The organism is Methylobacterium fujisawaense (genome assembly GCF_039619325.1).
Classification (GTDB): domain Bacteria; phylum Pseudomonadota; class Alphaproteobacteria; order Rhizobiales; family Beijerinckiaceae; genus Methylobacterium; species Methylobacterium fujisawaense.
Genome location: NZ_CP155000.1, coordinates 2,781,430 through 2,836,470, shown reverse-complemented (window position 1 = coordinate 2,836,470; position 55,041 = coordinate 2,781,430). Strand labels below are relative to the sequence as shown.

Genomic DNA, 55,041 nt, shown 5'->3' with positions numbered 1-55,041 from the left:
TTGCGCTCATGCCCGCCTCAGCTTCGGGTTCACGGCGGCCGAGAGCAGGTCGGCGGCGAGGTTGAGGGCGATGTAGGTGGCGGCCGTGCAGATCACGACGCCCTGCACCGTGGCGAAATCCCGGTTGAACACCGCATCGACCATCAGCTTGCCGAAGCCTGGCACGGAAAACACCTGCTCGGTGAGCACCGCCCCCGACAGGAGCTGCCCGAATTCCAGCGCCCCCAGGGTGATGATCGGGATCGCGGCGTTCGGCAGCGCGTGCCGCAGGGTGACCCGCAGGGGCGAGACGCCCTTGGCGCGGGCCGTGCGGACGTAGTCGGAGCCGAGCACGCCCAGCATCGCCGCGCGGGTGTGGCGCATCATCACCGCCGCGATGGCGTTGCCGAGCACGAAGGCCGGCATCACCATGGCGGCGAGGTTGTCCGACAGGCTCTCGAACGGCGAGACGTAGCCCGAGGCCGGCAGCCAGCCGAGTTCCACCGAGAACAGCAGGATCAGCAGGATCCCGAGCCAGAAGTTCGGCACCGAGAGGCCCCACAGGGCGATCCCGTTGGCGATCGTATCGGCGGCCTGCCCGCGCTTCACCGCCGAGAGCACGCCCATCGGTACGCCGATGGCCAGCGCCACCAGCATGGCGAGACAGGCGAGTTCGAGGGTGACCGGCAGCTTCTCGACGATCAGCTCGGAGACCGGCTTCTGCAGCCGGATCGACTCGCCGAGATCGCCCCGCAGCACGCCGCCGGCCCAGTAGGCGTAGCGTACCGGCAAGGGCTCATCGAGGTGGTACTTCTCGCGGATGAAGGCGATCACCTGCGGGTCGCGCTCCTCGCCGGTCAGCGCGGTGGCGACGTCCCCCGGCAGCAATTGCTGCAGGGCGAAGATGATCATCGAGGCCAGGATCAGGGTCGGGATCGCCAGGGCGAGGCGTCGGGCCAGAAATCGAAGCATCAGAGCCGCAGCATCAGTTGAACTTCAGTCCGGTGAAGCGCACGAGCCCGTCCGGATAGGGCACGAAGCCCGAGAGCTTCTGGCTGTAGGCCCAGAGCAGCTTGCGGTGCAGAATGTAGATGCCGGGCCGGTCCTTCAGCACCTGATCGGCCAGGGCCTTCCAGGCGGCCTTGCGCTTGGCCGGATCGATGGTGCCGCGCTCGGCCTGGAGGGCCGCGTCGGCCTCCGGGCTGCAGTATTTGGGATAGTTCAGCGCCGCCTTGCAGGCGAGGAAGCTGTAGGTGTTCCCGTCCGGGTCGGATCGGCCGCTCCAGGAATAGAGCTGCGCCTCGTAATTGCCCTTGTCGGCGGCATCGAGCGCCGTGGTGAAGTCCACGGCCTGGATCTTCACGTCGAACCCGGCTTCCTTGGTCATCGCCTGGATCACTTGGCCCACCTGGGGCGACTCGCTGTTGGCGTAGACGGTGAGCGTGATCTGCGGGTTCGGCTTGCCGGCCTCGGCGAGCAGGGCCTTGGCCTTGGCCACGTCCCGCTTCGGGATCGGGTATTCGGCGACGTAGTTCGGGTTCTTCGGGTTGACCCACTGGTTCCCGGCCAGGAACTCGCCGTTGTAGACGACCTGATTGATGGCGTTTCTGTCGATGGCGGCCTCGAAGGCGGCGCGAACCTTCGGGTCGGCCACCGGCGAGCCGGCCTTGTTGGGATTGAACAGGATCTCCTGGAAGCCGAGTTCGGTGGTGGACTCGAGCTTCAGCTTGGCGTCGCGCTTCACCTGCGCAACGTCGGTGGGGGCGAGCCGCTCCAGCAGGTCGAGTTGCCCGGCCCGCAGATTGGTGAGCCGGACCGTGGCGTCTGGGATCGGCCGGAACTCGATCCGCTGGATGTGGATCGCGTCCTTGTTCCAGTAGTCGGGGAAGCGTTCGACCACGATCCGGTCCTGCGGCACCCGCTCGACGAACTTGTACGGCCCGGCGCAAACCGGCGCGGAGGCGAACTTGTCACCCAGCCGCTCGGCGGCCTTCGGCGAGACCATCATGCCGGCCCGGTCGGTGAACTGCGCGAGCAGCGGCGCGAAGGGCTGCTTCAGGTTGATGCGGACGGTGAGGTCGTCGACCACGTCCACCGAGTCGATCGGCGCGATCTCCGACCGGCGCTGCGAGCCCGGCATCGTCCTATGCCGCTCGATGGAGTTTTTGGCCGCGGCCGCGTCGAGCTTCTCGCCGTCGTGGAACAGCACGCCCGGACGCAGGTGCAGGGTCAGCGCCTTCTCGTCCGGCGACAGCTCCCAGGAAGTGGCGAGCTGCGGCACCGGCTTCAGGTCCGGGCCGATATCCACGAGCTTGTCGCACAGGGCGGCGAAGACCATCCGGCTCGCAAAGGTACGGGCGAGCGTCGGATCCAGGGCGTCCGGATCCTCCATCATGCCGTAGCGCAGGGTCTGCGCGGCGGCCGGCCCGGCGAGGGTGAAACCGGCGAGGAGGCAGGCGGCGAGACGCAACATGAGACCAGTCCGGATGCAGGCGGAGAGGGCGGCACGGATCGGCCGCAGCCGATCCGGGAGACGGGCGACACTGTCGCGCAGCCTCCTGGCATGCACAATCCCAGGCAGCATCCATGCCATGCGACCAATCTGCATCTTGTATTCGGTTTCCCTCGCCAATCCGGCCCGGGTCTCCCGGCTCGGGCCGGCGCCGCATCCGGTCGGCGCCCCCCGAAGGCCCGGCGCCGACCGCGTCCGCGATGCGAAGGTCCGGCTCGAGTGGGATTGTACAGGGCCTGAGATAAGTCCAATTTTATAGATTGCCTGAACAACCTGGAAAAATTTTGGGCCGCAAAAGACAGCCTGTGTATTCCTATTGACGATGCAGGTGTGATGGTCCGGCGGCACGTCGTCATGTTGCCTGCGTTGTGCTGGAACCAGCGCCGTCGCGACTTCTACGCCGTGACCGCCGACGTCTCGACGGAGGGGATCCGCTTCCGCTCCTCCTCGCTGTTGGCGATCGGCGAGGACCTGACCTGCAGCATCCGCCATGTCGGGACGCTGGAAGCGCGCATCGCCCAAGTGGCCGGTCAGGAATTCGTCGCCTGCGTCCGGGGTGGCCGCGCGATCCTCGCCGACCTCGCCCGACAGTTCGTGACGCTGGCGCGCGCCCAGGACCTGCAGCCGGAGCCGATCCGGGCCCACAAGCGGATCGTGCCGAAGCAGAAGATCGTCCAGGTCACGACGGCCTCCGGCCAGGCCTTCCTGGGGCATGTGCTCAACGTTTCAGCCTCCGGGGTGGCGCTGCTCGTCGACCACGAACTGGAGATCGGCGCGACCATCCAGGTGGGGCACAAGGCTGCGACGGTGATGCGCCACTTCGCGCACGGCGTCGGGGTCGCCTTCACGGAGCCGTTCGAGCCGGCTGCGGTCCACGAGGCGATGTCGTTCTGACGCGCCGACCCGGGGCGGGCCGATCCGGGGAGGCGCCCCGCGGCGATGGCCGCCGGCCCCTCGCAGCCGCGGTGGAACGGCGCTACATCTTCGCAGATCCAGCGAAGGATTTCCGATGAAGCGTCTGCTCTCTTCCCGACCCGCCGCGTCCCTGGCGCTCCTGCCGGCCGCGCTCATCCTGCTGCCCCAGGCGGCGCTCGCCCATCCGGGCCACGGAGCCGCGACGGGCGCGGAGGCAGGCTTCCTCCACCCGCTGATGGGCGCCGACCATGTGCTCGCGATGGTGGCGGTCGGCCTCCTCGCCAGCCTGCGCGGCGGACGCGCACTCTGGGCGCTGCCCCTGTCCTTCCTGGCGCTGATGAGCGTGGGGGCCGGCCTGGGCATGGCCGGTTTCGCGCTGCCCCATGTCGAGGTCGGGATCGCGCTCTCCATCGTCGTGTTCGGCCTTGCCGCCATCATCGGCCTGCGCGCGCCGGTCGCCCTCCTGGCCGGCTTGGTCGGCGTCTTCGCGGTGTTCCACGGCTACGCCCACGGGACCGAGATGCCGGAGACCGCCACAGGCCTGACCTTCGGACTCGGCTTCCTGGCGGCCACCGCGCTCCTGCACGCGGCCGGGATCGGCCTCGGCGTCGCGGCGGCCCGGATCGGGGCGACGCGGGCGGCGCCGACCCTCGGTGCCGGCCTTGCCGCGGCCGGTCTCGCCCTTCTGGTGCTGCCCGCCTGAGTGCGGCGGCCGATAGGGTCCCGGGGCGAGCCTCCGCCGAAGGCGAAGGGCCGCGCCTGAGCATTCGCATCGATCTCGGGCCGGGGCACCGCCTCGGTCCCGGCAAGGTGCGGCTTCTGGAAATGATCGCCGAGCACGGTTCCATCGCGGCGGCCGGCCGCGCGCTCGGGATGTCGTACCGGCGGGCGTGGATGCTGGTCGAGGCGATGAACACCGGTTTCGGCCGGCCCGTGGTCGAGGCGCAGACCGGCGGGCGGGCCGGAGGGGGCGCCCGCCTCTCGGACTTCGGAACCGATGTGGTCCGCCGGTACCGGGCCGTGGAGGCGGCCGCGGAGGCGGCGGCCGCCCCGTTCCTGGGGCGGCTCGGGCAGGTCGGGGACACGTAACCGCCCCGGGCCCGGGCGCGATATCCGGGGTGCGATGTCACAGGCCCCCCGGGCTGACCTTGCTCCAAGCCGCCCCACGTCCCGCCGGTCGCATCGATCCCGGCGGCAGGAAAAGGACCCGACATGACAAAGTTACCGACGCTCGTCCTGGCGAGCCTGCTGGCCGTCGTCACCGGCGCGCAGGCGGCCCCGAAGATCGAGCGCCTGCGCGGCACTGTCGAAGCGGTCTCCGGCGATGGCTTCACCGTGAAGACCCTGGACGGCGCGTCGGAACCCGTGGTGCTCGCCCCCGACGCGAAGGTCTCCTGGGTCGTCCCGTCGAGCCTGGACGCGATCAAGGACGGCGTCTTCATCGGCACGGCCACCAAGGGCGAGCCCCCGGTGGCCCTCGAGGTCGTCCTGTTCCCCGAGGCGATGCGCGGCACCGGCGAGGGGCATTACGACTGGGACATGATTCCCGACCGCACGGCGGCCGGGGCGCCGGTGAAGAGCGCCATGACGAACGGCACCGTGAAGGCGGACGTGCACGCGACCGCGCCGGACGCGCCCCGCGTGAAGAGCGCGATGACCAATGGGACGGTCAAGGCGAGCAGCGGCAGCGCGGAGCGGACCCTCACGGTCGATTACGGCCAGGGCCAGTCCCTGCAGATCCTCGTGCCGCCGCAGGCGCCGGTCGTCAGCTTCGAGCCTGCCACCGCGTCGGCCGTCGCACCCGGCGCCAAGGTCTTCGTGATCGTTGCGCGCGGGGATGACGGCCGCGTCACCGCCCGGCGGGTCGCCGTCGGCAAGGACGGCCTGACGCCGCCCATGTGAGGGAAATCCGCCGGCGCCCCGTCGCCGGCGAATCGCGAGACGCTGACGCGCCGCCCGGCCCGGGATCCGAGCCGGGCGGCGTCCTGCCTGTCGACGCGGCACATCGGCCTGTCAGGACAGCATTCGTGCACATTGCGCGACCCGTTGCCGACTAAATCACCCGGGGAATGTTGCGGGACCGCAACATCACTCTGGAACTGCCAAGGCGCTCACGAATCCTCGTTGCTCGCCGAAACCCGTTCGCACATGGTGATCGTGCACGGGGGCATCGCCAAGCGAGAGCCCGCAGGAGCCTGCCACCTAAGACGCGGGCCAAACCTACAGAACGTGCGGCTAGACCCGGACAACCGGGCACGTCCGCATTATTGGGTCTCGAAGCTTTGGAGATGTCTATGAAGCTCTTGAAGAGCTCATTGCTCGGGTCTGCTGCTGCGTTCGCGGCGGTAGGCGCAGCTCATGCCGCCGACCTCCCGGTCAAGAAGGCGGTTCCGATCGAGTACGTCCGCGTCTGCGGCGCCTACGGCGCCGGCTTCTTCTACATTCCCGGCACCGACACCTGCCTGCGCATCTCGGGCCGCGCCCGGTTCGAGGGCGGCTACATGACCAGCTACTCGCGCCAGGGCACCAACGGCGACACGTCGGGCTATCAGGGCCGGATGCGCATCAACCTCGATGCCCGCACCCAGACCGCCTACGGCACGCTGCGCGCCTTCGTCCGCCTCGATGCCGGTTCCCGCACGGGCTATTCCGGCGTCGGCACCTCCGGCACCCAGCAGCGCATCGCTCAGGCCTTCCCGGGCCTCGGCATCGACCAGTTCGGCCGCGCCCAGCAGTTCGTGAACGTCGACAAGGCGTTCATCCAGTTCGCCGGCATGACCGCCGGTCGCGCCTCGTCGTTCTTCGACTTCTACGCCCACGACTTCGAGTTCGCGGGTGCCACCGCCGGTTCGGACGTCGCCTCGACCAACCTGCTCGCCTACACGGCGACGATGGGTAACGGCCTGTCCGCCACGATCTCGGTCGAAGACCCGGTCTTCCGCCGCAGCCCGATCTTCTCGCAGACGAACAACCCGACCGGCGCCACGGTCAACGCAACGATCCAGAACTTCGCGCAGACGAGCGCGCCGGCCGAGGTGTTCATCGGCTACACCGGCGGTGTGCCGACCCGGTACAGCTTCGTCGATGCGATCCAGCGCTCGCGCATGCCCGACTTCGTCGGCGCCCTGCGCCTCGACCAGGCCTGGGGCTCGGCTCAGCTCTCGGCCGCCGTGCACGAGCTGAACGTCGGCAACGTGCAGAACGGCGCCGGCACCGGCACCGGCTCGAACATCAGCATCCCGCACACCAGCAACTCGTACGGCTGGGCGGTGCAGGGTGGTCTGAAGATCAACACGCCGTTCATCGCGCCGGGCGACGCCCTCTACCTGCAGGGCGCCTACGGCTCCGGTGCCCAGATGTACACCGGCTACTGCGCCTTCAGCGGCTGCTACTCGCAGAACCCGGCCACCATCCAGGGCCAGAAGTTCGCGCAGTACATGAACGACGCGACGATCAACCCATTCTCGGGACAACTTGAGCAGTCGACGAGCTTCACCGCCACGGCCTCGTACCTCCACTACTGGTCGCCGGAGTGGCGCTCGGCCTTCTTCGGGTCGTACGGTGAGATGAGCTACAGCAGTGGTGCCCGTCTGGCTCAGGGCGCGGCCTTCGCGCTCGCCAACCCGGCCGGTGCCAACTCCTTCGGCGTGAACGGCGTCGGCGTGCCGGGCACCCGGTTCTTCCAGCTCAGCGAGGCGCTGCGCGACACCTACCAGTTCGTGGCGGGTGGCAGCATCATCTGGTCGCCGGTGAAGGACCTCGATATCGGCGTCGAGGGCTTCTACACCCAGATCGGCGTCAAGAACGGCCGCGTGATCGACCGCGACAAGAGCCCGACCGCTTACGCCAACGTCGCCGGCATCAACAACGGCACCTTCGTGCCGCGGACCACGACGGCGGACAGCGTCTCCACCTTCCGCTTCCGCGTCCAGCGCGACTTCTAAGCCGCTTCACCGGCGCCGGGGCTTCGGTCTCGGCACCGGTCCCCGTGCTTCAGGAACCTCAAGGCTCGGCTTCGGCCGGGCCTTTTTCGTTGTGGTCGCCCTTTTGGACGCGCGAAGCGGCGCGTCGTCACGCGGCCTGATCGAGCTCCACAATCGCGCCTGTCGAGAAGGCGCCGAAGCAATTCGGCCGCCCTCCGGCGCCCGTCCCGGCGCACGCAGGCGCCATCTCGCTTCCCCCTTCCCCTATGCGTCGAACCGAGGCGTCGGGCCGTCCCGCCGCCTGTTCGGGGCCGGGCCACACGCCGCCCGACGCCGACGCGAAGCGTGGGGCCGGCTGCGTCGGCAATTCGCGGGACCGCGGATTCCGGGTCGAGAGAGCCGCGCCATCGGCGCACGATCCCCTCTCTCGCCGCCCCGTCCGCGAGCGAAGCCGGGACCCTGTGTCGGGATGAACCGGCCGTGCCCTGGGCCGGGTCAGGGCCTGCGATCCCTTCTCAATCCTGATCGACGGCCCGGACGAGGGCCGCTCGCACGCCGAATCGGCGCCCCGGAATCACGCCGCGCTGCAAGTCTGTAGCGGCCTTCGGCCCGGTCCGTCGCGGCTGCTCCGGCGACGCGGGGCGCCCGGAACTGGCGTTTGCAGCCGCCTCGGACGGAGGGATTTCGCGCGCCTCTGCGGTGTCTTTGGTCGATGAGATTGCCTCCATCGGGAAAAAGACGCTCGATTAGTTTGCGGAATGAACAAAGTAAAAACCCAATACGACTTCAGTATTAAAATATAAAATGTTGCTGATCTACAACAAAAATGAAACTGTTTCTCCAATGCGGGATTTCTTGTTGCCCGGATATGATCACGCGCACAGTGTTGTCGACGTATCTGCTCGGCTTGGGACGAAATCAGTGAACGGAGACCCGGATCGGACTCTGTGTTTCCCAAGGAGGAGATAATTACTCTTTCGTTGTGTCGTAAATATTGAGGGATCGGGGGGTCTCAATGAACTATTTGAAATCGGTATTGCTCGGGGCCGTGGCGGCGATCACGACGGTGGGTGTCGCAGAGGCCGCCGACCTGCCGGCCAGGACGGCGGTGCCCGTCGCGTATGTCCGCGTCTGCGGCGCATACGGCCCCGGCTTCTTCTTCATCCCCGGCACCGACACCTGCCTGCGGCTCTCGGGGCGCGCCCGTTTCGAGGGCGGCTACAGAACCAGCTACGGGCGGCAGTTCGGCACGAACCTCGGCGACACGGCCGGATTTCAGGGCCAGATGCGCATCAACCTCGATGCCCGCACCCAGACCGCCTACGGCACGCTCCGCGCCTTCGCGCGCCTCGATGCCATCGCGCGGACGGGCTACATCACGTCCGGGACTCAGCAGCGCATCGGCAACGCTTTTCCGGGCTTGGGCATCGACCAGTTCGGCCGCGACCAGCAGCACGTGAATGCCGACAAGGCGTTCATCCAGTTCGCAGGGCTGACCGCCGGGCGTGCATCCTCGTTCTTCGACTTCTACGCCCACGATTTCGAGATCTACGGTGCCACCGCTGGCTCCGACGTCGCCTCGACGAACCTGCTCGCCTACACGGCGACGTTCGGCAACGGCCTGTCCGCCACGGTCTCGGCGGAAGATCCGGTCTACCGTCGCAGCCCGATCTTCTCGCCGACCAACAATCCGGCGGGTCTCCAGAACAATGCGACGCTCGCGAACTTCGCGCAAACCAGCGCACCCGCGCCGGTGTTCATCGGCTACACCGACGGTCTACCCTCGCGGTACAGCTTCGTCGACGCGATTGAGCGCTCGCGCGTGCCCGACATCGTCGGCGCCCTGCGCCTCGACCAGGCCTGGGGCTCGGCTCAGGTCTCGGCCGCCGTCCACGAGCTGAACGTCGGCAACGTGCAGAACGGCGCGGGTATCGGCACCGGCTCCAACCTCAGCATCCCGCACACCAGCACCGCGTATGGCTGGGCGGTCCAGGGCGGCCTGAAGATCAACACCCCGTTCATCGCGCTGGGTGACGCCCTCTACCTGCAAAGTGCCTACAGCAATGGCGCGCAGATCTATGCCGGATATTCGGCCTTCGCCGGGAGCTATACGCAAGCCAGCGCAGGATATCATGGACAGAAATTCAATCAGTATTTCTCGGATGCGACGATCGACCCGTTCACCGGCCAGCTGCGGGAGTCGCGGGCCTTCTCGGCGGTCGCGTCGTTTCTGCATTACTGGACGCCGGAATGGCGCTCGGCCTTTTTCGGATCGTACGGCGAGCAGGATTTCGATCGGAGCGCCCGGCTGGGGCAGGGCGCGATCTTCGGACTGGCGAATCCGAGAGGCGCCAACAGGTTCGGCGCCAGCGCCGTCGGGTTGCCGGGGACACGGTTCTACGCGCTCAGCGAGGCCCTGCGCGACGCTTACCAGGTCGTGGCGGGCGCCAGCCTCATCTGGTCACCGGTCCGCGATCTCGATATCGGCGTCGAGGGCTTCTACACCCAGGTCGGCGTGAAAAGCGGCCGCGTGATCGACTTGGATAAGAGCCCCACCGCCTACGCCAACGTCGCCGGCATCAACGCCGGCACGTTCGTCCCGCGCACCGTGACGCAGGATTCGGTCTCGCAGGTCCGCTTCCGCGTCCAGCGCGACTTCTGATCGGCAAAGCCGGTGGCGGCGCGCTGTCCCGCCGCTTGCCGCCGTGCCCGCCGACTTCGAGGCCCGGCACCCAGCCGGGCCATTGTCATGCGCACAACGATGGAGAGTGGTCTTTAATCCCGGCTTACGGGACAGGTGGCGCCCTTTGTTCCGCGGGTCGCGTTGCCGCCCATTCTCGACGCTGATACGCCGAATGTCACTTTATCTCCGCCGACCGTGCGGGACTCGACGGACCGCGTCCCATCACGCGGCCGCGACGGCGCGGCGAAAGGCGAAACGGCCCGCAGGCGGCGAGATATCCGGGGGGGACGCCATGACCAGCACCGCTTCGACGAGCCCGATCCCATCACCGTCGAAAGGCCGTACCCGAGACGGGCGCGCGACCCGGTTCTGGCCGGACGTGTGGTGGCGCCTCATCGACCTCAAGATCGGCATCATACCGCTGCCGATCTTCGTCGTGCTGGCGATCCTCCTCACCGTTCTGGTCCAGGAGGGCGAGATCAAGCCTGACGGGCCGACCATGATCGCCGTGCTGGTGATGGGCGGCTTCACCTGCGCGGAGATCGGCAAGCGGATCCCGATCCTGAAGAACATCGGGGCCGGCGCGATCTTCGCGACCTTCATCCCCTCGGCGCTGGTCTACTACGCCCTGGTGCCGCCGCAGATGGTGAAGGCGATCACCGATTTCACCAAGTTCACCAACTTCCTCTACATCTACATCGCCACGATCATCGTCGGCTCGATCCTCGGGATGGACCGCGAGGTCCTGATCAAGGGCTTCCTCAAGATCTTCGCGCCGCTCGCCCTCGGCTCGGTGGCGGCGGCCCTGGTCGGCACGCTGGTCGGCACGCTCCTCGGCCTCGGCCCCTACAAGACGTTCTTCTTCATCGTCGTGCCGATCATGGCCGGCGGTGTCGGCGAGGGGGCGATCCCGCTCTCCATCGGCTACGCGGCGATCCTGGGCGTGCAGCAGGGCGTCGTCTTCGCCCAGGTTCTGCCGCCGGTGATGCTGGGCTCGCTCACGGCGATCATCCTGTCGGGCACGCTCAATTCCGTCGGCAAGCGCTACCCGCACCTCACCGGCGAGGGGCGGCTCCAGCCCGATTCGGACGAGATGAAATCCAGCGATGCGCAGGCCAAGTCCGAGGCCGCACGCGGTCAGATCGACCCCGCCACGATCGGCGCGGCCGGGCTCACGGCGATCACCCTCTACCTGCTCGGCGTCATGGCCCACCACCTCGTCGGCCTGCCGGCCCCCGTGGCGATGCTGTTCCTGGCCGTGTTCGCCAAGCTCGCCAGCGCGGTGTCGCCCCATCTCCAGGCGGGCGGCTTCGTGGTCTACAAGTTCGTGCAGGTCTCGATGACCTACCCGCTGCTCTTCGCCATCGGCGTGGCGATGACGCCCTGGCACGAGTTGATGGCCGCCTTCACGCTGGTGAACCTGATCACCATCGTGTCGACCGTGGCGACGCTGATGACCGTGGGCTTCGTCGTCGGGCGCTGGCTCGGGATGTACCCGATCGAGACCGCCATCGTGAACGCCTGCCACAGCGGCCAGGGCGGCACCGGCGACGTGGCGATCCTCACGGCGGCCAACCGCATGGCGCTGATGCCCTTCGCGCAGATCGCCACCCGGATCGGCGGCGCGCTGACCGTGACCGGCACCATCATCGCCATGAAGTGGATCGGTGCCTGACGGGCACCCGGAAAGGACGTCGTCATGGCCGGAGATCCCGGGGCCGTCGAGGCCACCCTCAAGTCCAGGATCGGAGCGATCCTCCGCTCGACCAGCGGCAACTTCCTGGAGATGTTCGACTTCTTCCTGTTCGGCTTCTACGCCACCTATATCGCGCGGGCGTTCTTCCCGGCGGGCAACGAGACCACCGAGCTGCTCCTGACCTTCGGCACGTTCTGGCTCGGGGCGCTGATGCGGCCGCTCGGGGCGATCGTGCTGGGCGCCTATATCGACCGGATCGGGCGCCGGAAGGGCCTGATCATCACGCTCGCGATCATGGCGAGCGGCACGGTGCTCATCGCCTTCTGCCCGAGCTACGACACGATCGGCGTCGCGGCCCCGCTGATCGTGCTCGCCGGGCGCCTGCTCCAGGGCTTCTCGGCGGGCGTCGAGATCGGCGGCGTCTCGATCTACCTGTTCGAGATCGCCACGCCCGGGCGGCGCGGCTTCTACACCTCGTTCCAGTCGGCGAGCCAGCAGGTGGCGATCATGTTCGCCGCCTTGATCGGCTACGGGCTGAACGCCTTCCTGACCAAGCAGCAGATCGGCGATTTCGGCTGGCGCATCCCGTTCCTGATCGGCTGCCTGATCGTGCCGTTCATCTTCTTCATCCGGCGCTCGCTTCAGGAGACGCAGGAATTCGCCAAGCGGACCCGCCACCCGACCACCCGCGAGATCCTCACCACGGTGGCCGCCAACTGGCGGATCGTGCTGCTCGGCATGATGCTGACCACGATGACCACGGTGACCTTCTACATGATCACCGTCTACACCCCGACCTTCGGCAGGAACGTCCTCAAGCTCACCGAGACCGACAGCCTGATCGTGACGCTGTTCGTGGCGATCACAAACTTCATCTGGCTGCCCGTGGGCGGAGCCCTGTCGGACGCGATCGGGCGCAAGCCGGTGCTGCTGACGATCTCGACCCTGTCGCTGCTGACGACCTACCCGGCGCTGCACTGGCTCGTGGCCGATCCGACCTTCGGCAAGATGCTCGCCGTCGAGCTGTGGTTCTCGTTCTTCTTCGGCGTCTACAACGGCGCGATGGTGGTCTCCCTCTCCGAGGTGGTGCCGGCCCATGTCCGCGCCAGCGGCTTCTCGCTGGCCTACAGCCTCGCCACCGCGCTGTTCGGCACGGCCACGCCGATGGTCTCCACCTTCCTGATCGAGAAGACCGGCGACCGGGCGGCGCCGAGCTACTGGCTCATGGCGGCGGCCGCCTGCGGCATCGTCGCGACGCTCGCGCTGTTCCGGGGCCGGCCGGGACTGGGGCGCGTGCCCGCCCACGCCTGAGGGCGATCGCCGCTCAGCTCTCCTGCCAGATCCGGATCCGGGCCTTGAACGCGGCCCGGATATGCGCCCGGGCCGCCGCTTCTGCGCCGTCTGCATCGTGCGCCCGGATCGCCGCCACGATGGCGGCATGTTCGGTGAGCGACTCCGCGGCGCGGTCGGGGGCCGCCAGCGTGGTGGCGCCCGGCAGCAGCACCAGGGACAGGCGCATCGTCTCCAGCGTGCTCTGCAGGAAGCGGTTGCGCGCCGCTCCGTGGATCTGCCGGTGGAACAGACGGTTGGTCCGCGCGAGCGCCGGCGCGTCCCCCAGCAGCGTCCGGTCCCGGGCGACCATCTCCTCCAGGATCTCGGTCTCGACCGCGCTCGCATGGATCGCCGCGAGGCGGGCGGCCGTCCCCTCCAGCACCTCGCGCAGATCGTAGAGTTCGCTCACCTGCCCGTAATCGAGCTGCGCCACGCTGGCGCCCCGGTGCGGTTCGTGCGCGACGAGGCCCTGCGCCTCCAGCCGGCCCAGCGCCTCGCGCACCGGCGTGCGGCTGATCTGAAACCGCTCGGCCAGCTCCGCCTCGCGCAGGCGGCTGCCGGGCGCGAGTTCGCCCTCCTCGATCGCCCGCAGCAGCCGCTCATAGGCGCCGGCGCCGCTGGAGCGCTCCGATTCGCTCGCCTTCATTCCCGGCTCTCCTCGGCTTGGCCATAGCCCGAAACCGACGCCGCCGAAACGCTTGCGGCATATTGCATGCACTCGTATACAATGATGCGAGGCCGAACGGCGAAGAGGAGGTTGGCATGCAACGCCCGGGCGACGCGCAGTGGGACGTGGTGGTGGTCGGGTCGGGAAACGCCGCCATGAGTGCCGGGCTCGCCGCCCTGGAGCGTGGAGCCTCGGTGCTGATGATCGAGAAGGCGAAGAAGGATCTCGCCGGCGGCAACACCGCCTACACGGCAGGCGCCATGCGCTTCGTCTACGCGGGCAACGACGACCTGATCCCGCTGCTGGCCGACCCCGAGGATCCGCGCCTCCCGCGCACCGATTTCGGCGCCTATACGGCGCAGACGTTCGAGAAGGACTTGCTCGGCTTCAACGACGGGCGGCCGCTGTCGCGCGAGCAGCGCATCCTGATCGACGAGAGCGGCGCGGCCCTGCGCTGGCTGGCGACGCAGGGCGTGAAGTTCGAGCCGATCTACTCTCGGCAATCCTTCGAGAAGGAGGGGCGCTTCGTGTTCTGGGGCGGCCTGACGCTCGCCACCCACGACGAGGGCTTCGGCCTCGCCCGGACCGAGCTCGAGGCCTTCACCGAGGCCGGCGGTACGATCCGCTACGGCTGCCCGGCCACCGGGCTGACCGTCGAGGACGGACGCGTCGTCGGCGTGGAGACGCCGCAGGGGGCCTTCCGCGCCAAGGCCGTGGTGCTCGCCTGCGGCGGCTTCGAGTCGAACGCCGCCCTGCGGACGCGCTTCATCGGCGAGGGCTGGGACAAGGCCCGGGTGCGCGGCACCCCGCACAACCAGGGCGACGGGCTCCAGATGGCCCTGGACCTGGGCGCGAAGGCCCACGGCTTCTACGGCGGCTGCCACGCCACGCCGATGGACCTGCACACGCCCGATTACGGCAACCTCGACCTGCCGCACGGCGAGCGGAAGCACTACCGGAAGATCTGCTACTTCCTGGGGCTGATGCTCAACGCGAACGGCGAGCGGTTCGTCGACGAGGGCAAGGATTTCCGCAACTACACCTATGCCCAGTTCGGCCGCGCGATCATGGAGCAGCCCGGCCACGTGGCCTGGCAGATCTTCGACGCCAAGGTCGATCACCTGCTCTACAGCGAGTACCGGTTCCACGACGCGCATTTCGTCGAGGCGGATACCCTGGACGGGCTCCTCGACAGGCTCGACGGCATCGACCGCGCAGCCGCGAAGAGGACCATCGCGGATTTCAACGCCGCCGTGGACGGGACCGTGCCGTTCGACCCGACCGTCAAGGACGGGCGCGGCACGAAGGGTCTCGCCCTGCCGAAGTCGAACTGGGCCCAGACGATCGAGACCGGGCCGTTCAAGGCCTACCCGGTCACCGGCGGCATCACCTTCACCTATGGCGGTGTCGAGGTCGGCGACGATGGCGGCGTGAAGCGCGAGGACGGCCGTGCGATCCCTGGCCTCTACGCCTGCGGCGAGATGGTGGGCGGCGTGTTCTTCAACGGCTATCCCGGCGGCTCGGGGCTGACCTCCGGCGTCGTGTTCGGCCGCCGCGCCGGCTACGGCGCCGCCGCGGGGGCACGGGGCTGAGAACCCTCGGCCGAGCGCGACCGGCTCCGTCTTCCGTGGGGGCTAGGGTGCTTGCCCATCGGCCCGGACCGGGCCCGACGCGCGCCCCTTTCCCGCGTGGGGGAGGGGACCCGCGCGTCCTCCGGTGCCCGCGCTGCCAGACTGAGGTGTGATTCCGGTCGCCCGCAGACGGGGGAGGGCGCGTGGGAGACCCGTCCGATCCCCGCATCTCGACACCTCGCCCCCTGTCCGAGCCGCCTCGGCGGGCGTAGAAGCCCGCCCATGCCCGCCCGACACGCCGTCTTCACCATCTCCCGCGGCGTCCCGTTCCTTCCGACGCTCGCCGAGGCGCTGCTCTCCGGCCGGCTCGTCGGGCCGGTCGCGGACGATCCGCTGGCGCTCGCCGCCGTCACGATCTACCTGCCGACCCGCCGCGCCGCCCGGGCGCTCGGCGCGATCCTGGCCGAGAGGCTTGGCCGGGACGCGCCCGGTCGGGCCACCCTGCTGCCGCGGATGATTCCCCTCGGGGAGGCCGACGAGGCGGAACTCGACCTCGCCGCCGAGCCGCTGCTGGAGGCCAACGCCGATCCCCTGAGCGCGCCGATGCCTCCGCTGGAGCGCCGGCTGATCCTCGCCCGCCTCGTCCAGGCCTGGGCCAAGACCGTCGACCGGACCCTGCTGCCGCTGGACGCCGAGGTGCCGTTCCTCGTGCCGTCCTCCCCGGCCGACGCGGTCGGCCTCGCCGGTGATCTCGAACGGCTGATGGACGCCCTCACCGTCGAGGGCCTGCCCTGGTCGGAGATCGGCGCCGCCGTCGAGGCCGAATATTCCCGCTACTTCGGCCTGACCCTGGACTTCGTGAAGATCGCCGCCGAGAACTGGCCGAAGCTTCTGTCCGAGCGGGGCCTCGCCGATCCCGTCGCCCGCGCCCGCGGCCTCGTGCTGGCCGAGGAGCGGCGTCTGTCGCGCAATGCGACGCCGGACCCCGTGATCGTCGCCGGCTCGCTCGGCTCGGTCCCAGCCACCGCCCGCCTCATCGCCGCCGTAGCGAAGCTGCCGCGGGGCGCGGTGGTGCTGCCCGGGCTCGACCTCGACCTCGACGCGGCCGGCTGGGACGGCATCGACACCGGCGAGGGCTTTTCCCGCGTCATCGCGCACGGCCACCCGCAGGCGGTGCTGCACCGGCTGCTCGGGCCTGAGAACCTCAACCTGGACCGCGCGGAGATCGTCGCCCTCGGCGCGCCCGATGCCGGCCAGGCTGCGCGGGCCGCGCTCCTGTCGCAGGCTCTGCGGCCGGCCGACACGACCGACGCCTGGGCCGCCCTCGACCCGGACGAGCGCGACACCGTCGCCCGGCGCGGCCTCGAAGGGCTGGCGCTGGCCGAGGCCGCCGACGAGCGCGAGGAGGCGCTGGTCGCCGCGTTGGCGCTGCGCGAGACCCTCCAAACCCCCGGCGCCACCGTGGCCCTCATCACGCCCGACCGGGGGCTCGCCGGCCGGGTCGCCGTCGAACTCCTGCGCTGGGGCATCGTCGCCGAGGATTCCGCCGGCCTGTCCCTGGCCGGAAGCCCGGCCGGGCGGCTCGCCCGGCTCGCCGCGGAACTCGCCGCCGATCTCGCCCGCAGCCAGGCGGACACGATCCCGGCCCGGCTGATCGCGCTGCTCTCGCACCCGATGGTCCATCTTGGTCTGCCACGCGCGGAGGTTGTCCGGGGTGCCGCGGCCCTGGAGATCGGGCTGTTGCGCGGCCCGGTTCCGGCCCCGGGTTTCGACGGCCTGCGCCATGCCCTCGCCGCCGAGCGCGCCGGACCGTCCGAGCGCCGACCCCGGGCCAAGCGCCGCCTGAAGGATATCGACTGGGACTTGGCCGCGGACCTGCTCGACCGGCTGGATCTGGTGTTCCGGGATTTCCCGGGCCCGGACGGGGCGGGGGCGTGCGACCTCGTGGCGACGGCTGCACCCCATCGGGAGGCCTGCGACCGGCTGATCGCCGGGCCGGAGGACGCCCCCGAGGAGGAGCCCGACGGATCCCTGTCCTGCCTCGACGCCCTGTTCGACGATCTGGAGATGGCCGAGCCCGACCTGATGCCGGGTCGGTTCGACGATTACGCCACCTTCTTCACGTCGCTTGCCCGGGAACGCACCGTCGCCTGCTCGGGCGAGGCGCCGCATCCGCGGCTGCGCATCCTCGGCCTGCTGGAGGCGCGCCTGCTCTCTGTCGACCGGGTGGTGCTCGGCGGGCTCGACGAGGGCGTCTGGCCGGTGCGCACGCTGACCGATTCGTTCCTCAACCGGCCGATGCGCGAGCGGGTCGGCCTCAACCCGCCCGAGCGGCGGATCGGGCAGATGGCCCACGATTTCGTGCAGGCGCTGGGCTGCCGGGACGCGGTGATCACCCGGGCCCTGAAGCGCGAAGGCGCGCCGACCGTGCCGTCGCGGCTGATCCAGCGCCTGCGCGCGCTCTCGGGCGACGCAACCTGGGAGACGGTCCTGGGCGCCGGGCGCCGGTTCAACGGCCTCGCGGCCCGGCTCGACGCCGCCCCGCCGGAGCCGCGGCTGAAGCGCCCCGCGCCCAAGCCGGACCCGGCGCTGTTTCCGCGCTCCCTCAGCGTCACCGAGATCGAGACGCTGGTGCGCGATCCCTACAGCATCTTCGCCCGCCACGTGCTCGGGCTCGACCCTCTCGATCCGCTGGCGGCGGCGCCGAGCGTCGCGACCCGCGGCTCCCTGGTGCACGAGGTTTTCGCCGAGTTCGCCCGCCGGCATCCGCAGGATCTGCCCCCGGATCCGGCAGAGCGCCTCCTGAACCTTGCGGTGAACGCCTTCGCGGAGATCGAGGCGGAGTACCCGAACCTCTACGCCGAGTGGTGGCCGCGCTACGAGCGCATGGCCGCGGCCTATCTCGACTGGGAGACGCAGCGCCGGCCCGGGCTGAGCCGGATCCACCCCGAGGTTTCCGGGCGCTGGGTGATCCCGATGGGCCGGGAGACCTTCACGCTGCGCGCCCGGGCCGACCGGATCGAGCTGCGCCCGGACGGCACCGCCTGCATCGTCGACTACAAGACCGGCACGCCGCCCTCTGCCAAGCAGATCTTCTCCGGCTTCTCGCCGCAGCTCACCCTGGAGGCCGCGATGCTCATGCACGGCGCCTTCGCGGATCTGCCGGCCGTGACGGTCACGCCGGACCTGTTCTACGTCCACGCCTCGGGCGGGCGTAAGCCCTTCGTGCCGGTGCCGGTGAAGCCGCCGAGAGGCGAGGAGCGCGCCGTCGCGGCGATCGTGGCCGAGCACGCCGAGCGGCTGCGGGGTCTGGTCGCCCGGTTCATGACCGGCGAGGCCGCCTATACGGCGCGCCCCTATCCGCAATACGCCAGCAAGTACGGTGCCTACGATCACCTCGCCCGGGTGCTGGAATGGTCGCTGGGCGGGGAGGAGGGCGGGGAGTGACGCCGTCCCATCGGGCCGAACTCATCCCGCCCGCGCCCGCATCCTGAGACGCCGGAGCGCCGCGGAGGCCTCGAAGGCGGAGTCCGCACGGCGCCGCGATCCCTGGGCTCCGCTTTCGAGGCGGTTCCGCTGCACCTCGGGATGCGGGATCGGCTGGTAGGCGCGTCCCCCGGGGCTCAGAAGAACGCCTGCAGCCCCGTCTGCGCCCGGCCCAGGATCAGGGCGTGGACGTCGTGGGTGCCCTCGTAGGTGTTCACCGTCTCGAGGTTCTGGGCATGGCGCATCACGTGGTACTCGCCCATGATGCCGTTGCCGCCGTGCATGTCCCGAGCGGTGCGGGCGATGTCCAGCGCCTTGCCGCAATTGTTGCGCTTGACCAGCGAGATCATCTCCGGCGCCATCTTGCCCTCGTCCATCAGCCGCCCGACCCGCAGCGAGGCCTGGAGGCCCAGCGCGATCTCGGTCTGCATGTCGGCGAGCTTCTTCTGGACGAGCTGGGTCTGTGCCAGGGGGCGACCGAACTGCTTGCGCTCCAGCGTGTAGGTGCGGGCGCGGTGCCAGCAATCCTCGGCGGCGCCCATCGCGCCCCAGGAGATGCCGTAGCGCGCCCGGTTGAGGCAGCCGAACGGCCCCTTCAGCCCCGAGACGTTCGGCAGCAGCGCGTCCTCGCCGACCTCGACGCCCTCCATGACGATCTCGCCGGTGGTGGAGGCCCGCAGGGACAGCTTGCCCTTGAGCGTCGGAGCCGAGAGGCCCTTCATGCCCTTCTCGAGGACGAAACCGCGGATCGCGCCCTCGTGCGCGTCGGACTTCGCCCAGACTACGAACACGTCCGCGAAGGGCGCGTTCGAGATCCACATCTTGGCGCCGGTGAGCCGGTAGCCGCCGTCGATCTTCTCGGCCTTGGTCTTCATGCCGGCCGGATCCGAGCCGGCATCGGGCTCCGTGAGGCCGAAGCAGCCGATCCATTCCCCCGAGGCGAGCTTCGGCAGGAACTTCTGGCGCTGCTCCTCCGAGCCGTAGGCGTGGATCGGGTACATCACGAGGGAGGATTGCACGCTCATCATCGAGCGGTAGCCGGAATCCACCGCCTCGACGGCGCGCGCTACCAGCCCGTAGGCGACGTAGGACGCGCCGGCGCAGCCATACTCCTCCGGCAGGGTGACGCCGAGGAGGCCCAGTTCGCCCATCTTGCGGAACAGGCCGGGATCGGTCGTCTCGTTCGCGTAGGCCTCGACGATCCCGGGCAGGAGCTGCTCCTGCGCGAAGCTCTGGGCGACGTCGCGGATCGCCCGCTCATCCTCGGTGAGCTGATCCTCCAGCAGGAAGGGATCGTCCCAGACGAAGCGGGGCGAGGCTGGGGCCGACGGGGAGGCGCTGCCCGGAGGGCGCATCGGAGCGTTCATCGAAATTCCTCGCCTGCAGGGATGCGCCGGGCCTCGCGGACCCGCGCTTGCGCCTACCCTAGACCCGGAAAACGCCCCGTCCAACGCGCGCGGTGACGCCGGGGCGCCGCCGTCACGCCCGGCCGAGGAGCATCAGCCACGCCAGGGTGGTGAGCGGCGCCAGCAGGGTCGAGACCAGCACGGAGGCCGCCACCATCCCGGTCTCGGTCTTGTAGCGCGCCGCCAGCAGGTAGGCGTTGATCCCCACCGGCATGGCGGCGAACAGGGTCGCGACGCCCGCATAGGCGGCCGGCATCGCGAAGACGTGGAAGGCCAGGATCCAGACCGCCAGCGGATGCAGGAGGTTCTTCAGGAGGGCGATGACCAGGGCGCCCTTGAGGTCGAACAGCACCCGGTAGCGCTTCAGGCCGGCTCCGAGCGCGACCAGCGCACAGGTGGAGGCGGTGCCCGCGAAGGCGTCGATGAGCGATCGGGCGATGCCGACCGGCGCGAGACCGAGCCCCTTCATCGCCATGCCGATCAGGAGCGCCACGAAGATCGGGTTGCGCAGCAGCACCAGGGCGAGCCCCCGGATCCGCGCCAGGACCGGCAGGCCGGAATCGGATTCGATCAGGAAGGTGGCGCTGCCCATCATCAGCGGCAGGTGGACGGCGAGCAGCATGAACAGCGGGAAGGCGCCCTCCTCGCCATAGGCCTGGAGGATCATCGGCACGCCGACGAACACCGTGTTCGACTGGCTCGCCGCGAAGCCGTGCAGGATGGCGCCCCGCCGCTCGATCCCGGCGCGCCGCCGGGCGATCAGCGTGCCCACGAACCACGAGATCGCGGCGCCGCCGAAATACGCGACCCAGTAGGACCACGTGACGGTCCCGCTCATGCCGGGCTTGGTCAGCGTGGCGATGATCAGGGCCGGGACGGCGACGGCGAAGACGTATTCCGACAGACCGTCGCTCACCTTGTCGGAGAGAAGGCCCGCGAGGGCTGCCGCCCAGCCGATCAGGACGATCCCGAAGATCGGGGCGATGATGGCGAGGGCGTTCACGGATCCGGGCGGCGTGCGGGAAGGCGGGGATGACCGCCCTTAGCACGCCGCCTCGGTCCTATGCCTCGGCGCCGGGAGAATGGCTCGTCGGCGCCTGCCGCGGCCGGGACGGTCTCCGGCGCGCGGGCCTATTTGTTCTCCAGCACCTTCATGGGATCCGTGCGCTGGCTCGCGGGCGGCTCCTTGGTGAGGTTGGCGGCGCCTTCGCGCTGCACCTTCACGTCCCGCGGCGAGCCCGGACCGCCCACCGCGCGGCCGCCCTCGTCGCTCTGCGTCGGCACGGTGCCGGAGGCGAGTTCCAGGCAGGTCACCATCTCGACGTAGGACGGATAGCCGCCTGCCTTGAACTGATTCTCGCACTGGCGCTTGGCGGCGGGGGTGTAGCTGCTCCAGTGCCGCTCGGCCTCCTTCCGGGCTTCGCGCTCGGAGCGGAGGCAGCCGTCGTAATTCGCCTTGTCGCTGATGGACGTGTTGGTGACCTGCGCCGACTGGCAGGTCCGCTCGACATCGAGAGTCGGGACGGCGTCGGCCCGCGCCGGGAGCGGGGCGAGCGCCAGGGTGAGCAGCGCGAGGGTGCCGGGGACCATCGCGCGGAAACGGGTCGTCATGTCGTCGGACTCGCGATCTGTGGCGGCGTGCGCCGTCGGAACTGCCGGCACAACGCGCCAGGAACCCGTTCGGCACCAACCACCCTCGACAATCACCCCCCGTGGGCGCTGCGCAGAGCCTGGTCGAGATCGCCGTACAGGTCCTCCGTGTCCTCGATGCCCGTGGACAGGCGCAGGAGATCCGGCGGGCAGGGGCTGCCCGGGCCCTCCACCGAGGCGCGGTGTTCGATGAGGCTCTCGACGCCGCCGAGGGAGGTCGCCCGCTTCCAGAGCCGCACCCGCGCCGCCGTGGCGATGGCGCCGGCCTCGCCGCCGGCCACCCGGATCGACAGCATGAAGCCGAACCCGTCCCGCATCTGACGGCGGGCGATCGCGTGCCCGGGATCGTCCGGCAGTCCCGGATAGAGGACGTGGGTCACGAGTGGGTGCCCGCTCAGGCGCTCGGCGAGCCGCAGGGCACCCGCCGATTGTGCCGCGGCCCGCAGGTGCAGGGTCCGCAGCGAGCGCATCAGCAGGTAGGCCTCGAAGGGCCCGAGGATGCCGCCGCTGCCGGCCCGGATCCCCCGGATCCGATCCCAGAACGCGTCGGCCCGCGCGCCCGCCAGCACGCCCGCCACGACGTCCGAATGGCCGTTCAGGATCTTCGTGGCCGAGTGCATCACGATGTCGGCACCGCGTTCCAGGGGACGCGTGTGCACCGGCGAGGCGGCCGTGGAATCGACGGCGAGCCGTGCCCCCGCCGCGTGGGCGATCTCGGCGGCGGCGGCGATGTCGGTGACCGTCCAGAGCGGGTTGCCGGGGGTCTCGATCCAGACGAGCCGGGTCCGGCCGGGCGCGACCGCGGCGCGCAGGGCATCCAGATCGGCCGTGTCCACGAAGGTGAGCGTCAGGCCGCGCCGGGGCGCCTCCTCGCGCAGCCAGCGCTTCAGCGCCCAGTACATGACCGTGCCGGCGACCACGTGGTCGCCGGGCTCCAGGGCGCCGAACACCGCGGTCGCCGCCGCCATCCCGGAGCCGAACAGCAGCGCGCCGGCCTCCGCACCCTCCAGCATCGCCAGGACGGATTCGGCCTCGCGCACCGTGGCGTTGTCGGGCCGCGCGTAGCTGTAGCCGGAGCTGTAGCCGTTGTCGGGATCGCGGATGAAGGTGGTCGAGACGTGCAGCGGCATGACCACCGCCCGCGTCCCGGGCTCGATCCGGCCCATGGCCTGGGCCGCCAGGGTTCGGGGCGTGAATTCCGGCGCAGCGTCGCTGCGGCTATCCGACGGAGCCTGCGGCGCGTTAGGCAGTGACATCTGGCGATTCTCGGCGGATGGAGACGGCCGCGTGCCACGGCGCGTGGGCCCCGGCAAGCCACGCCCGCAACCCGCGCCTGCAAGCCACGCCCGCAAGCCCTGCCCGGTGGAGACGAACGATCATGACGGCCGCCATACACGTCCCCCAGGGGGCGCCTCTGTCGCGCTGGCTACGGCTCGCCGCCGCGATCCTGCCGGTGGCGGCCACCGCGGTGGTCGGCTCGATGGCGACCCAGGCCGAGATCCCGGGATGGTATGCCGGCCTGAACAAGCCGGTCTTCAACCCGCCGAATTGGGTGTTCCCGGTCGCGTGGACGATCCTCTACACGATGATCGCGATCGCACTCTGGCGGCTGCTCGGCACCATGCCGCGCACCGGACCGAGCCGCACGGGCTGGTGGCTCGCCCTGGCGGCCTTCCTGGTGCAACTGGTGCTCAACGCCGCCTGGACGCCCGTCTTCTTCACCGCCCACGCGATCGGCGCGGGGCTCATTGTCGTCGCGATGCTGCTCGTGATGGTGCTCTGGACCATCCGGCTGTCCTGGCGGTTCGACCGGATCGCCGCGTGGCTCCTCGTGCCCTACGCCGCCTGGGTGGGCTTCGCGACGCTCCTCAACGCGGCGATCCTGCGGATGAACTGAGCGCGCATGCGGCCTTCGCTCCGTCATCGCGGGCGGAGCGAAGCGACCCGGACCGGGTGAGCCGCGTCAGGATTCGCCGGTGGGCTTCTCCTCGCCGGCCGGCCGCCCGTCGTCGCGGGCGCGGTGGAGCAGGAAGATCGCGAAGACCATCGTGAGGATCAGCCCCGCCAGCACGCCGAGTTCGATCATCGATGCCTGGAACAGCGCCTGCTTCTCGGGCGACCAGTCCTTGGCGTGCATGATCTCGGAGGATTGCAGCGTGATCACCAGGACGCGCCGGATCGAGGCGATCAGCCCGACGATCAGGAACGGCTCGCAGGTCAGGGTGCCCGACCGCATCGAGACCCGCACCGTGTGCAGGATCTCGATCAGCATGAGCAGGAACAGCAGCCGGTCGATCACCTCCAGGATCTGCTGGGCGCCGCCGAGCGCCCGCATGGCCTCCCAGGTGAGCCCCGCGGCATCGACCAGCGCGACAATGGCGGTGAGGGCGAGCAGGAGACCGAGCGCCGCGTAGATCGCGTGCTCGGTGTGCAGGAAGATCGCGCTGGCGAGCCGCGTCAGGCGGCCCTGGTCTTCCGAATGAGCTGACATCATTCCCCCCTGGAATGTGCCGAAACGATCAGCTTCCGGCGCGCGCGTCCAGCCCATGGACGGGCGCGGCCGATCAATCGGACGCGAGGGTGGCGTTACGCCGCTGACTCGCGGGGCGATTCCTCAGTGGAAGAACGGCAGGGCATGCGGCGCGAGATAGCCGAAGCCGAGGAGTGCGGCTCCGGCGAGACCCAGGAATCCGCCGGCGAAGACCAAGAGGGTGATGCCGGTGATGACCTCGGCCGATGCCAGCACGATGCCGATCTGGAAGGCCGCCGAGGCCAGTTCGTAATGGTGGTAACGCAGCAGCGCGAGGTCGCGCCGGCCTTCCGAAGCGCGGGCCTTGGCGGTCAGCTCCTTGCGCCCCTCGCCGGTGGCGGGCTCGGATTCCCAGCGCGTCAGGGTCTTGGCCCACTCGGCACGCTTGGCGGCGATCGCGTCCTGGTTCGGTCCCGGCGGAAGCAGGGCCAGGGCCTCGTCGGCGGTCTTCAGCACCGTGGAGCGGATGGTGCGGGCCTGAAAATAGGCCCATTGGTTTGCGGCCTCGACATTGGCCCCGATCGACTCCGTCTGGGACGCCTTGCCCAGGGTCTCGCTGAAGGCGAGGAACAGCGCCAGCACCGAGATCAGCAGCGCCACGCGCTTGTTCGACCCTTCGATCGCCCCGTGACCACCCGACATCGTTTAGCGTGTCTCCGTTGATTCGATGGGGGGAGTCACAGCCCATCGCGGCGCGGGACGCAATGCACCGCGTCGCGTGGGTCCTATTCCGCGGCGATCCGCGGCGGCAGCGGATGCCCGTCGTTGGCCGGATGGGCCGGGTCGAAGGTCGTGGCATCCTCCGGGTCGTCGCGCTCGCCCACGAAGCGGCCGAACAGGCGCTTCAGCAGGCGCGACAGGTCGTCCATCAGGACGAAGATCGCCGGCACGAAGACCAGGGACAGCACCGTCGAGACGATCAGGCCGCCGATCACCGCCACCGCCATGGGCGAGCGGAACTCGCCGCCGATCCCGTAGGCCATCGCCGACGGCACCATGCCGGCCGCCATGGCGATGGTGGTCATCACGATCGGTCGGGCGCGCTTGCGGCCCGCATCCACGATGGCGACGTTCCGGTCGACGCCGGCGCGGATCTGCTCCACGGCGAAATCCACCAGCATGATGGCGTTCTTGGTCACGACGCCCATCAGCATCAGGATGCCGATCACCACCGGCATCGAGATCGGCATGTGGCAGATCAGCAGGGCCAGGATCGCGCCGCCGATGGAGAGCGGCAGCGAGAACAGGATGGTCAGCGGCTGCAGGAAGTTGCCGAACAGCAGGATCAGCACGCCGAAGACCATCATCAGGCCGGCGCCCATGGCCAGCGCGAAGCCCTCGAACACCTCGCCCATGACTTCTGCGTCACCGGTCTGGCTGATCGTCACCCCCGGCGGCAGGTTCTTGGCCGTCGGCAGGTTCATCACCTGGGTGATCAGCTCGGCGAGCGCATCGGTGCCCTGCATGTCGCCCTCGAGGGCGACGCGCACGGCGCGGTCGTAGCGGTCGATGCCGGTCGGGCCCTGGCCGAGGCTGATATCGGCGACGGTGGCGAGCGGCACGGCGGCCCCGCCCTTGACCGGCACCTTCAGGGTCTCGAGATCGGAGAGCCGGCCGCGCAGGCGCTCGGGCAGCTGCACGCGGATCGGCACCTGCCGGTCGGTGGCGTTGAACTTGGCGAGGTTCATGCCGATGTCGCCGATCGTGCCGACCCGCACCGTCTCGGCGATGGTGTCCGTGCTGACGCCGAGGTCGGCCGCCACCGCGGGCTTCGGCCGGATCCGCACCTCGGTCCGGTCGAGCGGCGCCGTCGACATGACGTTGACGAGGTGGGGGACCCGCTGGGCCTCGCGCTGGAGCTTGGCGGCGACCTCCGCCACCACGGCCTTGTCGGGGCCGGCGATGATCAGCGCGAGATCGCGCTGGCCGCCCTCGCGCAGGGCCCAGAACCGCAGGTCCGGCTCCTCCCGCAGGATCGCCGCGACCTCGGCGTCGACCTGCTTCTGGGTCTTGTGGCGGGCGTTCTTCGGGGTGAGGTTGATGGTCAGGCTCGCGAGCCGCACCTCCTTCTTGGCCGGCAGCTGGCGGCCGCCGTCCACGAACACGCTCTTCACCTCGGGCAGCGCGCGGATCTTCTCCTCGATGCGGTCGGTGACCCGGACCGTGTCCGGGAGCCGGGCGCCCGGCGGCAGCTCGACCACGAACAGGGTGCGGGCCTGGTCCTCCGCCGGCAGGAAGCCCGCGGGCAGCAGGCCCGTGGAGGCGATCGAGGCGGCGAAGCACGCGATGCCGAGCACCAGCGTGATGAACTTGTGCCGGACCGACCAGGCGACGAGGCGGGTGTAGCCGCGCATCACGAAGCCGTCCCGCTCGTGGTCCGGCCCGTGGTCGCGCAGGAAGTAGGCGGCGAGCAGCGGCGTGATCAGCCGCGCCACGAGCAGCGACATGAACACCGCCGCCGCGATGGTCAGGCCGAACTGCTTGAAATACTGGCCGGCGATGCCGCCCATGAAGGAGACCGGCGAGAAGATCGCGATGATCGTCGCCGTGATGGCGATGACCGCCAGCCCGATCTCGTCGGCGGCCTCGAGAGACGCGCGGTAGGGCGACTTCCCCATCCGCATGTGCCGGACGATGTTCTCGATCTCCACGATCGCGTCGTCCACCAGGATGCCGGTGACCAGGGTGATCGCCAGCAGGCTCACGGCGTTGAGCGAGAAGCCGAGTGCGCTCATCACCCAGAAGGTCGGCAGCACCGAGAGCGGCAGCGCCACGGCGGCGATCAGCGTCGCCCGCCAGTCCCGCAGGAACAGCAGCACCACCACGACCGCGAGGGCTGCGCCCTCGATCAGGCCCATCATGGCCGAGTGGTAGTTGCCGATCGTGTTGACGACGCTGGTGTCGATCAGGTCGAACCGCACGTTCGGGTTCGCCGCATGGAGCGCCGCGATCTTCTTGGCGACGCCCACCGAGACGTCGGCGTCGCTGGCGCCGCTCGCCCGGGAGATCGCGAAGGCGACCACCGGCTCGCCGTTGAAGCGCGCGAAGGTGCGGGGTTCCTCGGCGGTGTCGGACAGGGTCGCCAGCTCGTCGAGGCGGACCTTGCGGTTGCCCGGCACGACGATGGAGGTCTTGGCCAGCGTCTCGAGGCTCGCCGAGGCGGCGAGCGCCCGGATCGACTGCTCCTGGCCGCCGACCTCGGCCCGGCCGCCGGCCATGTCGGCCGAGGTCAGGCGCAGCTGCCGGTTCACGTCCGCGGCGGTGATGCCCAGCGCCAGCAGCCGGTCGGGCTTCAGGGTGACGCGGATCTCCCGGGCGACGCCGCCCAGGCGCTCGACGCCGCCGACGCCCTTCACGCTCTGCAGGCCGCGGGCGACCACGTCGTCCACGAACCACGATAGGTCCTCGGGGGTCATGGCGGGCGCGGAGGCGCCGTAGACCATGATCGGCAGGCCGGCGATCTCCACGCGGGAGACGATCGGTTCGTCGATGGTGCGCGGCAGGTTCTGCCGGATCTTGGCGATGGCGTCCTTGACGTCGTTGGTCGCCCGATCCTGGTTTACCTCCAGGCGGAACTCGATCGTCGTCGTCGAGGTCCCCTCCGTGATGGTCGAGAGGATGTGCTTGACGCCCTTCACGCCGGCGACCGAATCCTCGACCCACTTGGTCACCTGGGTCTGCAATTCGGACGGGGCCGCCCCCGATTGGGTGATCGTCACCGAGACGATCGGGATGTCGATGTTGGGAAAGCGGGTGATCGGCAGCGAGCGGAAGCTCACCAGCCCGAGGATCATCAGGACCAGGAAAAGGACCACCGAGGGCAGGGGCTTGCGGATCGCCCAGGCGGAGACGTTGAGGCGCATGGCCGGATCCTTCGACTCGTCCTACCGCGGGGCCGCGTCGGCGATCGGCGTGCTGCTGGCGGCAGCCGGCACGGGGCGTACCCGGTCGCCGTCGCGCAGGAAGCTGCCGGCGCGGGCCACGACGCTCTCGCCGGCGGCGACGCCCGCGCGGATCTCCGTGAAGCCCTCGGCGGAGAGGCCCGTGGTCACGGGCCGCGCCTCGACGCGCCCGTCCTTCACCACGAGGACGCTGGCGCGGCCGTCGGCGGCGTAGAGCAGGCTGGAGACCGGCACGGCGATGCCCGTACGGCGCGCGATCTCCACGTTGCCGCGGGCGAAGGCGCCGATGCGCAGGGCCGGATCGTCGCCGAGGCGGATGCGCACCTTGCCGAGCCGCGTCGCCCGGTCGACCTCCGGATAGACCCGGCGCACCGTGCCGGCGAGGCGGCGGCCGTCGTCGAGGTCGAGGCTCGCCGGATTGCCGACCTGGAGGCGCGCCAGGGACGTCTCGGGCACCTCGCCCTCCAGCTCGATCTCGCCCCGGGCGATCAGCCGGAACAGCGGCTCGGCCGCCGCGGTGGCGGTGGCCCCGATCCGGGCGGTGCGGCGGTTGATGATCCCGGCCTCGGGGGCGCGGATATCGGTGCGGGCCCGCCGCAGGGCGATCTCGGAGCCCGCGGCGCGGGCGGTGGCGAGGTCGGCCTGGGCGGATTGCAGACCGCCCTTGGCGGCGGCGAGGCGCCCTTCCGCCCCCTGGGCCGCCGAGACGCGCTGCTCCAGCACGGCCGCGGTGGCGTTGCCGGTCTTGGCCAGCGCCTGGGCGCGTTCCAGGGATTGCCGCGCCTCGACGTTGGCGGCCTCCGCCTGGACGATCTGGCTCCGGGCCTGGACGATGGCCGCCTCGGCCCGGGCGATCGCCGCGGCGTTGGAGGCCTCCTGCGTGGCGATCATCTCCAGCGACAGCTTGGCGAGGACCTGCCCCTTGGTGACGCGGTCGCCCTCCTCGACGAGCAGGTCGGTGATGCGCAGGCCCTCGACTTCGGGGGATACGAGGATCTCGTCCCGGGGGACCAGCGTGCCGGTGACGACGGCCCGCTCGACGATCTCGCGGCTCTCGGCCGGCACGACGGTCACCGCCGGGGCGATGGCGGCCGCGTCGGGAACGGCGGCAGTCTCGACGGCCCGGGCCGGCGCCGCGGCGAGGATCGCGAGCCCGCACAGGAGACTGAGGCGGGACGCGCGCCAACGGACATACTTCACGACGGGGGCCTCACAATCGGCGCTCGATTGATCTTGTCTCTCCCTCGCCGGGCAGGTCGGCGTTTTCATGGCGAGTCATCCTGGATGCGGATGAGAATAGCGCCATTGCGCGATGCCGTCGCCGGGCCTCGCGCCGCAGGGGATTGGCGCCGACGAACCGCGGCTGTTGCGTTCGGTCCCCCTGCAACCGGCGACGAACGGCGACGTTAATACCGTGAAGGTCTTTTCGCGACCGGGGAGGGATCGATGAGCATTTTCCAGATTAGGCAGACAAAGAGCGGCGCCGTGCTCTGGACCGGGGCGGCCGATGACGAGCAGACGGCCCTCGACGCGATGGCGCGCGAGGCGGGATATCGTGACTTCTCTTCGCTGCCGGACGCGATCCGCGCCGACGGGATCGAGGCCGCGAAGCTCGATCTGATCTCCTGAGCCCAACCTAAAACACGTCCGCCGGAGCGAGCTTCGCTTTGGCGGCGGTGCGTTTGGAGACGGAGTTCGCTCTCCCGCCTCGCTGCGCCCGCAAGGACGCCCGCCCCGGACCGTCGCGGGCCGATCATTCAGACGTGCCGCACCAACGCCTCGATCGCCGCTGCGCAGCCCCGGACCGCATCCGGATCGTGCAGGGCGCCGATCACCGCCGGGTCGAGGGCGAGGCCGTCCCGGATCAGGCCCGGCCAGGCCGAGGCCGGGGGCCAGCCCGGATGGACGATCGCGGCGCCGAGCCGCGCCAGCGCCTCCGCCTTCTCGGTCTGCTCGCCGTAGGCCCGCTCCTCCGGCAGGCAGAGGAAGCGCTTCGCCTGCGCGGCGGCGAGCGCGACCACACCGTCGCCGCCGCCGCCAACCAGCAGCGCCGCCTGCGCCACCCGCGCCTCGACGTCGGGGACCCAGCCGTGCAGGTGCAGGTTGTCCGGCATCTCGCCGCTGCCCGAGACCGGCCCGAGGACGTGCCAGGGCCGGTCGGGCACCGCCCGCGCCGCCGCGGCGAGATCCGCGAGGCTGCCCCCCGTGCCGCCGCGGCCGAACACCACCACGATGTCCCGGCTGCCCTCGGTGAGCCCTTGGGCCGGAGCGCCGAGGAAGCCCGCATACAGCGTCTTGGCCCGGACCCAGTCCGGGACGGACGACCCGTCGAGCGCGGCGGGGAAGGGCGCCAGCAGTCGCGTGGCGCTGCGGAAGGCTTCGAGGTGTGGCCGGTCGGTCCGCGTTCCGGCAAGCCGCACCACCAGGGTCGGCACCGACAGCAGGCGCGCCAGGAGCGCGACCTCCACCGAGACGTCGACCACGAGCAGGGCCGGGTCCGTTCGCTCCGCCCAGGCGGCGATGCGTGCCATCCGGGCGCGGATGCCGGGATGGTTCAGAGGGGCGTAGTGGAGCGCCTGCGGCCGCTCGGCCTCGCCGTCCCGGCCGTCGAAGGCCGCGGCGCCGAGGGGGCGATCATCGGGCAGATCGACGACGTCGAGGCCGGCGGTGTCGAAGCCGGCGAGCGTACCGAGGATCGTGCAGGGTCGAGGCAGGGCCCCCGCGACGGCCCAGGCGCGCTGGAGATGGCCGGCGCCCTGGTGGTGGACGTACCAGCCGATGCCGCGGGTCACGCGGCGGCCTTCAGGGAAAGGGCGAGGGCGTCGAGATCCGCGACCGCTTGATCCAGGGCACATTCCCGCGCCGGCGCGCTGCGGGATTCGAGGATGCGGTCGGCCCGCTCCACGAAGGCGATGTCGTTGGGGCAGGCGCCGACGGAGTCGAGATCCTCCGGGGCGAGCCCGAGCCGCCCGCAGGCTGCGACGCGGGCCTCGGGGTCCAGATGGAAGGCCCGGCGCAGCGCCGCCCGGCGCAGGATCAGCGCCTGCCAATGGGCGGCCTCCGGCAGCAGGTAGGCCTCTCCGTGAAGGACACGGGCGCGGCGCAGCATCTCGGTGGCCATGCCCCCCGAGACCCGCCCCTGATGGCGGGACGAGACCAGCACATGCACCTCCGGGCAGTGGCGCAGGCGCGCCCCGTTGGCGCGCAGGAGCCCGACGAGGGCATTGTCCTCGCCGCAGGGCAGCGCCGGCAGTCCCCCGACCGCCCGGTACAGGACGGCCGGAACGGCGAGGCTCGCCCCGGTATGGTCGCCGTGGCGGGGGGCGGGATCGTGCGGCGGCGGGTCCAGGAGATCCTCCAGGCGGCGGACACCGGACCAGTAGCGCTCGATGCGTGCGTGCAGAGCCACGAGGTCGGGATCGGCGGTGCCGTCCTCGTCGATCACGAGCCGGCCGCCGACGACGTCCGCGGCCTCCAACGCGCGCAGGTTCGCCGTCACCCAGTCGGCGGGCAGGCGGGCATCCGCGTCGGTGGTGAGGAGGATTCCGTCCGGCTGTCCGTCGGCCTCCAGCCAGTCGGCCCCGGCCTCCAGCGCCATGCGCCGGGCCGTGCCGACATGGGCCTCAGCGCCGGCCAGCTCGACGTCGGTCAGGCGGAGGGCGAGGGTCGCGAGAATGCCGGAGGCTTCGACGTCCCGCACCGCCTGGACGGTCCCGTCCGTGCAGTTGTTGGTGAGAACCACAACCCTGAGGGGCGCCCGTGCCGAGACGCCCTCCTGCGCGGCCAGGGAGGCGAGCAGGCGGGGCAGGCGCTCGGCCTCGTTCCGGGCGGGAATGCAGACGACGCAGGGCAGGGGGGCCGGATGGTCGGCGTCCGTGGTCATGTCAGGTCTCCCGTGGCACCGTCATGCGCCGCGGAGGTCGGGGGCGGGGCGTCGAGCCGCCGGGCTCCGGGCTCGGGTGCGGAAATGCGGCACGGCGCGCGTATCTGCGCCGCTCAGCCGCGTCCTCCGGCGACGCGCAGGGCGGGCCGCGCCCGCTCGGCGCAGCGCGCGATCACCGCATCGTACGCTTCCAGGTAGCGTCCTGTCATGGCGGTGGCGTCGTAGAGCGCCTCCGCCCGGTCGCGGCAGGCCCGGCGCGACAGGCCGGCGGCCTCCCGGATGGCCACCGCGAGATCCTGCGGATCGTCCGGACGGGCGAGGCGGCCGCAGGATGCGTCCAGGATGTCGGGCATGGCGCCGCGGCGGAAGGCGGCCACGGGGGTGCCGCAGGCGAGCGCCTCCGCCACGACGAGGCCGAAGGGCTCCTCCCAGCGGGGCGAGACGATCGCGACCCGCGCCCGGCCGAGATGATGGGCCAGATCCCGGTGCGCGAGATGGCCGAGATGTGTCAGGTCCGGCCCCATGCGTGGGGCGATCTCGGCGGCCCAGTAGCCGGGATTGAGCTTCGGGCCGGCGAAGGTCAGCGGCAGCCCGGCGGCGCGGGCGGCGTCGATGGCGAGGTGCAGACCCTTCTCGGGCACGATTCGGCCCGACCAGAAGGCGAAGGCCGGAACGTCGGCTTCTTCCGAGAACACGAAGGTCGACAGATCGACGCCGTTGTCGACCACCTGCGCGTTCGGGACGAGATGCGCCCATTCCTGCGCCAGCGACGGCGAGACCGCGAGGAAGGCCATGTCGGGATCGGCATCGACGATGCCGGCGACCAGGGACTCGAAGGGCGGCGTGTGCAGCACTGTCACCCAAGGGAGGCCGATCCGGGTGCTCTCGCACAGCGGCAGCGCGTGCAGGGAATTGTTGTGGACCAGATCGAAGCCCCCGGCCGCAACCATCTCCATCATGCGCCGGTAGGCCTCGTGCTCCGCCCGGTCGATCGCCTCCTCGCGGTCCGGGTCCAAGAGGGCGTCCCCGGTGGGATCGCAGAGCATCACGGGATCGAGCGCCGGGTCCGAGCCCCGGCTGGCGAACAGCGTGACGTCGTGCCCGTGCCGCTTCAGCGCGACGGTGAGGAGATGCGTGTGCATCTCCAAGCCGCCGGCATAGGGCTGGCCGATCGGGTATTTCAGATGTGCGAGGACAGCGATCTTCACGCGCGCACCGGATCCGGTTGGGTGGGGATTTCTGCCGCCCGCAGCGGCGCGAAAGGACTTCTTTCCGCGGCGAGGGTGGCGGGGATCATGCCGAATGTTTCTTCAACAAGCGTTGCGTTGGAGGGTCTGGAGCGACGACGAACGCGACGCTTGCCGACTTCCTAAGCGCCGCGGCCTGAACCAAAGATGATCGAAATGAATGGGGGCCCGTTCACGCCGGGCTGCGGCGGCCCCGTTTCTCGGCTGTCCGGGACCGCGGTCGCGAGGCGCGCATCAGCCTGCTAGGCTGCGTCTCGCGCGCCGGACGCGCGGCCGGGACGGAGAGGGTGTCGATGGGGCTGCCGTTCGGGCTGAGCGTCTTCGCGGTGGGCGTGGCGGCGCTGGCGGTCATCACCCTGGCCGCGGGCGTGAAGATCGTCCCCCAGGGCTACGTCTACACGGTGGAGCGTTTCGGCCGCTACGCCCGCAGCCTCGATGCCGGCCTCGGACTGATCACCCCCTTCGTCGAGCGGATCGGCCGGCGGGTGAACGTCATGGAGCAGGTGATCGACGTGCCGAGCCAGCAGGCCTTCACCCGCGACAATGCCGGCGTCACCATCGACGCGGTGGTGTTCTACCAAGTGCTCGACGCGGCGCGCGCCTCCTACGAGGTCTCGAACCTCGACCTCGCCGCCACCACCCTGACGATGACCAACATTCGCACCGTGGTCGGCGCGATGGATCTCGACCAGCTCCTCGCCCACCGTGACGAGATCAACGAACGCCTGCTCCGGGTGATGGATGCGGCGGCCTCGCCCTGGGGCGTCAAGATCAACCGGATCGAGATCAAGGATATCGTGCTTCCGGCCGATCTCGCCGGGGCCATGGCCCGCCAGATGAAGGCCGAGCGCGAGAAGCGCGCCTCGATCCTGGAGGCGGAGGGGCAGCGCGCCGCCGAGATCCTCCGGGCCGAGGGACGCAAGCAATCGGCGATCCTGGAGGCGGAGGGCCGGCGCGAGGCCGCCTTCCGCGACGCGGAGGCCCGTGAGCGCTCCGCCGAGGCCGAGGCGGCGGCGACCGGCATGGTCAGCCGGGCGATCGCGGAGGGCGACATCGCGGCGGCGAATTTCCTCGTGGCCGAGAAATACGTCGAGGCCGTACGGGCGATCGCCACCGCGCCGAACCAGCGGGTGGTCGTGGTGCCGATCGAGGCGGCGGCTCTCGCCGGCACCCTGGGCGGGATCGGTGAACTCACCCGCACCGTGTTCGGCGATGGTCCCTCGGCGCCCAGGCGCACCGGAACGCCGCCCAACGTCGCCCCGCCGCGGACCTGACGCCGGCGATGCCCGCCTCCGTCGCCGACGCCGTCGCGGCTCTCGGGCCCGCCTGGAGCTGGGTGATCGCCGGGCTGGCCCTGGCGGGGGCCGAGATCCTGCTACCCGGCGTCTTCCTGATCTGGCTCGGCCTCGCCGCCGTCGCGACGGGCGTGGCCGCCGCCGCGCTGCCCCTGCCCTGGCAGGGTCAGACCCTGCTGTTCGCGGTGCTGGCCGTCGGCTTGGTCGCCGTCGCGGCGCGCCTGCAGCGGCGGGGTGCCGGACCGCTGGCTCCCGCGCTGAACCGTGCCGACAGGGGCCTCATCGGGCGCGCCGGCGTGCTCGACGAGCCGATCGTGCAGGGGGCTGGCCGCATCCGCTTCGACGATACGCTCTGGCGGGTCGAGGGACCCGATCTGCCGGCCGGGGCACGGGTTCGGGTGACGGCCATTCGCGGGACGATCCTGCAGGTGGAGGCCGCGTGAGCGCGTCTCCGCGGATCCCCGCCTCAGGCTGAGGCCCGGGGCCGTTCGAGTCGCCGGGCGAGGTGCTGTAGCCGGGGCCTGACCCTCAGGAACACGCCGTAGAGACGCTCAAGGACCTGCAGGACGCGGCCCGACCGCGCGAGGAGCCCGAGCGGGCGCAGAACCGGGATCGCACGCCACATCGCCGCGAAGGCCGCGGCGCCGGTGAGGACGGACTCGCCCTCGCGGGCATGGAAGCGCGCCAGCATGTCCGCCCGCGAGGCCGGGCAGGTGTCCGCATCCTCTGCCACGTCGACGAAGGTGATCGCGCCGCGCCGGTCCAGCCGGCGCATCAGCGCGATCTCGCGCCGGCAGAGGGGGCAGCCTCCATCGAACCAGACCACGACCTGTTCCATGTTCGACGATATAGGCCGCCGCCGAGGTCGGGCCAGATTGCGCGTCCGGCCTCGGCCTGCGGGACGGCGTCGCGGTCATCCGAACGCGCCGACCTCGTGCTGGATCATCCCGGAGATCTCGCGGACCTGGTCGAACATCCGGCGGATCGGCTGGAACAGGTTGGCGTGCTCCGCCTCGTAGGTGCCGACGTCCCGCGGGCCGGCCGGCTCGCCGAAGTTCAGGCCGAGCGTCGGATCCGGCGTGATCGGGAAGATCGCGTCGAGGAGCTTCAGGCAGCCGTCGATGTCCAGCCGCAGGAAGCGCTCCAGCAGCTGCTCGCGGGAGATGCCCGCCTGGGGCCGGAAACCCGGGATGTGCACCGCCAGGAACCAGATCCGGTGGATCAGCGCGAGCCGCAGGGCGTGGAGCAGGGTCAGCCGCGCCGACATGGCGGGAAGGTCCGGGGCGGCCGCGCGCAGGGCGAGCCAGTCGCGGGTCAGGCGTCCGAACAGGTTCCGGAGCGCGGGGGCGAGATCGAGGCGCTCCAGGGCCCCGGAGATCACGACCAGCTCGTCCCTGCGGAAATCCTTCTGCGTGCGCCGCGCCCGCTCCAGCCACACGGCCGGATCGAGGGTGTCGATATAGGCGCGCAGCACGTCGAGGTCGCCCACCGAGGCGGCGTGCTGCACCAGCCGGAATGCCCGGGAGAAGCGCACCGAATCGCGGCGCATGTCGCGGAACAGGTCCGGGCCGCGCTGGGCGGCCCGGCCGATCCCGTGCAGGGAATTCGCCAGGAAGCCGAGCTGGTGCAGGATCGCGTTGTTGGGGATCGCCCGCATCTGGCGCGGATGGGTGATCCGCGCCGGGCCGCCATTGTCGGTCTGGCGTGCCACCGGACGTGAGCCGGTCCGGTCGATCAGGCTCGGGCCGAAGGTGCCGAGCAGGGCGGCGTAGCCCGGATCGTCGACCAGCGCCTCCATGTCCTGGCGTGCCGCGGTGAAGAATTCGAGGGCGAAATCCGGCTCGGCGTAGATCGGATCGACCTTGGCGTCGGCCGCCTTGGGATGGTCGTTCAGGGCGTAGTCCGAGAACGAATCCTCCTCCGTCACGTCGAGCGCGTAGACGTGCTCGGCGATGCGGGCGACGCTGGCGCGGGCCAGCGCCTCGGTGCCGTACAGCAGGTAGCCGTCGGTGCCCTGGAAGCTCGATTCGAGCCGGACCCGGATGCCGGCCTTGCGGGCGCGGTCCCGCGCATCCTCGGGGGCGAGGTAGGCGAGGCGGTCGCGCAGGGAGGTCGGATGGGCGCCGCGCCCGATCGATTCGCCGTGCGTGTCGAAGATCGCGAGCTCGACGTCGGACAGGCCGTTCTGGACCAGCATCTCGGTGATGCGCAGCCGCAGCCGCTCGATCCAGAAGGTCGCCGCGAGCTGGCCGACATAGCGGCCCGAATCGGAATAGCCGAACTGCACGGTCAGTCGGCCGATGCGCTTGAGATACTGGCGCCAGTGGGGGTTGCGCAGGGCGTCGTCGAGCACCCGGATGCCCTGTTCGAGGGCGCTGGCCGTCTCGAAAAGCGGCGTGATCTCCAGCTTGTCGGCGATGCCGTAGTGCCGCGCCAGCCAGAGGGCGGCCAGCAGGGTGTAGCCGGTCTCGGTCTCGGCGATGAGGAAGCGCACCGGATGGGTGCCGTCAACGTGCTTGAGGATCTGGGCGATCGTCATCATCAGCCGGGCTGCCGAGGCCCGCTCGGCCGCGAGCGCCCCGAAATCGACGGCGACCGGCCGGACATCGTTCAGCAGGGTGTGGATCGTCGCGAGGTGCGACCGGCGCCGGGCCGCGTCGGTGGGCTCGCCTTCGAGGTCGATCACCCGGCGTACCGCATTGTGGATCTGGCTGGCGTTCAGCCGGAAATGCGGCAGGGCGTTCGACAGGCCGTGCGTCGCGACGCCCGCGCGCAGGACCGCGATCCGCCGTCTGTCGGCCCCGTCGTCGGCAGCCTCGAGGGCCTTGGTCAGCGCGGCGACGAGGGCGCCCGCGTCGGTCTGGGCGCGCTCGCGCTCGATGATGAGGGCCAGGGCGAAGCGGTGCACCGCCTCGAGGGACGGCTGGTCGCCGAGGCGCGGCGCCACGGTGAGCTGGCGGTTCACCGCTGCCAGCGCGTTCTCGGCGAGGGCACGGACCTCCCGGCACGCGGGACTCGCGGGCAGATCGCGCATCACCCGGTCGAACTGCATCCGCTTCGAGATCAGCCGGTAGCGGAGGGTGTCCCACCATCCGATGTCGGTCCGCCCGTCCGTGTCGCAGCCGACCCAGCTGGCGATGGCGAAGGGGCGGGGCGTCAGTTCGGTCCAGCGGTCGGGCCAGCGGGCGCGGGCGGCGTCGAGCAGGGCACCGTTGAAGGCGTCGAGGGCGAGCCGCCCGTTATTGGCCGCCGCGCAGGCCTGCTCGAACTCGACGTCGAGGGTGATCGGCGCGTCCGGCCGCGTGGACAAAGTCGCCGCCCGTTCGATCAGCCCGGCGCGGGCCGCAGCGTCGGGCAGGCTCGCGGCCTCGGCGAGGAGGCCGGCGACCGCCCGGGGCATGCCGAAGGTGGGATGGGCGGTGAACACCACCGCGAAGGCGGTGCGGTGGATGAGGGCCGCGAAGGCCTCGACGCTGTCCGACCGGTCGGGGATTGCCGCCACGAGACGGGCGGGGATCCCCGCCTGCGGATCCTCGGGGCTGGCATCGAGCCCGACATAGGCCCGCAGCCGCTCCGCCCGGGCCGCCAGGGCTTCGGCGCGCAGGCGCACGAACAGGCCGTCCAGGTCGCCTGCCGAGATCTCGTTCCTGTCGAACCGCCGGGTGATCGCCAGGGTCACCGCCAGGACGGGATTGCGGAACGGGTCCTCCCGGGCCTGTTCCCGGGCAGCCTCAATCAGTCCGAGGAGGTGCGCCTCCAGTTCCTCGGGCTCGCGGCTCGGCTCGTGCTGCATCGGTCGGTCCCGGCTCCGGTCTGCCCGCATCTACCCGGTCCGGCGGCGCACGCAAGGAGCGTTCCGCACGCGATCGGGGACGCGACGGGGGGACGCGATCGGACACGCGACGGGGTGGCGGCGGCCTGAACCGCAGGTTAGAGCTTGCCTCCTTATGGAGCGCCTGTTCATCATCCTGGCCATCCTGGTTTTCGCCATCGCCGTTGTCGCCGTCGCCGCGATGGTGGCTCGCGGCCGGCGCGAGCCCCTGCGCATGGGCTCCGACCTCGATCTTGAGGACGAGGATCTGCTCATCGGCTCGGTCGGTCCCCGCAGGAGCCCGATCGACCGCAGCGCACAGGTGCTCGATCCGCGAGTGCTGGATCTGGAAGCGATGGAATTGGAACCGATCCGCGCCCTCGACAGGACGCAGCGCAGCGAGGCGCTCCACCGCGATCCGCCCGGAGGCAGCCGATGACGGTGAGCCTGCGCGGGGCGGCCGGTCTGCTGCTGGCCGGCCCCCTCTACCTGACGATGGCGCAGTCCGTTTCGGCCGCGCCGGGCGGAAAGCCGCCTGCGCCGGACGTTCCGGCACAGACCGCGCCCGCTGCGCCGGCTCCCGCCCCGGAGCCGAGTGCCCCTCAGGCGACGAGCCCGACGCCGGCGGCCGGCCCGGCCCTCGAGCAGCCCTGTGGGGCCCAGGCGGCCCGCTTCGAGAGCGGCAAGGGCTTCAAGATGGTGATCACGCGGTCCGGACAGATCCGCACGACGAACCCGCTCAGGCCGCTGACGCCCGAACTGAACGAGGTGCTCCAGGTCGTGATTGCCGGGAAGGTCGCCACCGCCTACGGGCCTGACTTCACGACGCTGCGGCGCGGCGGCGCCCCGGCGGGGATCGAGGCGATGCTCGGCGGCCCGATTCGCTGGCAGCCGACGCTGCCGACCTTCCCCGATCCGATCGCGATCGTCACCGAGGAGGGCACGCCGCTGGCGCAGCTCACCTTCCGCGCCTGCGAGACGCCGCCCGCCGTCAAGGCGCCGAAGGAGCCGAAGGCCGAGGCCCGCAAGAAGGCGCCCCGGCACGCGGCGCCGAAGGCCGCCGCGGCCCCGAAGACGCCCCCCGGCTTCTCCATGCCTCAGGGGGCGATCGCCGAGTAGCGGCTACTTCTGCTTGGCGATGATCTTGTCTTTGATGCCGTCGTAGACGGTCTTCGGGATGATCTTCTTGGAGACGAGATCGTCCTTCCCGCGATACGGCCGCGCCTTGATGATCGCGGCCGCGCGCGCCGCGCCGATACCCGGCAGGGCGTCGAGTTCCTCGGTGCTGGCGCTGTTGAGGTCGATGAGCGCGCCCTTTGCGGCGTTGGGCGATCCGGCCACCGGTGCGCTCGGTGCCATGGGCTTCGCGGGGGCCGTCGGCGCTACGGTCGTCGGCGCCTGGGGCGCCTGCGCCAGCGCGGGGGCCGCCACGAGGCTCGACAGGAGGGCGAGAAGGGCGAGGGTCTTGGTGGAGGAAGCCATGGCGTTCTCCCGAAGGACGCGGCCCGCTGCGCGGTGCCGTCGTGGCAGATCTGCGACGGCCTGCTTGAACCCGCGCTTAACGCCCGCGCTTAACGGTTGTGGTCCGGCACCCCTAGCCACGGGCCGGCGCCGGAGTTATAAGCCCGCCCTCATCCGTATCCCGCGGTGTGCGTGGCGATCCTCGATTGAGGAGCCGCCCGCGCGCCGCTTTGTCCGCGGCGTCACGAAGGATCCTGCCATGGCCGTTCCGAAGCGAAAGACTTCCCCCTCCCGCCGCGGCATGCGCCGCTCGGCCGACGCCCTGAAGGCGCCGACCTATGTCGAGGACAAGGATTCGGGCGAGCTGCGCCGTCCGCACCACATCGACCTGAAGACCGGCATGTATCGCGGCCGTCAGGTTCTCAAGGTGAAGTCCGCCGAGGCCTGAGCCTCGCGAAGGCGGCGCCTCAGGCGAGGCGCCGCGCGGCCTCCGCGTAGCGCGCGGCGGCCATCTGGGTCCGTGTCAGGCGTGACGGCAGCAGCGTCGGATCGTCGGCCGTGAGCAGCTGGGCGACAAAGCCGGCGCGGGGTCTTCCTCGGCCCGCGCGATCCGCCGGCCGACCCTCCGGTTCCCCCTCGGACCGCCCCCCGTCGATCACCACAAGCGCCTGGGCTGCGGTCTCGGCCGGCTCCGGAGACGCGTCCGGCTCCGACACCGGCTTGCGCCGGGTGGAGCGGACCTGTGTCGGGCCGAGACGGCTGACTGTTCCGATACGCACCATGCGCACACCTTTCGCACGTTTCCGTGCCGATGTCGCAAAGGTGGGGCCGGTGTTTACTAATCGTCAACCCTTTGTTCGGTCGCGCCGACGGGAATTTACTTTTTCGCCAGCGCTTCGAGCCGCTGCTGCATTTCCAGCATCTGGCGCTTGAGATCGTCCAGTTCGCCCCCGGCATAGGGCGTGGGCTGTGTCGGCGCCGGCGGCTGCGTCCCGGGGGCGGGCGGCCCGAAGCCCGTGAACATCTTCATGGCGTCGCCGAAGAAGTTCATGTTGGTGCGCACCTGCTGCTCGATCGCGTTCTGGAACGCCGACGGACCGAAGCTCTGAGCGAATTTCTCGCGGAGCCCGTCCTGATCCTTGGCAAAATTCGCCATCGAGAATTCGAGGAAGCTCGGCACCATTGTGCGCATGCTGTCGCCGTAGAAGCGGATCAGCTGGCGCAGAAAGGCCACCGGGAGCAGGTTCTCGGCACCGGCCTTGTTCTCCTGCTCGAAGATGATCTGCGTGAGGACCGAGCGGGTGATGTCGTCGCCGGTGCGCGCGTCGTACACGACGAAATCCTCGCCGTTCTGGACCATCGTGGCGAGGTCCTCCAGCGTCACGTAGGTCGAGGTACCTGTGTGATAGAGGCGCCGGTTGGCGTACTTCTTGATGACGGTCTGGGTGGCCTTGACGGTATCCGCCATCGGGAACGGCCTTTCTGGACTCGGGACCGGGGGGCGTTGCAGACGCGCGGTGCAGTCTGGCGGGGCTGTCTTCGCGCCCGCAGCACGATCCTTAAAGCCTTCCCCGGGCGCAGAAAACAGCAAACTGCACCTCTTCAACGCAGAATAATGCAGAGGGTGTGGGGCCAGAGCGCCATTTCAGTTTCGCGGACGCGTCATCGGCACGTTTTGGCGCTTTGATAGACAACCTTGACTTCGCCCATCTCAAGCCCTTCATCCCAGGGCCGGCACAGAGCGCGCCCCAAAACGTGGAAGGCGCGCCGGCTCGCGAGAGGAGAACGTTCACATGGCAGGCAGCGAAGAGATCGTCATCGTCGGGGCCGCGCGCACGCCGGTCGGCTCGTTCGGCGGCGCCTTCGGGGCGGTGCCGGCCCATGAGCTCGGTGCGACCGCCATCAAGGCCGCCCTGGAGCGGGCCAAGGTCTCGCCCGACGATGTGGACGAGGTGATCTTTGGCCAGGTCCTCACCGCGGGCGCCGGCCAGAATCCCGCCCGTCAGGCGGCCATCAAGGCCGGCATTCCCGAGAAGGCCACCGCCTGGGGCCTCAACCAGGTCTGCGGCTCGGGCCTGCGCACGGTCGCGATCGGCATGCAGCAGATCGCCAACGGCGACGCCAAGGTCATCGTCGCCGGCGGCCAGGAATCGATGTCGCTCTCGCCCCACGCGCAGTACCTGCGCGGCGGCCAGAAGATGGGCGACGTCAAGCTCGTCGACACGATGATCAAGGACGGGCTCTGGGACGCCTTCAACGGCTACCACATGGGTCAGACCGCCGAGAACGTCGCCCAGGCCTTCCAGCTCACCCGCGAGCAGCAGGACCAGTTCGCGACCCGCTCGCAGAACAAGGCCGAGGCCGCCCGAAAGGAGGGCCGCTTCAAGGACGAGATCGTCCCCGTCACCGTGCCGGGCAAGAAGGGCGACACCGTCGTCGACACCGACGAGTACATCCGCGACGGCGCCACCATCGAGGCCATGGCCAAGCTGAAGCCGGCCTTCGCCAAGGACGGCACCGTGACGGCCGCCAACGCCTCGGGCCTCAACGACGGCGCCGCTGCCCTCGTGCTGATGTCGGCCTCGGAGGCCGAGCGCCGCGGCCTGACCCCGCTCGCCAAGATCAAGTCCTGGGCGACCGCGGGCGTCGATCCCAAGGTGATGGGCACCGGCCCGATCCCGGCTTCCCGCAAGGCCCTGGAGAAGGCCGGCTGGAAGCCGTCCGACCTCGACCTGATCGAGGCCAACGAGGCCTTCGCGGCCCAGGCGCTGGCGGTGAACAAGGACATGGGCTGGGACGACGCGAAGGTGAACGTCAACGGCGGCGCCATCGCCATCGGCCACCCGATCGGCGCGTCCGGCGCCCGCGTCCTCGTCACGCTGCTGCACGAGATGAAGCGCCGCGACGCCAAGAAGGGCCTCGCCACCCTCTGCATCGGCGGCGGCATGGGCGTCGCGATGTGCATCGAGCGGACCTGAGCGCAGCGGGGCGTCAGCCCCGCTGGACAACTTAGACTTAAGGCCGAGATCACAAAAATTCGCGTGCGGACGCCATCCGCACGCGGCATCACGGGATGCGAACAGGAGGAAACAATGGCTCAAGGACGCGTCGCCCTGGTCACGGGCGGCACTCGCGGTATCGGCGCGGCGATCTCGAAGCGGCTCAAGGACAAGGGCTATCGGGTCGCGGCCAATTACGGCGGCAACGACGAGGCGGCCAACGCCTTCAAGGCCGAGACCGGCATCCCGGTCTTCAAGTTCGACGTGGGCGATCTCGCGAGCTGCGAGGCCGGCATCAAGGCCGTCGAGGCCGAGCTGGGGCCGATCGAGGTGCTGGTGAACAACGCCGGCATCACGCGGGACGGTGCCTTCCACAAGATGACCTTCGACAAGTGGCAGGCGGTCATCAAGACCAACCTCGACTCGATGTTCACCTGCACGCGTCCGCTGATCGAGGGCATGCGCAGCCGCAACTTCGGCCGCATCATCATCATCTCGTCGATCAACGGCCAGAAGGGCCAGGCCGGCCAGACCAACTACTCGGCCGCCAAGGCCGGCGTGATCGGCTTCGCCAAGGCCCTGGCGCAGGAGAGCGCGTCCAAGGGCATCACGGTGAACGTGATCGCGCCGGGCTACATCGCCACCGAGATGGTGATGGCGGTGCCGGAGGAGATCCGCAACAAGATCATCTCCACGATTCCCACGGGTCGCCTGGGCGAAGCCAGCGAGATCGCGCACGCGGTCGAGTACCTCGCCAGCGACGAGGCCGGCTTCGTGAACGGTTCGACGCTGACCATCAACGGCGGCCAGCACTTCGTCTGATCGCCAGCGGGCGCGCCGGATCGATCCGGCGCGCCCGACGCAGGGCCGGGGCCCCCGCGGCCGGTCCCTCTCGCGCCCGATCGCTTTGATGACGGCCGCCTCGGGCTGCGCCTCATCGAGTGCGCCGCGCAGCCGGCGCGCCGCCCGTTCCCCATCGGGGCGCGCTTCGCCCGTGCAGACCGTCGCCGCGGCCAGAGTCCGGCGGCGCCCGCTGATCGCCCGAGTGCCAGACGCCGCGCGGATCCCGCAGATCGGCGACGCGGACGATCCGACCCGGCAAGCCTGACGAAAGTCCTACCTGGCCTGCGCGGTCTCCGCGCGGCTTCGGGATAACGGGCATTGCGGGCAGCGATCGGCCCCGGCGCCCGCGTGTTCTGCGACACGAACAATTCGAACTGCCTCGTATAGACCTTCTTTCATCGGCTCGCGGATGGTCCTGCCGACAGAAATCGAGGTCCCGGGCGTCATGAACAACTGGTTTCACGGTAAATTCGGCGTTCATTTTATCGGTGGCGGCCAGGACAGTTCTTTGCGCGATACGGCTTCGCGTGCCGGTCAGAGCGAGGGCCGCCTCAACCGCACGCTGCCCACCGTCGCGAAGCTCGGTCTCGCCGCGGCCTGCGCCCTGGGCTTGGCCGCCTGCATCACGCCGCAGGAGCGTCACGCGATGGATCAGAACCAGTGCTACGCCTTCGGCTTCGAGCCCGACACCGACGGCTTTGCCGAGTGCATGATGGGCCTCCATCAGCAGCGCGCCGTCGCCCAGGCCAACAGCAACCTGTATTGGCAGGCGCAGCTCGCCGAGCAGAACCGCCGCCGCGAGGCCCGGCAGGATCTCTACAAGATCGCCAGCCTGCAGCGGAGCGGCGACCCCCGCTTCCCCATCTGCGGCGCCTCGTCCGATGGCGGCATGGATCGCCGGACCATGACTTGGTACGGCCCGAACTGCCGCGCCCGCTGACCGCTATCAGGGAGATCGACGATGTCGGACGTCATCACGCCGCGGCCGGGGAACGCCAGCACGTTCATCTTCGCCACGACGGCGATGTTCGCGGCCACGATCGGGATAATCACGCAGGACTGGGGATGGTTCGTCTTGGCGATGCTCGGAAGTGCCGGGGTGCAGTGCGTGATCTACGTGCCGCTTCAGCGATGGTTCGGCTGGAAGCCGCTCGATTTCGGCCATCTGGGTCATCTCGTCCTGCTGCTCTCCCCGCGCTGAGACGCCCATCCCCGGCAGCGCCCCAAGGGGCTGCTGCCGGTTCTCCGGATCGCTCACCCCGAGACAACACTCATGACGCTCGCCCTGATCATCACCGGCTTCCTCATCGTCAACTTCATGATGGCCGGCGTCTTCTCCCTCGTAGCCCTGTGGGCCGACTGAGCCGCACCCCTTAGGGCGCGCCGACGCAGTTGGCGTAGAAGGTCGTGGTCGCAGGCCAGTCGGAGAAGACGCCCAGCACGCCCACCTGCCCGTGCAGGACATCGAGCAGCCGCAGGATGTCGCCGTCGCCGGTCACCACCGGCTTGATCGACTGATAATAGTACCCGCCGCCGCCCTTCAGGGGGCCCGAGCGCTCCAGGGACCACGCGATCAGGCCCAGGCCGGCCTTCTTCGCCTCCCGGGCGTAGGTCGAGGGCTCGATCGTCCCGTCAGGCCCCGGCCGCACCAGCATCCAGAGCGGTGGCGCCAGGATCTTCACGCCCTTCTGCGCGAGTTCGGTCATGCCGGGCTGCCACGTAGCGGGCTTCTCCGGGTCGAAGCCCTTCGCGGTCTCGTCGCGGTCGTCGAGGAAGATCGCCTGGCGGCCGAAATCCGGATCCTTCTCCAGCCAGTACAGGATGTCCCGCAGCTGGAAGCTCTGCGGATAGACGTCGGAGGCCGGGATGCCGGCCTGCCGGTACTCGTCGATCAGCTGCTGGGCGTACATGTCCTGGGTGTAGGTGCCGTCGAACGGCATCGGCACCTGGGGGGCCTTCAATTCGGGGGTGAACTTCCGCCCCAGCCCCTTCACCAGCGCGATGTACTCCTTGTGGGACATCAGCGTGCCGGTGCCGGCGTAGAGATCGGTACGCCAGCGCGGGGTCGCGTTCATGTAGGCCGTCACGCTGGTGGCGTCCGGATCGGCGGCGTCCATCTTCCCGTTCAGCGACTTGAACTCGTCCAGCGTCAGGTCGCTGGTGCAGCACTTGGCTGAGGCCTTGCGGCCGGTGGCCGGATCGGCCGGCGTGAAGCCCTGCGTGCATTTCGCCGCGAGTTCGGGCCGGGCCAGGATGTCGGTGGTCGTGTGCAGATCGCACTGGCTGTGACGGCAGACGAGTTGGCGGTCCTTGGTGAAGGCCACGTCGCACTCGATGATCCCGGCGCCCATCCGGTCGGCGGCGAGCACCCCCTCCCGTGTATGCTCCGGAAACATCAGCGGCGCGCCGCGATGCGAGATCGAGAAGGCCCTGGGCGTGTAGGTCCGGTCGATTCCGCAGGCGGCGAGCGTGTCCTTGAGCGGGCCGGGCTTCAGCTGGTCGACGAGGTAGAAGGGCCGCGGCCCGAGCTGGGCGGCCTCGCCGGCGAGGCCGGGTCCCGCCCCCAGGAGCAGCCCCAGCCCGATCATGAACGCACGCATCGCGAACCTCCCGTTTCAGGTCGCCGGTAGAGGGCCACGGTGACAGCGGCGTGACCCCGGTCTCGCCGACTCGGAAGCGGCGTGATAGCGGCACGCCATGACCGCGCCTGCATCGATCTCGACCTTTCGCACGCAGAGCGCAACCGCCACTGTCGCGGGCTTCGGTGCGATCCTGCTGTGGTCGCTGCTCGCCCTGTTCACGGCCGCCTCCGGGACGGTGCCGCCGTTCCAGCTCGCCGCCATGACCTTCCTGATCGGCGGCCTGTGCGGCTGCGCAACCTGGATCGTCCGGCCGAGCCGCGCCCGCGCCTTGATCCAGCCCTGGCCGGTCTGGCTGCTCGGGGTCGGAGGCCTGTTCGGCTACCACGCCCTTTACTTCAGCGCCCTGCGCCTCGCGCCGCCGGCCGAGGCCGGGCTGATCAACTATCTCTGGCCGCTGCTGATCGTCCTGTTCTCGGCCCGCCTGCCGGGCTCGGGCGGGTTGCGCCCGGGCCATCTCATCGGGGCGGTCCTGGGTCTCGCCGGCGTCGCGGCCCTGTTCGCCGGACGGGCCGATCTCACCTTCGCTGCGGGCGCGCTGCCGGGCTACGCGGCCTCCCTGGCGGCGGCCTTCGTCTGGGCCGGATACTCGGTGCTCTCGGCCCGGGTCGGGCAGGTGCCGACCGACGCGGTCGCAGGGTTCTGCCTCGCCACGGCGGCGCTCAGCCTCGCGTGCCATCTGGCCTTCGAGGCGACGGTCTGGCCGGCCGATGCGGTGCAATGGGGCGCCGTGCTCCTGCTGGGTCTCGGGCCCGTGGGGGCGGCCTTCTATCTCTGGGATATCGGCTGCAAGCGCGGCGACGTCCGGCTCCTCGGTGTCACGGCCTACGCGGCGCCGGTCCTCTCGACGCTGATCCTGGTGGCGGCGGGCTATGCCAGCCCGAGCCCCGCCCTGGCGGTCGCCTGCCTGCTCATCGTGGCGGGGGCGCTCACGGCGGTGCGGACGTCGCGGACGGCGCGGACGGTGCCTACGCGAGGCTAGCGCCGCGGCGTCGGCCGCCAGTCCGGCGGTGCCATCTCGAAGCCGGCGAAGTCGAAGCCCGGCGAGACCGTGCAACCGACGAGCGTCCAGGCGCCCAGGCTGGTGGCGGTCTGCCAGTGGCCGGTCGGCACGATGCATTGTGGGCGCTGCCCCGCGGCGAGATCCGGGCCGAGATGCTGGGCCGTGGCGTCGTGCCCGTTGGGGCTCGTGGTGATCACGAGCGGCGCGCCGGCATGCCAGTGCCAGATCTCTGTGGCGTCGACGCGGTGCCACGCCGAGACCTCGCCGAGATCCAGTAGAAAGTAGATTGCCGTGCCGACCGAGCGCCCTTCCACCGTGCGGGGATCGCGAAAGGTCTCGCGGTAATGGCCGCCCTCGGGATGGGGTTTCAGCCCCAGCGTCGCGATCACCTCGGCTGCCGTCATGATCCGCCTCTCCATCCGCCGCGCCGGCGTCCGGCCGGCCGCTTGCCGGCACTGGACGCCGATGCTACCGGCCGAAAAACCCGTAAGGTCCGAAAAAGATGCCGAGCCCCACCGTACGTCTCCACCGCGGCGACCTGCCCGCCGATTACGATGCGGGGCGGGCGGTGGCCATCGACACAGAGACGCTCGGGCTCAACCCGCATCGGGATCGTCTCTGCGTGGTGCAGCTCTCCACCGGCGACGGGACGGCCGACGTGGTCCAGATCCCGCAAGACGGTCCGGAGCCGGTGATGCTCAAGCGCGTCCTGGCCGATCCGGAAATCCTCAAGATCTTCCACTTCGCGCGGTTCGACGTGGCGGTCCTGTATCGGGCGCTCGGGGTGATGCCGATGCCGGTCTACTGCACCAAGATCGCCTCCAAGCTCGCCCGGACCTATACGGATCGCCACGGCCTGAAGGACGTGGTCCGCGAACTCGTCGGCGTCGACCTGTCGAAGCAGCAGCAATCCTCGGATTGGGGCGCCGAGAATCTGTCGCAGGCCCAGCTCGATTACGCGGCGTCGGACGTGCTCCACCTCCACGCGGCCCGCGACCGGCTCGACGCGATGCTGGCCCGGGAAGGGCGCAGCGATCTCGCGGCCGCCTGTTTCGCCTTCCTGCCGACCCGGGCCCGCCTCGATCTCGACGGCTGGCCCGAGACCGACATCTTCGCGCATACTTGAGGAGGCGGAGGATTCTGCACACTTCCTGTGCGGAGTGAGACTTTCCTGTCACCGCACCGCGATGTGTCGCTGGTAAGTTGTGGTTGCCAGGGCTTCCGGGTCCCGGCCAGTCCCTCCTCGCCGGTCACCCACCCGATCAGGCCGGCGAGGAGGGTCCGTCGTGCTCAGGTCAGCGTCCGCGGGCCGGACGGCGTCGTGATCCGGGCGGTCCAGCGCGGGCCGGGGCCCGCCACGACCCGCGGCGGATCGGCGAGGCCGAGCGCGGCGTGCAGCTCCGTGACGGCGTCGGGATCCGGATGCGTCAGGATGAGCGCCTCCAGACCAGCGCCGAGATCCGGCATCCGCCCCGCCGGATTCCCGCGTTGCCCCCAATCCATGACGCACGGCGCTGCCCCGTCCGCCGGCCACACCCCGCCCGGGGGCACCGCGAAGCGCCAGGACAGGTCGCCGCGGGTCATCGTCGCCGCCGCGCCGAGGAGCGCGCCATGGGCGGCGAGAACGCCGTCGAGATCGTCCGTGCGGGCGACGAAGCCGCGCAGCCGCCGGCCCGAATCCCAGTCGGCCCGCACCCGTGCGGCATCGCCGAGGCCGAACCAGCGCGCCCGCGGCGGGACCGGCGCCTCGGGATCGACAGCGATCACCTCCAGGAACGTGGCGTCGCCGAGACGCATCAGATGGTTGCGGGTGCCCATCTCGCGGTGGCGCCCGCCTTCCGGCATCGTCAGGCCGAGGCAATCCCGGACATGCGCCACGCCTTCCGCGAGATCGGGCGCGACGACGACGAGGTGGTCGAGGGTAAGCATCGGGCGGGCTCCGTGTGACCGCTAGCGCCTGGGCGGCCGGCCGCCCGGGCATTCCCGGGGCCGCGGGGGTCCCGACCCGGCCTTCGTGCTGACGGCGCCGCAACATCAGGAGGGGATGGGTAACGCCGGAACGTCCCCAAGAAAAAGGCCGGGGCCCCGCGAGAGGCCCCGGCCTGGGAGAGATCCGGGCCGGGCACGATGCCCGGCCCGCAATCCCCTTACAGCGAGTAGTACTGCACGAACTCGATCGGGTGCGGGGTCATCTCGTAGCGCAGCACCTCGGTCATCTTCAGCTCGATGAACGAGTCGATCTGGTCGTCCGAGAACACGCCGCCCTCCTTGAGGAAGGCCCGGTCCTTGTCGAGGTTGGCGAGCGCCTCGCGGAGCGAGCCGCACACGGTCGGGATCTTCTTCAGCTCCCGCGGCGGCAGCTCGTAGAGATCCTTGTCCATGGCCGGACCCGGGTCGATCTTGTTGCGGATGCCGTCGAGGCCGGCCATCAGCAGCGCCGAGAAGGCGAGGTAGGGGTTCGCCATCGGGTCGGGGAAGCGGACCTCCACGCGCTTGGCCTTCGGGCTCTTGGTCCACGGGATGCGGCAGGAGGCCGAGCGGTTGCGCGCCGAGTAGGCCAGCAGCACCGGCGCCTCGTAGCCCGGCACCAGGCGCTTGTACGAGTTGGTCGACGGGTTGGTGAAGGCGTTCAGCGCCTTGGCGTGCTTGATGATACCGCCGATGTACCAGAGGCACTCCTGGGAGAGGCCGGCATACTTGTCGCCGGCGAAGACCGGCTTGCCGTCCTTCCAGATCGACTGGTGGACGTGCATGCCCGAGCCGTTGTCGCCGTAGACGGGCTTGGGCATGAACGTCGCCGACTTGCCGTAGCTCTGCGCGACGTTGTGGATGCAGTACTTGTAGATCTGCATATGGTCGGCGAGCAGGGTCAGCGTGTCGAACTTCATGCCGAGCTCGTGCTGGGCCGAGGCCACCTCGTGGTGGTGCTTCTCGACCTTCACGCCCATGGACTGCATGGCCGCGAGCATCTCGCCGCGCATGTCCTGCGCCGAATCCTGCGGCGGGACGGGGAAGTAGCCGCCCTTGGTCTGTACCCGGTGGCCGAGGTTGCCGCCCTCGTAATCGGTGAAGCCGTTGGTCGGCAGCTCGGTGGAGTCGAGCTCGAAGCCGGTGCGGTAGGGGTCGGCGCCGAACTTCACGTCGTCGAACACGAAGAACTCGGCCTCGGGGCCGACATAGATCGTGTCGCCGATGCCGGTCTGCTGCAGGTAGGCCTCGGCGCGCTTGGCGGTGCCGCGCGGGTCGCGGCCGTAGGGCTCGCCGGTGGCCGGCTCCAGCACGTCGCACACGATCGACATGGTCGCGGCCGAGAAGAACGGGTCCAGGGTGGCGGTCACCGGATCCGGCATCAGCAGCATGTCGGACTCGTTGATCGCCTTCCAGCCGGCGATCGAGGAGCCGTCGAACATGGTGCCCTCGTCGAAGATCTCCTCGTCGATGAGCGACACGTCGAACGTGACGTGCTGCCACTTGCCGCGCGGGTCGGTGAACCGGAAGTCCACGTAGCGCACGTCGTTGTCCCGGATCGTCTTCAGCACCTCGGCCGCAGTGGTCATCGTGGGCATCCTCCAGGGATCTCTGAATCGTCTCTCGGGGCGCACCCGCACGCGGTCGCGTGCGCCGGCAAGCGGGGCTTGATATCCGGCGCGGGCGTGCCTTGCCACCCGCCGGGCCCCGGAATCGGCGGCCGGATAGAACGATCGGTCCGCGATTGCGTCCGATCTCGAAACCGTGATCGCGCCATACCGTTTCTAGGGCACCGTTGTTCTCCGGCAATGGCCCTGCTGGCACGATCCATGCGAAGGCGGCCGCAGCCGTCGACGAGGCGGCAAGCCGTTCGCGTCTTCCCGGGTTGCCCAGGTCGCGCATCGATACGGACGAGAGAACCGGAATGACCAAATATAAGCTCGAGTACATATGGCTCGACGGGTACACGCCGACCCCGAACCTCCGCGGTAAGACGCAGATCAAGGAATTCGACAGCTTCCCGACCCTCGAGCAGCTCCCGATGTGGGGCTTCGACGGCTCGTCCACCAAGCAGGCCGAGGGCGGCAGCTCCGACTGCATGCTGAAGCCCGTGCGCCACTTCCCCGACCCGGCCCGCAAGAACGGCGTGCTGGTGATGTGCGAAGTGATGATGCCGGACGGCGTGACCCCGCACGAATCCAACAAGCGCGCCACCATCCTGGACGATGCCGGCGCCTGGTTCGGCTTCGAGCAGGAGTACTTCCTGTACAAGGACGGCCGCCCGCTCGGCTTCCCGGCCTCCGGCTACCCGGCGCCGCAGGGCCCGTACTACACCGGCGTCGGCTACTCGAACGTCGGCGACGTCGCCCGCAAGATCGTCGAGGAGCACCTCGACCTCTGCCTCGATGCCGGCATCAACCACGAGGGCATCAACGCCGAGGTGGCCAAGGGCCAGTGGGAGTTCCAGATCTTCGGCAAGGGCTCCAAGAAGGCCGCCGACGAGATGTGGATGGCCCGCTACCTCCTGCAGCGCCTCTGCGAGAAGTACGGCATCGACGTCGAGTACCATTGCAAGCCGCTCGGCGACACCGACTGGAACGGGTCGGGCATGCACTGCAACTTCTCGACCGCGTTCATGCGCGAGCACGGCGGTAAGGCGTATTTCGAGAAGCTCATGGAGGCGTTCAAGAACGCCCGCGAGGAGCACATCGCCGTCTACGGTCCGGACAACCACATGCGCCTGACCGGCAAGCACGAGACCGCCTCGATCCACGAGTTCTCGTACGGCGTGGCCGATCGCGGCGCCTCGATCCGCGTGCCGCATTCCTTCGTGAACAACGGCTACAAGGGCTACCTCGAGGATCGCCGTCCGAACTCCCAGGGCGACCCCTACCAGATCGCCTCGCAGGTGCTGAAGACGATCGCTTCCGTGCCGGCCGAGGCCGCTGCAGCCGCGTAAGACGCGTCGGAAGCGTCAGCTTCCCACAAAACGAACGAAGCCGGGCCCTCGGGTCCGGCTTCGCCGTTTCCGGATCGGATGGGCCGGTCCATGACCCGCGCCAGCGCTCCAGGATAGCGAGCTCCGCTCGGCGGCCCTGTAACGTATGGGTATCGCGGGGTGCGTGGACGGGCGGAACGCCCGAGTTTCGGGTCTCAGGATCGGCGCGGGCGCTCGTCGTCGCGGATCGCCGCCTCGTGGTACCACGCGCCGCCGCCGAGGCTCGGCACGGGTGCGGGTTTCGCGTCCGGAGCGGCCCGCGCGGTCAGGCGCGAGCGCCGGAACGCGGACAGATCGTAGATCTTGGCGCTCTCGCGCGGGTCCGTCGCGGCCATCGCACATCCTCCTGCATCGGGTTCAAGCGGCCGATCAGGCCAGCCGTTCCCGACGATGTGGGGTGTGGAAGGCGGCGCTCCAGTGCGGAAAGCGCCGATGCCGGACATTCGCGCAGTGCGAAATCTTAGGCAGAGAAGCGTTGCGGGAGCGGGACGGCCCGCGTCAGATCGCGTCCGTTCCGGTCTCGCCGGTGCGGATGCGGATCGCTTCCTCGATGGTCGAGACGAAGATCTTGCCGTCGCCGATGCGGCCGGTCTGAGCCGACTTGCGGATCGCCTCGACGGCGCCCTCCACAAGGGCGTCGGACAGAACGATCTCCAGCTTCACCTTGGGCAGGAAGTCGACCACGTATTCGGCGCCCCGGTAGAGCTCCGTATGGCCCTTCTGCCGGCCGAAACCCTTCGCCTCGATGACGGTGATGCCCTGGAGACCGACCTCCTGGAGCGCCTCCTTCACTTCGTCGAGCTTGAAAGGCTTGATGATCGCTTCGATCTTCTTCATGCCGCTCGGGCCTGCGCTGCGGTGCCGGGCATTTCTAACATCCTCGTGACGCCTCCGCCATGCCGTTTTCGCGGCGTGCCCAACCATAGTGCCTATTTCATGTGCGATCCACGCACATCCTTCAGGCGCTTCTCCGGTTTTTGGCGCGTTTTTAGTCAGGGCTGATCGGTGCACGGGCAGAGGGGAGGGCGGACATGCGGTTGTTGACGGTCGCGGCGATGAGGCGGGTCGATGCGGCAGCCATCGACGGCGGCGTGCCGGGCCTCCGGCTGATGGAGGCTGCCGGCGCCGCGGTCGCCGCCCGCGCCCGGGCTCGTCTGCCGGCGGGCGGAAAGACGGTCGTCCTGTGCGGACCCGGCAACAACGGAGGCGACGGCTTCGTGGCCGCGCGCCTGATGGCGGAGGCCGGCTACGGCGTCGACCTCGTCCTTCTCGGTGAGCGTGCGGCGCTGAAAGGCGACGCCGCCCTGGCCGCCGAGGCCTGGACGGGACCGGTGCGTCAGGCCGACGGCAGCCCGCTGCCGTCCTGCCACCTCGTGATCGACGCCCTGTTCGGGGCCGGTCTGTCGCGCGATCTCGACGGCGCCGCCCGCGCGCTCGTCGAGGCGGTGAACGCCGCCGGGGTCCCGGTGCTCGCGGTCGACGTGCCGAGCGGGATCGACGGCGATACCGGTGCGGTGCGCGGTGTCGCGATCCGGGCGGTGGAGACCGTGACCTTCGTGGCGTTCAAGCCCGGACACCTGCTCCAACCCGGGCGCAGCCTCTGCGGGCAACTCAGCCTCGCGGATATCGGGACCGGACCGGAGGCGCTCGCGGCCGGTCTGACCGTCGGCCCGCCGCTCCATCGGAACGGGCCCGACCTGTGGGCCGGAGCCTTCCCGCGGCTCAGCGGATTGAGCCACAAATACACCCGCGGCCACGCCCTCGTGCTGTCCGGGCCGGCCACGAAGACCGGGGCCGCCCGGCTGGCCGCCCGCGGTGCCCTGCGGGTCGGCGCCGGGCTCGTGACCGTCGCGTCGCCGCCCGCGGCGCTCGCTGAGAACGCCGCGCATCTCACGGCGATCATGCTGCGGCCTTGCGACAGTGCCGATGACCTCGACGACCTGCTCACCGACGAGCGGCTGAATGTGGTTCTGGCCGGTCCGGGACTCGGGACCGGCGAGCCCACCCGGGAACGCGTCGCCGTGGCGGCGGCGGCCGGGCGCGGCCTCGTTCTCGATGCCGACGCGCTGACGAGCTTCGCCGGGCAGGCGCGCCTTCTCGCCGCCCATTTGGCGGATGGCGATGCCCGGGCCGTCCTGACCCCCCATGCCGGCGAGTTCGCGCGGCTCTTCGACGGTACGGCGGCGGCAGGCGCCGCCGACAAGGTCGCGCGGACCCGCGCGGCGGCGGAACTCACCGGCGCCGTCGTGGTCCTCAAGGGCGCCGATACCGTCGTCGCCGCCCCGGACGGCCGCGCGGCGATCAACGATCACGGCAGCCCCTATCTCGGCACTGCGGGCTCCGGGGATGTGCTGGGTGGCCTGATCGCCGGCCTGATGGCCCAGGGCATGGACCCCTTCGAGGCCGCCGCCGCCGGGGTGTGGCTCCACGGCGATGCCGGCCTGCGCCACGGTCCCGGCCTGATCGCCGAGGACATCCCGGAGCTGATGCCGGCGGTGCTCCGGGACCTCGTCGAATCCGCGCTCAGGTGACTTCGAAGACGGTCCACAGGCCGGTGTCGAACCGCTCCAGCACCGTGGCGCTGATCAGCCAGCGCCCCGGATTGTCGGCCAGGAAGCCGATCCGTGCGGTCCTGCCCTCCA

The 55,041-nt window shown here is 70.2% G+C and carries 51 protein-coding genes (1 of these 51 only partly in view); 25 read left to right on the top strand and 26 right to left on the bottom strand.

Translation table 11 applies throughout. The features are described 5' to 3' along the window. Positions 1–6 precede the first annotated feature (6 nt). Both ABC766_RS13450 and ABC766_RS13445 read right to left on the bottom strand, forming a co-directional pair. Complete coding sequence (locus ABC766_RS13450; protein WP_043385603.1) at positions 7–951, bottom strand: ABC transporter permease; 945 nt, start codon at positions 949–951, stop codon at positions 7–9. A 13-nt stretch (positions 952–964) separates the two neighbouring features. Then, complete coding sequence (locus ABC766_RS13445; protein WP_345822454.1) at positions 965–2,452, bottom strand: ABC transporter substrate-binding protein; 1,488 nt, start codon at positions 2,450–2,452, stop codon at positions 965–967. Positions 2,453–2,845: 393 nt separating this feature from the next. Between ABC766_RS13445 and ABC766_RS13440 the strand changes: the two genes are divergently transcribed. The 8 genes from ABC766_RS13440 (at position 2,846) to ABC766_RS13405 (ending at position 13,019) form a co-directional block, all read left to right on the top strand. Continuing rightward, positions 2,846–3,385 (top strand): PilZ domain-containing protein, encoded by a 540-nt coding sequence (locus ABC766_RS13440; protein WP_078947135.1) that lies wholly within the window; start codon positions 2,846–2,848, stop codon positions 3,383–3,385. Between the two features lie 115 nt (positions 3,386–3,500). Further along, positions 3,501–4,109, top strand: coding sequence for a HupE/UreJ family protein (locus ABC766_RS13435; RefSeq protein WP_182591257.1), 609 nt, complete (start codon positions 3,501–3,503; stop codon positions 4,107–4,109). A 107-nt stretch (positions 4,110–4,216) separates the two neighbouring features. Then, positions 4,217–4,495, top strand: coding sequence for a winged helix-turn-helix domain-containing protein (locus ABC766_RS13430; RefSeq protein WP_342142342.1), 279 nt, complete (start codon positions 4,217–4,219; stop codon positions 4,493–4,495). Positions 4,496–4,618: 123 nt separating this feature from the next. Next, complete coding sequence (locus ABC766_RS13425) at positions 4,619–5,308, top strand: metal ABC transporter permease (protein WP_345822453.1); 690 nt, start codon at positions 4,619–4,621, stop codon at positions 5,306–5,308. Between the two features lie 392 nt (positions 5,309–5,700). Next, positions 5,701–7,350 carry a porin gene (locus ABC766_RS13420; protein ID WP_345822452.1) on the top strand — a complete coding sequence of 550 codons (1,650 nt, stop codon included), beginning with the start codon at positions 5,701–5,703 and terminating at the stop codon, positions 7,348–7,350. A 994-nt stretch (positions 7,351–8,344) separates the two neighbouring features. After that, positions 8,345–9,991: a porin gene (locus ABC766_RS13415; protein ID WP_345822451.1), complete on the top strand. Its 1,647-nt coding sequence runs from the start codon at positions 8,345–8,347 to the stop codon at positions 9,989–9,991. Positions 9,992–10,304: 313 nt separating this feature from the next. Next, positions 10,305–11,687, top strand: coding sequence for a 2-hydroxycarboxylate transporter family protein (locus ABC766_RS13410; RefSeq protein WP_043760186.1), 1,383 nt, complete (start codon positions 10,305–10,307; stop codon positions 11,685–11,687). Positions 11,688–11,711: 24 nt separating this feature from the next. Then, complete coding sequence (locus ABC766_RS13405; RefSeq protein WP_043357373.1) at positions 11,712–13,019, top strand: MFS transporter; 1,308 nt, start codon at positions 11,712–11,714, stop codon at positions 13,017–13,019. Between the two features lie 13 nt (positions 13,020–13,032). Here the strand turns inward: ABC766_RS13405 and ABC766_RS13400 are convergent, their stop codons facing one another. Next, the gene (locus ABC766_RS13400) at positions 13,033–13,686 is read right to left on the bottom strand and encodes a GntR family transcriptional regulator (RefSeq protein WP_043357372.1); all 654 of its coding nucleotides are present in this window, start codon (positions 13,684–13,686) and stop codon (positions 13,033–13,035) included. 116 nt (positions 13,687–13,802) lie between these two features. On the opposite strand from ABC766_RS13400, the gene tcuA reads away from it, so the two are divergent. Both tcuA and addB read left to right on the top strand, forming a co-directional pair. Continuing rightward, complete coding sequence (gene tcuA / locus ABC766_RS13395) at positions 13,803–15,299, top strand: FAD-dependent tricarballylate dehydrogenase TcuA (protein ID WP_342142346.1); 1,497 nt, start codon at positions 13,803–13,805, stop codon at positions 15,297–15,299. A gap of 261 nt (positions 15,300–15,560) precedes the next feature. Then, positions 15,561–18,725, top strand: coding sequence for a double-strand break repair protein AddB (gene addB, locus ABC766_RS13390; protein WP_342142347.1), 3,165 nt, complete (start codon positions 15,561–15,563; stop codon positions 18,723–18,725). A 176-nt stretch (positions 18,726–18,901) separates the two neighbouring features. Here addB and ABC766_RS13385 read toward each other — a convergent pair whose 3' ends face one another. The 4 genes from ABC766_RS13385 to ABC766_RS13370 all read right to left on the bottom strand — a co-directional run bounded on the left by ABC766_RS13385 (position 18,902) and on the right by ABC766_RS13370 (position 23,076). Then, positions 18,902–20,131, bottom strand: coding sequence for an acyl-CoA dehydrogenase (locus ABC766_RS13385; RefSeq protein ID WP_043760194.1), 1,230 nt, complete (start codon positions 20,129–20,131; stop codon positions 18,902–18,904). Positions 20,132–20,243: 112 nt separating this feature from the next. Beyond that, a complete protein-coding gene (locus ABC766_RS13380) occupies positions 20,244–21,173 on the bottom strand; it encodes an AEC family transporter (protein WP_043760196.1) in 930 nt (309 codons plus the stop codon). A 128-nt stretch (positions 21,174–21,301) separates the two neighbouring features. Then, the gene (locus ABC766_RS13375) at positions 21,302–21,781 is read right to left on the bottom strand and encodes a hypothetical protein (protein ID WP_345822450.1); all 480 of its coding nucleotides are present in this window, start codon (positions 21,779–21,781) and stop codon (positions 21,302–21,304) included. 92 nt (positions 21,782–21,873) lie between these two features. Next, positions 21,874–23,076: a trans-sulfuration enzyme family protein gene (locus tag ABC766_RS13370; RefSeq protein WP_345822449.1), complete on the bottom strand. Its 1,203-nt coding sequence runs from the start codon at positions 23,074–23,076 to the stop codon at positions 21,874–21,876. A gap of 122 nt (positions 23,077–23,198) precedes the next feature. Between ABC766_RS13370 and ABC766_RS13365 the strand changes: the two genes are divergently transcribed. Beyond that, entirely contained in the window at positions 23,199–23,717 is a 519-nt protein-coding gene (locus ABC766_RS13365) for a TspO/MBR family protein (protein WP_043760199.1), read from the top strand. A gap of 66 nt (positions 23,718–23,783) precedes the next feature. On the opposite strand, the gene ABC766_RS13360 is transcribed toward ABC766_RS13365, so the two are convergent. The 4 genes from ABC766_RS13360 to ABC766_RS13345 form a co-directional block, all read right to left on the bottom strand. Next, on the bottom strand, positions 23,784–24,311 hold the full coding sequence (locus ABC766_RS13360) for a phosphate-starvation-inducible PsiE family protein (RefSeq protein ID WP_345822448.1): 528 nt from the start codon (positions 24,309–24,311) through the stop codon (positions 23,784–23,786). A 123-nt stretch (positions 24,312–24,434) separates the two neighbouring features. Further along, positions 24,435–24,992: a DUF4337 domain-containing protein gene (locus tag ABC766_RS13355; protein WP_043385577.1), complete on the bottom strand. Its 558-nt coding sequence runs from the start codon at positions 24,990–24,992 to the stop codon at positions 24,435–24,437. 83 nt (positions 24,993–25,075) lie between these two features. Continuing rightward, the gene (locus ABC766_RS13350; RefSeq protein WP_043385575.1) at positions 25,076–28,213 is read right to left on the bottom strand and encodes an efflux RND transporter permease subunit; all 3,138 of its coding nucleotides are present in this window, start codon (positions 28,211–28,213) and stop codon (positions 25,076–25,078) included. A gap of 21 nt (positions 28,214–28,234) precedes the next feature. Then, positions 28,235–29,521 carry an efflux RND transporter periplasmic adaptor subunit gene (locus ABC766_RS13345; protein WP_043353353.1) on the bottom strand — a complete coding sequence of 429 codons (1,287 nt, stop codon included), beginning with the start codon at positions 29,519–29,521 and terminating at the stop codon, positions 28,235–28,237. 177 nt (positions 29,522–29,698) lie between these two features. Here ABC766_RS13345 and ABC766_RS13340 point away from each other — a divergent pair, with 177 nt between their 5' ends. Next, complete coding sequence (locus tag ABC766_RS13340) at positions 29,699–29,881, top strand: hypothetical protein (RefSeq protein ID WP_043353351.1); 183 nt, start codon at positions 29,699–29,701, stop codon at positions 29,879–29,881. A 128-nt stretch (positions 29,882–30,009) separates the two neighbouring features. Here ABC766_RS13340 and ABC766_RS13335 read toward each other — a convergent pair whose 3' ends face one another. The 3 genes from ABC766_RS13335 to ABC766_RS13325 form a co-directional block, all read right to left on the bottom strand. Continuing rightward, a complete protein-coding gene (locus ABC766_RS13335; RefSeq protein ID WP_043760203.1) occupies positions 30,010–31,044 on the bottom strand; it encodes a glycosyl transferase in 1,035 nt (344 codons plus the stop codon). After that, on the bottom strand, positions 31,041–32,135 hold the full coding sequence (locus tag ABC766_RS13330) for a glycosyltransferase (RefSeq protein ID WP_345822447.1): 1,095 nt from the start codon (positions 32,133–32,135) through the stop codon (positions 31,041–31,043). The genes ABC766_RS13335 and ABC766_RS13330 overlap by 4 nt, the downstream gene beginning before the upstream one ends. A gap of 113 nt (positions 32,136–32,248) precedes the next feature. Continuing rightward, positions 32,249–33,343: a glycosyltransferase family 4 protein gene (locus ABC766_RS13325; RefSeq protein WP_043353349.1), complete on the bottom strand. Its 1,095-nt coding sequence runs from the start codon at positions 33,341–33,343 to the stop codon at positions 32,249–32,251. Positions 33,344–33,675: 332 nt separating this feature from the next. Between ABC766_RS13325 and ABC766_RS13320 the strand changes: the two genes are divergently transcribed. Together ABC766_RS13320 and ABC766_RS13315 are read left to right on the top strand one after the other, a co-directional pair. Beyond that, positions 33,676–34,656 carry an SPFH domain-containing protein gene (locus ABC766_RS13320; RefSeq protein ID WP_179697653.1) on the top strand — a complete coding sequence of 327 codons (981 nt, stop codon included), beginning with the start codon at positions 33,676–33,678 and terminating at the stop codon, positions 34,654–34,656. A gap of 8 nt (positions 34,657–34,664) precedes the next feature. Then, entirely contained in the window at positions 34,665–35,120 is a 456-nt protein-coding gene (locus ABC766_RS13315) for an NfeD family protein (protein WP_345822446.1), read from the top strand. A gap of 23 nt (positions 35,121–35,143) precedes the next feature. Here the strand turns inward: ABC766_RS13315 and ABC766_RS13310 are convergent, their stop codons facing one another. Both ABC766_RS13310 and ABC766_RS13305 read right to left on the bottom strand, forming a co-directional pair. Further along, complete coding sequence (locus tag ABC766_RS13310; RefSeq protein WP_345822445.1) at positions 35,144–35,503, bottom strand: DUF393 domain-containing protein; 360 nt, start codon at positions 35,501–35,503, stop codon at positions 35,144–35,146. An 87-nt stretch (positions 35,504–35,590) separates the two neighbouring features. After that, positions 35,591–38,470, bottom strand: coding sequence for a phosphoenolpyruvate carboxylase (locus tag ABC766_RS13305; protein WP_043357361.1), 2,880 nt, complete (start codon positions 38,468–38,470; stop codon positions 35,591–35,593). A 154-nt stretch (positions 38,471–38,624) separates the two neighbouring features. On the opposite strand from ABC766_RS13305, the gene ABC766_RS13300 reads away from it, so the two are divergent. Continuing rightward, entirely contained in the window at positions 38,625–38,927 is a 303-nt protein-coding gene (locus tag ABC766_RS13300) for a hypothetical protein (protein WP_043385555.1), read from the top strand. Then, a complete protein-coding gene (locus ABC766_RS13295) occupies positions 38,924–39,607 on the top strand; it encodes a hypothetical protein (protein WP_342142355.1) in 684 nt (227 codons plus the stop codon). The genes ABC766_RS13300 and ABC766_RS13295 overlap by 4 nt, the downstream gene beginning before the upstream one ends. Before the next feature lie 3 nt (positions 39,608–39,610). On the opposite strand, the gene ABC766_RS13290 is transcribed toward ABC766_RS13295, so the two are convergent. Next, positions 39,611–39,970, bottom strand: coding sequence for a helix-hairpin-helix domain-containing protein (locus tag ABC766_RS13290; protein WP_345822444.1), 360 nt, complete (start codon positions 39,968–39,970; stop codon positions 39,611–39,613). A 238-nt stretch (positions 39,971–40,208) separates the two neighbouring features. Between ABC766_RS13290 and rpmF the strand changes: the two genes are divergently transcribed. Continuing rightward, positions 40,209–40,397 (top strand): 50S ribosomal protein L32, encoded by a 189-nt coding sequence (gene rpmF / locus ABC766_RS13285; RefSeq protein WP_003601373.1) that lies wholly within the window; start codon positions 40,209–40,211, stop codon positions 40,395–40,397. Positions 40,398–40,416: 19 nt separating this feature from the next. Here rpmF and ABC766_RS13280 read toward each other — a convergent pair whose 3' ends face one another. Further along, a complete protein-coding gene (locus ABC766_RS13280) occupies positions 40,417–40,731 on the bottom strand; it encodes a hypothetical protein (RefSeq protein WP_043385547.1) in 315 nt (104 codons plus the stop codon). Between the two features lie 95 nt (positions 40,732–40,826). Further along, positions 40,827–41,417 carry a polyhydroxyalkanoate synthesis repressor PhaR gene (gene phaR / locus ABC766_RS13275; protein WP_043385545.1) on the bottom strand — a complete coding sequence of 197 codons (591 nt, stop codon included), beginning with the start codon at positions 41,415–41,417 and terminating at the stop codon, positions 40,827–40,829. 325 nt (positions 41,418–41,742) lie between these two features. Between phaR and ABC766_RS13270 the strand changes: the two genes are divergently transcribed. The 4 genes from ABC766_RS13270 (at position 41,743) to ABC766_RS13255 (ending at position 44,992) form a co-directional block, all read left to right on the top strand. Next, a complete protein-coding gene (locus ABC766_RS13270; RefSeq protein WP_043347468.1) occupies positions 41,743–42,927 on the top strand; it encodes an acetyl-CoA C-acetyltransferase in 1,185 nt (394 codons plus the stop codon). Between the two features lie 114 nt (positions 42,928–43,041). After that, positions 43,042–43,770, top strand: a complete 729-nt coding sequence (gene phbB / locus ABC766_RS13265; protein WP_043347469.1) for an acetoacetyl-CoA reductase — start codon at positions 43,042–43,044, stop codon at positions 43,768–43,770. 529 nt (positions 43,771–44,299) lie between these two features. Next, positions 44,300–44,731 (top strand): hypothetical protein, encoded by a 432-nt coding sequence (locus tag ABC766_RS13260; protein ID WP_345822443.1) that lies wholly within the window; start codon positions 44,300–44,302, stop codon positions 44,729–44,731. Positions 44,732–44,752: 21 nt separating this feature from the next. After that, the gene (locus ABC766_RS13255) at positions 44,753–44,992 is read left to right on the top strand and encodes a hypothetical protein (RefSeq protein WP_345822442.1); all 240 of its coding nucleotides are present in this window, start codon (positions 44,753–44,755) and stop codon (positions 44,990–44,992) included. A gap of 172 nt (positions 44,993–45,164) precedes the next feature. On the opposite strand, the gene ABC766_RS13250 is transcribed toward ABC766_RS13255, so the two are convergent. Beyond that, positions 45,165–46,391, bottom strand: coding sequence for a glycerophosphodiester phosphodiesterase family protein (locus ABC766_RS13250; protein WP_179697659.1), 1,227 nt, complete (start codon positions 46,389–46,391; stop codon positions 45,165–45,167). 97 nt (positions 46,392–46,488) lie between these two features. Between ABC766_RS13250 and yddG the strand changes: the two genes are divergently transcribed. Further along, positions 46,489–47,412: an aromatic amino acid exporter YddG gene (gene yddG / locus ABC766_RS13245; protein ID WP_342141114.1), complete on the top strand. Its 924-nt coding sequence runs from the start codon at positions 46,489–46,491 to the stop codon at positions 47,410–47,412. Here yddG and ABC766_RS13240 read toward each other — a convergent pair. Beyond that, complete coding sequence (locus ABC766_RS13240; protein ID WP_274926325.1) at positions 47,409–47,837, bottom strand: cupin domain-containing protein; 429 nt, start codon at positions 47,835–47,837, stop codon at positions 47,409–47,411. The two genes, yddG and ABC766_RS13240, sit on opposite strands and share 4 nt — an antisense overlap. A gap of 98 nt (positions 47,838–47,935) precedes the next feature. Here ABC766_RS13240 and ABC766_RS13235 point away from each other — a divergent pair, with 98 nt between their 5' ends. Then, on the top strand, positions 47,936–48,559 hold the full coding sequence (locus tag ABC766_RS13235; protein ID WP_043760216.1) for a ribonuclease D: 624 nt from the start codon (positions 47,936–47,938) through the stop codon (positions 48,557–48,559). A 164-nt stretch (positions 48,560–48,723) separates the two neighbouring features. Here the strand turns inward: ABC766_RS13235 and ABC766_RS13230 are convergent, their stop codons facing one another. Next, positions 48,724–49,362: a VOC family protein gene (locus ABC766_RS13230; RefSeq protein WP_043760218.1), complete on the bottom strand. Its 639-nt coding sequence runs from the start codon at positions 49,360–49,362 to the stop codon at positions 48,724–48,726. Positions 49,363–49,580: 218 nt separating this feature from the next. Next, positions 49,581–50,990 (bottom strand): type I glutamate--ammonia ligase, encoded by a 1,410-nt coding sequence (glnA, locus tag ABC766_RS13225; protein WP_043385529.1) that lies wholly within the window; start codon positions 50,988–50,990, stop codon positions 49,581–49,583. 335 nt (positions 50,991–51,325) lie between these two features. On the opposite strand from glnA, the gene ABC766_RS13220 reads away from it, so the two are divergent. Then, a complete protein-coding gene (locus tag ABC766_RS13220; protein WP_043347488.1) occupies positions 51,326–52,360 on the top strand; it encodes a glutamine synthetase beta-grasp domain-containing protein in 1,035 nt (344 codons plus the stop codon). A gap of 194 nt (positions 52,361–52,554) precedes the next feature. On the opposite strand, the gene ABC766_RS13215 is transcribed toward ABC766_RS13220, so the two are convergent. Next, the gene (locus ABC766_RS13215) at positions 52,555–52,734 is read right to left on the bottom strand and encodes a DUF2735 domain-containing protein (protein WP_043347490.1); all 180 of its coding nucleotides are present in this window, start codon (positions 52,732–52,734) and stop codon (positions 52,555–52,557) included. Positions 52,735–52,897: 163 nt separating this feature from the next. Continuing rightward, entirely contained in the window at positions 52,898–53,236 is a 339-nt protein-coding gene (locus ABC766_RS13210) for a P-II family nitrogen regulator (protein WP_003600526.1), read from the bottom strand. Positions 53,237–53,430: 194 nt separating this feature from the next. Here ABC766_RS13210 and ABC766_RS13205 point away from each other — a divergent pair, with 194 nt between their 5' ends. Continuing rightward, entirely contained in the window at positions 53,431–54,930 is a 1,500-nt protein-coding gene (locus tag ABC766_RS13205; RefSeq protein WP_342141402.1) for an NAD(P)H-hydrate dehydratase, read from the top strand. On the opposite strand, the gene ABC766_RS13200 is transcribed toward ABC766_RS13205, so the two are convergent. Then, a protein-coding gene (locus ABC766_RS13200; RefSeq protein WP_342141403.1) for a multicopper oxidase family protein crosses the window boundary here: on the bottom strand, positions 54,923–55,041 show its end. 1,366 nt of this gene lie beyond the right edge of the window; the window shows 119 of its 1,485 coding nt (coding positions 1,367–1,485); its start codon lies off the right edge, out of view; its stop codon occupies positions 54,923–54,925. The genes ABC766_RS13205 and ABC766_RS13200 overlap by 8 nt on opposite strands.

What these genes read in the sequence shown, in the direction of transcription:
- ABC766_RS13450 (WP_043385603.1), bottom strand. Translation starts at nt 951, where the DNA reads ATGCTTCGATTTCTGGCCCGACGCCTCGCCCTGGCGATCCCGACCCTG.
- ABC766_RS13445 (WP_345822454.1), bottom strand. Translation starts at nt 2,452, where the DNA reads ATGTTGCGTCTCGCCGCCTGCCTCCTCGCCGGTTTCACCCTCGCCGGG.
- ABC766_RS13440 (WP_078947135.1), top strand. Translation starts at nt 2,846, where the DNA reads ATGTTGCCTGCGTTGTGCTGGAACCAGCGCCGTCGCGACTTCTACGCC.
- ABC766_RS13435 (WP_182591257.1), top strand. Translation starts at nt 3,501, where the DNA reads ATGAAGCGTCTGCTCTCTTCCCGACCCGCCGCGTCCCTGGCGCTCCTG.
- ABC766_RS13425 (WP_345822453.1), top strand. Translation starts at nt 4,619, where the DNA reads ATGACAAAGTTACCGACGCTCGTCCTGGCGAGCCTGCTGGCCGTCGTC.
- ABC766_RS13420 (WP_345822452.1), top strand. Translation starts at nt 5,701, where the DNA reads ATGAAGCTCTTGAAGAGCTCATTGCTCGGGTCTGCTGCTGCGTTCGCG.
- ABC766_RS13415 (WP_345822451.1), top strand. Translation starts at nt 8,345, where the DNA reads ATGAACTATTTGAAATCGGTATTGCTCGGGGCCGTGGCGGCGATCACG.
- ABC766_RS13410 (WP_043760186.1), top strand. Translation starts at nt 10,305, where the DNA reads ATGACCAGCACCGCTTCGACGAGCCCGATCCCATCACCGTCGAAAGGC.
- ABC766_RS13405 (WP_043357373.1), top strand. Translation starts at nt 11,712, where the DNA reads ATGGCCGGAGATCCCGGGGCCGTCGAGGCCACCCTCAAGTCCAGGATC.
- ABC766_RS13400 (WP_043357372.1), bottom strand. Translation starts at nt 13,686, where the DNA reads ATGAAGGCGAGCGAATCGGAGCGCTCCAGCGGCGCCGGCGCCTATGAG.
- tcuA (WP_342142346.1), top strand. Translation starts at nt 13,803, where the DNA reads ATGCAACGCCCGGGCGACGCGCAGTGGGACGTGGTGGTGGTCGGGTCG.
- addB (WP_342142347.1), top strand. Translation starts at nt 15,561, where the DNA reads ATGCCCGCCCGACACGCCGTCTTCACCATCTCCCGCGGCGTCCCGTTC.
- ABC766_RS13385 (WP_043760194.1), bottom strand. Translation starts at nt 20,131, where the DNA reads ATGAACGCTCCGATGCGCCCTCCGGGCAGCGCCTCCCCGTCGGCCCCA.
- ABC766_RS13375 (WP_345822450.1), bottom strand. Translation starts at nt 21,781, where the DNA reads ATGACGACCCGTTTCCGCGCGATGGTCCCCGGCACCCTCGCGCTGCTC.
- ABC766_RS13370 (WP_345822449.1), bottom strand. Translation starts at nt 23,076, where the DNA reads ATGTCACTGCCTAACGCGCCGCAGGCTCCGTCGGATAGCCGCAGCGAC.
- ABC766_RS13365 (WP_043760199.1), top strand. Translation starts at nt 23,199, where the DNA reads ATGACGGCCGCCATACACGTCCCCCAGGGGGCGCCTCTGTCGCGCTGG.
- ABC766_RS13360 (WP_345822448.1), bottom strand. Translation starts at nt 24,311, where the DNA reads ATGTCAGCTCATTCGGAAGACCAGGGCCGCCTGACGCGGCTCGCCAGC.
- ABC766_RS13355 (WP_043385577.1), bottom strand. Translation starts at nt 24,992, where the DNA reads ATGTCGGGTGGTCACGGGGCGATCGAAGGGTCGAACAAGCGCGTGGCG.
- ABC766_RS13350 (WP_043385575.1), bottom strand. Translation starts at nt 28,213, where the DNA reads ATGCGCCTCAACGTCTCCGCCTGGGCGATCCGCAAGCCCCTGCCCTCG.
- ABC766_RS13345 (WP_043353353.1), bottom strand. Translation starts at nt 29,521, where the DNA reads ATGAAAACGCCGACCTGCCCGGCGAGGGAGAGACAAGATCAATCGAGC.
- ABC766_RS13340 (WP_043353351.1), top strand. Translation starts at nt 29,699, where the DNA reads ATGAGCATTTTCCAGATTAGGCAGACAAAGAGCGGCGCCGTGCTCTGG.
- ABC766_RS13330 (WP_345822447.1), bottom strand. Translation starts at nt 32,135, where the DNA reads ATGACCACGGACGCCGACCATCCGGCCCCCCTGCCCTGCGTCGTCTGC.
- ABC766_RS13320 (WP_179697653.1), top strand. Translation starts at nt 33,676, where the DNA reads ATGGGGCTGCCGTTCGGGCTGAGCGTCTTCGCGGTGGGCGTGGCGGCG.
- ABC766_RS13315 (WP_345822446.1), top strand. Translation starts at nt 34,665, where the DNA reads ATGCCCGCCTCCGTCGCCGACGCCGTCGCGGCTCTCGGGCCCGCCTGG.
- ABC766_RS13305 (WP_043357361.1), bottom strand. Translation starts at nt 38,470, where the DNA reads ATGCAGCACGAGCCGAGCCGCGAGCCCGAGGAACTGGAGGCGCACCTC.
- ABC766_RS13300 (WP_043385555.1), top strand. Translation starts at nt 38,625, where the DNA reads ATGGAGCGCCTGTTCATCATCCTGGCCATCCTGGTTTTCGCCATCGCC.
- ABC766_RS13295 (WP_342142355.1), top strand. Translation starts at nt 38,924, where the DNA reads ATGACGGTGAGCCTGCGCGGGGCGGCCGGTCTGCTGCTGGCCGGCCCC.
- ABC766_RS13290 (WP_345822444.1), bottom strand. Translation starts at nt 39,970, where the DNA reads ATGGCTTCCTCCACCAAGACCCTCGCCCTTCTCGCCCTCCTGTCGAGC.
- rpmF (WP_003601373.1), top strand. Translation starts at nt 40,209, where the DNA reads ATGGCCGTTCCGAAGCGAAAGACTTCCCCCTCCCGCCGCGGCATGCGC.
- ABC766_RS13280 (WP_043385547.1), bottom strand. Translation starts at nt 40,731, where the DNA reads ATGGTGCGTATCGGAACAGTCAGCCGTCTCGGCCCGACACAGGTCCGC.
- phaR (WP_043385545.1), bottom strand. Translation starts at nt 41,417, where the DNA reads ATGGCGGATACCGTCAAGGCCACCCAGACCGTCATCAAGAAGTACGCC.
- ABC766_RS13270 (WP_043347468.1), top strand. Translation starts at nt 41,743, where the DNA reads ATGGCAGGCAGCGAAGAGATCGTCATCGTCGGGGCCGCGCGCACGCCG.
- phbB (WP_043347469.1), top strand. Translation starts at nt 43,042, where the DNA reads ATGGCTCAAGGACGCGTCGCCCTGGTCACGGGCGGCACTCGCGGTATC.
- ABC766_RS13255 (WP_345822442.1), top strand. Translation starts at nt 44,753, where the DNA reads ATGTCGGACGTCATCACGCCGCGGCCGGGGAACGCCAGCACGTTCATC.
- ABC766_RS13250 (WP_179697659.1), bottom strand. Translation starts at nt 46,391, where the DNA reads ATGCGTGCGTTCATGATCGGGCTGGGGCTGCTCCTGGGGGCGGGACCC.
- yddG (WP_342141114.1), top strand. Translation starts at nt 46,489, where the DNA reads ATGACCGCGCCTGCATCGATCTCGACCTTTCGCACGCAGAGCGCAACC.
- ABC766_RS13240 (WP_274926325.1), bottom strand. Translation starts at nt 47,837, where the DNA reads ATGACGGCAGCCGAGGTGATCGCGACGCTGGGGCTGAAACCCCATCCC.
- ABC766_RS13235 (WP_043760216.1), top strand. Translation starts at nt 47,936, where the DNA reads ATGCCGAGCCCCACCGTACGTCTCCACCGCGGCGACCTGCCCGCCGAT.
- ABC766_RS13230 (WP_043760218.1), bottom strand. Translation starts at nt 49,362, where the DNA reads ATGCTTACCCTCGACCACCTCGTCGTCGTCGCGCCCGATCTCGCGGAA.
- glnA (WP_043385529.1), bottom strand. Translation starts at nt 50,990, where the DNA reads ATGACCACTGCGGCCGAGGTGCTGAAGACGATCCGGGACAACGACGTG.
- ABC766_RS13220 (WP_043347488.1), top strand. Translation starts at nt 51,326, where the DNA reads ATGACCAAATATAAGCTCGAGTACATATGGCTCGACGGGTACACGCCG.
- ABC766_RS13215 (WP_043347490.1), bottom strand. Translation starts at nt 52,734, where the DNA reads ATGGCCGCGACGGACCCGCGCGAGAGCGCCAAGATCTACGATCTGTCC.
- ABC766_RS13210 (WP_003600526.1), bottom strand. Translation starts at nt 53,236, where the DNA reads ATGAAGAAGATCGAAGCGATCATCAAGCCTTTCAAGCTCGACGAAGTG.
- ABC766_RS13205 (WP_342141402.1), top strand. Translation starts at nt 53,431, where the DNA reads ATGCGGTTGTTGACGGTCGCGGCGATGAGGCGGGTCGATGCGGCAGCC.